This is a genomic window from Myxococcus sp. CA056 (genome assembly GCF_013336715.1).
GTDB classification, from domain to species: domain Bacteria; phylum Myxococcota; class Myxococcia; order Myxococcales; family Myxococcaceae; genus Myxococcus; species Myxococcus llanfairpwllgwyngyllgogerychwyrndrobwllllantysiliogogogochensis.
The window spans coordinates 1-57,671 of the sequence record NZ_JABUMT010000013.1; the positions used below are offsets into that span (position 1 = coordinate 1).

General features: G+C 69.3%; 44 protein-coding genes (1 of these 44 running past the window's edge). 27 read left to right on the forward strand and 17 right to left on the reverse strand.

Features of this window, described 5'->3' with window-relative positions:
* The first annotated feature begins 1,567 nt into the window (after positions 1-1,567).
* From HUA76_RS34875 to HUA76_RS34885, 3 genes are read left to right on the forward strand one after another with little or no spacing between them, the layout of a single operon-like run.
* On the forward strand, positions 1,568-2,767 hold the full coding sequence (locus HUA76_RS34875) for an HlyD family secretion protein (RefSeq protein ID WP_141645227.1): 1,200 nt from the start codon (positions 1,568-1,570) through the stop codon (positions 2,765-2,767).
* A gap of 3 nt (positions 2,768-2,770) precedes the next feature.
* Positions 2,771-5,470, forward strand: a complete 2,700-nt coding sequence (locus HUA76_RS34880; RefSeq protein ID WP_174459239.1) for an ATP-binding cassette domain-containing protein — start codon at positions 2,771-2,773, stop codon at positions 5,468-5,470.
* Positions 5,467-7,656 carry an ABC transporter ATP-binding protein gene (locus HUA76_RS34885; protein WP_174463270.1) on the forward strand — a complete coding sequence of 730 codons (2,190 nt, stop codon included), beginning with the start codon at positions 5,467-5,469 and terminating at the stop codon, positions 7,654-7,656. The genes HUA76_RS34880 and HUA76_RS34885 overlap by 4 nt, the downstream gene beginning before the upstream one ends.
* 613 nt (positions 7,657-8,269) lie before the next feature.
* Here HUA76_RS34885 and HUA76_RS34890 read toward each other — a convergent pair.
* Positions 8,270-10,069: a hypothetical protein gene (locus tag HUA76_RS34890; RefSeq protein WP_174463271.1), complete on the reverse strand. Its 1,800-nt coding sequence runs from the start codon at positions 10,067-10,069 to the stop codon at positions 8,270-8,272.
* 210 nt (positions 10,070-10,279) lie between these two features.
* Positions 10,280-11,797 (reverse strand): cytochrome c peroxidase, encoded by a 1,518-nt coding sequence (locus HUA76_RS34895; RefSeq protein ID WP_174463272.1) that lies wholly within the window; start codon positions 11,795-11,797, stop codon positions 10,280-10,282.
* Positions 11,798-12,531: 734 nt separating this feature from the next.
* Between HUA76_RS34895 and HUA76_RS34900 the strand changes: the two genes are divergently transcribed.
* Positions 12,532-13,359: a hypothetical protein gene (locus tag HUA76_RS34900; protein ID WP_174459243.1), complete on the forward strand. Its 828-nt coding sequence runs from the start codon at positions 12,532-12,534 to the stop codon at positions 13,357-13,359.
* A 95-nt stretch (positions 13,360-13,454) separates the two neighbouring features.
* Positions 13,455-14,849, forward strand: coding sequence for a di-heme oxidoredictase family protein (locus HUA76_RS34905; protein ID WP_174463273.1), 1,395 nt, complete (start codon positions 13,455-13,457; stop codon positions 14,847-14,849).
* An 18-nt stretch (positions 14,850-14,867) separates the two neighbouring features.
* On the opposite strand, the gene HUA76_RS34910 is transcribed toward HUA76_RS34905, so the two are convergent.
* From HUA76_RS34910 to HUA76_RS34930, 5 genes are all read right to left on the reverse strand, one after another.
* A complete protein-coding gene (locus HUA76_RS34910; protein ID WP_174459245.1) occupies positions 14,868-15,887 on the reverse strand; it encodes a hypothetical protein in 1,020 nt (339 codons plus the stop codon).
* A gap of 87 nt (positions 15,888-15,974) precedes the next feature.
* A complete protein-coding gene (locus HUA76_RS34915) occupies positions 15,975-17,012 on the reverse strand; it encodes a hypothetical protein (protein ID WP_174463274.1) in 1,038 nt (345 codons plus the stop codon).
* Positions 17,013-17,106: 94 nt separating this feature from the next.
* Positions 17,107-18,417, reverse strand: coding sequence for a hypothetical protein (locus HUA76_RS34920; RefSeq protein WP_174463275.1), 1,311 nt, complete (start codon positions 18,415-18,417; stop codon positions 17,107-17,109).
* A 99-nt stretch (positions 18,418-18,516) separates the two neighbouring features.
* Entirely contained in the window at positions 18,517-19,020 is a 504-nt protein-coding gene (locus HUA76_RS34925; RefSeq protein ID WP_246137412.1) for a hypothetical protein, read from the reverse strand.
* A 3-nt stretch (positions 19,021-19,023) separates the two neighbouring features.
* Positions 19,024-19,635: a hypothetical protein gene (locus HUA76_RS34930; RefSeq protein ID WP_174463276.1), complete on the reverse strand. Its 612-nt coding sequence runs from the start codon at positions 19,633-19,635 to the stop codon at positions 19,024-19,026.
* A 202-nt stretch (positions 19,636-19,837) separates the two neighbouring features.
* On the opposite strand from HUA76_RS34930, the gene HUA76_RS34935 reads away from it, so the two are divergent.
* Positions 19,838-20,602: an RNase H family protein gene (locus tag HUA76_RS34935; RefSeq protein WP_174463277.1), complete on the forward strand. Its 765-nt coding sequence runs from the start codon at positions 19,838-19,840 to the stop codon at positions 20,600-20,602.
* Here the strand turns inward: HUA76_RS34935 and HUA76_RS34940 are convergent.
* Positions 20,587-21,564, reverse strand: a complete 978-nt coding sequence (locus HUA76_RS34940) for a bifunctional 2-polyprenyl-6-hydroxyphenol methylase/3-demethylubiquinol 3-O-methyltransferase UbiG (RefSeq protein WP_174463278.1) — start codon at positions 21,562-21,564, stop codon at positions 20,587-20,589. The genes HUA76_RS34935 and HUA76_RS34940 overlap by 16 nt on opposite strands.
* A 254-nt stretch (positions 21,565-21,818) precedes the next feature.
* Between HUA76_RS34940 and HUA76_RS34945 the strand changes: the two genes are divergently transcribed.
* A complete protein-coding gene (locus HUA76_RS34945; protein ID WP_141644689.1) occupies positions 21,819-22,700 on the forward strand; it encodes a hypothetical protein in 882 nt (293 codons plus the stop codon).
* Positions 22,701-22,733: 33 nt separating this feature from the next.
* Here the strand turns inward: HUA76_RS34945 and HUA76_RS34950 are convergent, their stop codons facing one another.
* Entirely contained in the window at positions 22,734-23,630 is an 897-nt protein-coding gene (locus HUA76_RS34950; RefSeq protein ID WP_174459250.1) for a DMT family transporter, read from the reverse strand.
* 128 nt (positions 23,631-23,758) lie between these two features.
* Here HUA76_RS34950 and HUA76_RS34955 point away from each other — a divergent pair, with 128 nt between their 5' ends.
* From HUA76_RS34955 to HUA76_RS34975, 5 genes are all read left to right on the forward strand, one after another.
* Complete coding sequence (locus HUA76_RS34955; protein WP_141644687.1) at positions 23,759-24,682, forward strand: LysR substrate-binding domain-containing protein; 924 nt, start codon at positions 23,759-23,761, stop codon at positions 24,680-24,682.
* 10 nt (positions 24,683-24,692) lie between these two features.
* Positions 24,693-26,225, forward strand: a complete 1,533-nt coding sequence (locus tag HUA76_RS34960; protein WP_174463279.1) for an aldehyde dehydrogenase family protein — start codon at positions 24,693-24,695, stop codon at positions 26,223-26,225.
* Between the two features lie 85 nt (positions 26,226-26,310).
* Complete coding sequence (locus HUA76_RS34965; RefSeq protein ID WP_141644685.1) at positions 26,311-26,925, forward strand: PH domain-containing protein; 615 nt, start codon at positions 26,311-26,313, stop codon at positions 26,923-26,925.
* A 266-nt stretch (positions 26,926-27,191) separates the two neighbouring features.
* Positions 27,192-27,410, forward strand: coding sequence for a hypothetical protein (locus HUA76_RS34970; RefSeq protein ID WP_141644684.1), 219 nt, complete (start codon positions 27,192-27,194; stop codon positions 27,408-27,410).
* A complete protein-coding gene (locus tag HUA76_RS34975) occupies positions 27,407-28,294 on the forward strand; it encodes a hypothetical protein (RefSeq protein WP_174463280.1) in 888 nt (295 codons plus the stop codon). The genes HUA76_RS34970 and HUA76_RS34975 overlap by 4 nt, the downstream gene beginning before the upstream one ends.
* Before the next feature lie 45 nt (positions 28,295-28,339).
* On the opposite strand, the gene HUA76_RS34980 is transcribed toward HUA76_RS34975, so the two are convergent.
* The 4 genes from HUA76_RS34980 to HUA76_RS34995 all read right to left on the reverse strand — a co-directional run bounded on the left by HUA76_RS34980 (position 28,340) and on the right by HUA76_RS34995 (position 33,388).
* Positions 28,340-29,773, reverse strand: a complete 1,434-nt coding sequence (locus HUA76_RS34980) for a glycoside hydrolase family 43 protein (protein ID WP_174463412.1) — start codon at positions 29,771-29,773, stop codon at positions 28,340-28,342.
* Positions 29,774-29,873: 100 nt separating this feature from the next.
* Complete coding sequence (locus HUA76_RS34985; protein ID WP_174459254.1) at positions 29,874-30,146, reverse strand: DUF2277 domain-containing protein; 273 nt, start codon at positions 30,144-30,146, stop codon at positions 29,874-29,876.
* Between the two features lie 257 nt (positions 30,147-30,403).
* Positions 30,404-31,675, reverse strand: a complete 1,272-nt coding sequence (locus HUA76_RS34990; RefSeq protein ID WP_174459255.1) for an RNA polymerase sigma factor — start codon at positions 31,673-31,675, stop codon at positions 30,404-30,406.
* A 378-nt stretch (positions 31,676-32,053) separates the two neighbouring features.
* The gene (locus tag HUA76_RS34995; RefSeq protein WP_174463281.1) at positions 32,054-33,388 is read right to left on the reverse strand and encodes a replication-associated recombination protein A; all 1,335 of its coding nucleotides are present in this window, start codon (positions 33,386-33,388) and stop codon (positions 32,054-32,056) included.
* 265 nt (positions 33,389-33,653) lie between these two features.
* On the opposite strand from HUA76_RS34995, the gene HUA76_RS35000 reads away from it, so the two are divergent.
* The 3 genes from HUA76_RS35000 (at position 33,654) to poxB (ending at position 37,174) form a co-directional block, all read left to right on the forward strand.
* Positions 33,654-34,010: a YciI family protein gene (locus HUA76_RS35000; protein WP_174459256.1), complete on the forward strand. Its 357-nt coding sequence runs from the start codon at positions 33,654-33,656 to the stop codon at positions 34,008-34,010.
* Positions 34,011-34,270: 260 nt separating this feature from the next.
* The gene (locus HUA76_RS35005; protein ID WP_174463282.1) at positions 34,271-35,335 is read left to right on the forward strand and encodes a hypothetical protein; all 1,065 of its coding nucleotides are present in this window, start codon (positions 34,271-34,273) and stop codon (positions 35,333-35,335) included.
* Positions 35,336-35,446: 111 nt separating this feature from the next.
* Complete coding sequence (gene poxB, locus HUA76_RS35010) at positions 35,447-37,174, forward strand: ubiquinone-dependent pyruvate dehydrogenase (RefSeq protein ID WP_174463283.1); 1,728 nt, start codon at positions 35,447-35,449, stop codon at positions 37,172-37,174.
* Between the two features lie 5 nt (positions 37,175-37,179).
* On the opposite strand, the gene HUA76_RS35015 is transcribed toward poxB, so the two are convergent.
* On the reverse strand, positions 37,180-37,641 hold the full coding sequence (locus HUA76_RS35015; protein WP_174463284.1) for a 2,4'-dihydroxyacetophenone dioxygenase family protein: 462 nt from the start codon (positions 37,639-37,641) through the stop codon (positions 37,180-37,182).
* A 110-nt stretch (positions 37,642-37,751) separates the two neighbouring features.
* On the opposite strand from HUA76_RS35015, the gene HUA76_RS35020 reads away from it, so the two are divergent.
* Complete coding sequence (locus tag HUA76_RS35020; protein ID WP_174463285.1) at positions 37,752-39,179, forward strand: PLP-dependent aminotransferase family protein; 1,428 nt, start codon at positions 37,752-37,754, stop codon at positions 39,177-39,179.
* Between the two features lie 96 nt (positions 39,180-39,275).
* On the opposite strand, the gene HUA76_RS35025 is transcribed toward HUA76_RS35020, so the two are convergent.
* Positions 39,276-39,659 carry a VOC family protein gene (locus HUA76_RS35025; RefSeq protein ID WP_174463286.1) on the reverse strand — a complete coding sequence of 128 codons (384 nt, stop codon included), beginning with the start codon at positions 39,657-39,659 and terminating at the stop codon, positions 39,276-39,278.
* Positions 39,660-39,768: 109 nt separating this feature from the next.
* Here HUA76_RS35025 and HUA76_RS35030 point away from each other — a divergent pair, with 109 nt between their 5' ends.
* The 4 genes from HUA76_RS35030 (at position 39,769) to HUA76_RS35045 (ending at position 45,344) form a co-directional block, all read left to right on the forward strand.
* Complete coding sequence (locus tag HUA76_RS35030) at positions 39,769-40,368, forward strand: DUF998 domain-containing protein (protein ID WP_174459262.1); 600 nt, start codon at positions 39,769-39,771, stop codon at positions 40,366-40,368.
* 184 nt (positions 40,369-40,552) lie between these two features.
* Complete coding sequence (locus HUA76_RS35035) at positions 40,553-41,896, forward strand: hydroxymethylglutaryl-CoA reductase, degradative (protein ID WP_174459263.1); 1,344 nt, start codon at positions 40,553-40,555, stop codon at positions 41,894-41,896.
* On the forward strand, positions 41,893-44,148 hold the full coding sequence (locus HUA76_RS35040) for an MMPL family transporter (protein WP_174459264.1): 2,256 nt from the start codon (positions 41,893-41,895) through the stop codon (positions 44,146-44,148). Before HUA76_RS35035 ends, HUA76_RS35040 begins: the two co-directional genes overlap by 4 nt.
* Entirely contained in the window at positions 44,145-45,344 is a 1,200-nt protein-coding gene (locus HUA76_RS35045) for a glycosyltransferase (protein WP_141644668.1), read from the forward strand. Before HUA76_RS35040 ends, HUA76_RS35045 begins: the two co-directional genes overlap by 4 nt.
* Here HUA76_RS35045 and HUA76_RS35050 read toward each other — a convergent pair.
* Positions 45,287-46,693 carry an NAD(P)/FAD-dependent oxidoreductase gene (locus HUA76_RS35050; RefSeq protein ID WP_174463287.1) on the reverse strand — a complete coding sequence of 469 codons (1,407 nt, stop codon included), beginning with the start codon at positions 46,691-46,693 and terminating at the stop codon, positions 45,287-45,289. The genes HUA76_RS35045 and HUA76_RS35050 overlap by 58 nt on opposite strands.
* Before the next feature lie 62 nt (positions 46,694-46,755).
* Here HUA76_RS35050 and HUA76_RS35055 point away from each other — a divergent pair, with 62 nt between their 5' ends.
* The 4 genes from HUA76_RS35055 (at position 46,756) to HUA76_RS35070 (ending at position 51,582) form a co-directional block, all read left to right on the forward strand.
* Positions 46,756-47,802 carry a squalene/phytoene synthase family protein gene (locus HUA76_RS35055; RefSeq protein WP_174459267.1) on the forward strand — a complete coding sequence of 349 codons (1,047 nt, stop codon included), beginning with the start codon at positions 46,756-46,758 and terminating at the stop codon, positions 47,800-47,802.
* On the forward strand, positions 47,799-49,769 hold the full coding sequence (locus tag HUA76_RS35060) for a 2,3-oxidosqualene cyclase (protein WP_174463288.1): 1,971 nt from the start codon (positions 47,799-47,801) through the stop codon (positions 49,767-49,769). The genes HUA76_RS35055 and HUA76_RS35060 overlap by 4 nt, the downstream gene beginning before the upstream one ends.
* Positions 49,770-49,913: 144 nt before the next feature.
* A complete protein-coding gene (locus tag HUA76_RS35065) occupies positions 49,914-50,822 on the forward strand; it encodes a DUF6310 domain-containing protein (RefSeq protein WP_174463289.1) in 909 nt (302 codons plus the stop codon).
* Between the two features lies 1 nt (position 50,823).
* Entirely contained in the window at positions 50,824-51,582 is a 759-nt protein-coding gene (locus HUA76_RS35070) for a DUF5953 family protein (protein WP_141644664.1), read from the forward strand.
* Positions 51,583-51,612: 30 nt separating this feature from the next.
* Here HUA76_RS35070 and HUA76_RS35075 read toward each other — a convergent pair whose 3' ends face one another.
* Entirely contained in the window at positions 51,613-53,682 is a 2,070-nt protein-coding gene (locus HUA76_RS35075) for a lipoxygenase family protein (protein WP_254614680.1), read from the reverse strand.
* A gap of 214 nt (positions 53,683-53,896) precedes the next feature.
* Between HUA76_RS35075 and HUA76_RS35080 the strand changes: the two genes are divergently transcribed.
* The 3 genes in view from HUA76_RS35080 to HUA76_RS35090 are tightly spaced (at most 20 nt apart) and all read left to right on the forward strand, a layout consistent with a single transcriptional unit that may run on beyond the window.
* The gene (locus HUA76_RS35080) at positions 53,897-55,924 is read left to right on the forward strand and encodes a lipoxygenase family protein (RefSeq protein ID WP_174463290.1); all 2,028 of its coding nucleotides are present in this window, start codon (positions 53,897-53,899) and stop codon (positions 55,922-55,924) included.
* A gap of 20 nt (positions 55,925-55,944) precedes the next feature.
* Positions 55,945-57,381: a cytochrome P450 gene (locus tag HUA76_RS35085; RefSeq protein WP_174463291.1), complete on the forward strand. Its 1,437-nt coding sequence runs from the start codon at positions 55,945-55,947 to the stop codon at positions 57,379-57,381.
* Positions 57,378-57,671: the 5' portion of a fatty acid desaturase gene (locus HUA76_RS35090; protein WP_174463292.1), read on the forward strand. The gene runs 552 nt beyond the window's last position; only the first 294 of its 846 coding nucleotides appear in the window; its start codon is at positions 57,378-57,380; its stop codon lies beyond the right edge, outside the window. Before HUA76_RS35085 ends, HUA76_RS35090 begins: the two co-directional genes overlap by 4 nt.

A 57,671-nucleotide genomic window follows, 5' to 3' on the forward strand; every position in this document is an offset into this window, starting at 1 on the left:
CCGAGTGAAACGGGTGGAGTGAACGACTACGCCAGCACGTCGGTGCTCAGCACGGGGATCTGACCGCCACCGCCGCAACCACGAGGACCGCCACGAACCTTGGTCTTGATCTGCATGATGTGTGCTCCTGGTGAGAGATCTTGAGGAAGGTACAGCCGGAATCGTCTGGCGACCGCCAGCGACGACTACGGGATCTGCGTACGAACCGTGCCGGTCACCACGGGCAGGGAACCGCCGCAACCACGGGGACCGCCACGAACCTTGGTCTTGATCTGCATGATGTGCTCCTGGTGAGAGTACTGCGTTGCTCCAGACAACCTGGAGAGTGGGAAAGGCAGAGACAACTACGGAATCTGGGTGCCGGGACGAGTCGGGAGAACGACCGTGCCGCCACCACAACCACGGGGACCGCCACGAACCTTGGTCTTGATCTGCATGTGCTTGCTCCTTCCAGCGAGCAGAACAATCAAGCACACCCCTCTGACATCCGAGCCGTTGAGACACTCGCTGTCTAAACGCCGCCACCTGATTCTCGTCGCGCTCGCGGGCTCGACCATCCCCTCAACCTGCCGCCCGTCTCGCTATTCCCAGACCACCTGGAACCTACGCCGTGCCTCGCTCGCCATTGCCTTCGCTTCGAGACACCAGATTCGCGCCGGAACTGGAATCATTAAAGACGGGCGTAATCGGTCAGTCAAGCCATGCCGTAAAGATTGCGGAGAAAGTCATTGTAACTTCTGGCGCTACAACCAATCTCAAACTTCGCGAAACACGAAAATACATGACGCGTGGCGCTGCAGTGGAAATCGCCGGCGGACGATGCGCTTCCCGCTGACGAATCCGAGCCACATCCGGGCAAATACAGCCCAGGTGAAGACCACGGGGCCTGCGTCAGCGCGTCGTACGCAACCAGTGGTCAGTGCCATTGGCGCCGCAGCTCCGGGGGCCGCCACGAACCTTGGTCTTGATCTTCATGATGTCTACTCCCTGATGGAGGACAGCGAAGTTCCGGGTGGCGAGGGGCGAGCCCATACACACCCTGAGTAGAATCATTAAAAATCGATGGAAAATGGGAGTCAAGCCTTCAACAGAAAAACCCGTCATCCCTTTTAAATCCGCAGACTTGGATATTTCGCCCAATTTACCAAAACGCGAGAATGACCCAGGGTCCTGAAATCCACCAGGTCTGCCTCTCGCATCCATGCTGGCGCGCGCCGCGCCGTGAGACGCGCGAAGCCCTGCTCACGGTTCCATCTACGTGGAGACCGCATCGCGCCATGCGTCGCAATACCTTTAAAACATGTTTTCACGCACAAGCGAGCCCGCTCCAATAAATAGGATTCGCTTGGACAACCCTTGACTGGGGGATGCCCGTGCGGTCACGGCCCTGGCCCCCGAGCCGGACAGGCAGCGCATGCGCGGCGTGAAGACACCGCATCCCGCGCCCCCGGAGCCAGTCCCCCGAGTCCACGGTGCCGGTGCGGCGTCAGTCCATTGGGCGAGAATGCGGGGAGTCGGTCGGACAACGGCGATGAGGTAGGCTTCATCCATGCGAGTTGGTGAAGGAATGTTCCCGCGCACCATGCGCGCGCTGGTGCGGGGACGAGGGCGCTCGGCGCTCTGGTTGTTGCCGGTGGGGCTGTTCGCCGTGTGGGGCGGCTGGTTCGTCCGGGCGCGCATCACCGTGTACGAGCCCAGCGTGCAGGCGCGGCTGGAGGTCCACCGGGAGGTCTACGCCGTCGACGCCCCGGTGGAGGGGCGGCTGGTGAAGACGCGGGTGGAGCTGCACCGTCAGGTGACCGCGGGCGAGGTGCTCTTCGAGCTGGCGCATGAGCAGGAGGCGCGGCTGCTCGCGGAGGCGGAGGCCCTGCTGCAGGGCGTGGGGCCGCAGCTGGTGGCGGCGCGCGCGGAGCTGGACGCGGAGCAGAGCGCGCTGGTGGCCCAGCAGGAGCGCGGCGCGGCGGGCGTGGACGAGGCCCGCGCCCGGCTCGCCGAGGCCGAGGCGCTGGCCCGCCGGGCACTGGAGGAGAAGACGAGCACCGAGCAGCTCTGGACGCGGCAGCTGGTGAGCGAGTCGGAGTGGAACCGGGTGCGCACGGAGCTGGAGCGGGCGCAGGCGGTGGAGCAGGCCTCTCGCGCGGGGCTCGCGCGCGTGAAGATGGACGGCACCATGCAGACCACCGAGCGGCGCATCCGCGTCGCGGCGCTGCGGCGGGAAATCGCGGAGCTCGAGTCCGGGGAGAACGTGGCGCGCGCCTCCGTGGAGCGGCTGCGCGACGAGTTGGAGCGCCGGGTGGTGAAGGCGCCCGCGGACGGCATCCTCGGGGAGACGAGTTCGGTGCGAGTGGGCGCGCAGGTGCGAGCCGGAGACCGCATCGCCACCGTCGTCGCGGGCGGTGACGTGCGCATCGTCGCGCAGCTGTCCCCCGCCACGGCCCTGGGCCGCGTGCGCGCCGGACAGCGGGCCCGGATGAAGCTGGAGGGCTTCTCCTGGACGGAGTTCGGCATGGTGCAGGCCACGGTGGTCGCGGTGGCGAGCGAGGCCCGCGACGGGATGGTGCGCGCGGAGCTGTCCGTGGACGAGATGCCGGTGGGCATTCCCCTGGAGCATGGCCTGCCGGGCACCGTGGACATCGCCGTGGAGGAGGCCACGCCCCTTCGGCTGGTGCTGCGGGCGCTGGGACGGGGCATGGAGGCGCCCGCGCGGGCACGGCCGCTGCCGCCGCGCACGCCCCGGGAGCTGGAGATGTCGCGGGGAGGGGGCTGAGTCATGGCGGGCACACGACGACTGCTCATTCCCGAAGTCATCCAGACGTCCGCCATGGACTGCGGTCCGGCGGCCCTCAAGGCCCTCTTCGACGGCTTCAACCTCCCCGTCAGCTACGGCCGTCTGCGCGAGGCCTGCCAGACGGACATCGACGGGACGTCCATCGACGTGCTGGAGGAGCTGGCCGGCAAGCTGGGCATGGACGCCGTCCAGGTCGTCCTGCCCCTGGACCAGGTGCTCATGCCGGAGACGAAGGCGCTGCCCGCGCTCGCGGTGGTGCGCCTGGCGGACAGCAACCTGCACTTCATCGTCATCTGGCGGCGGTGGGGCAACATGGTGCAGATCATGGACCCCGCGCTGGGACGGCGCTGGGTGTCCGTGACGGAGCTGATGGAGCGGCTCTACGTCCACGCCCTGCCCGTCCCCGCCGAGGGCTTCCGCGCGTGGGCCAGCACGGAGGAGTTCCTCGCGGGCATGCGCCTGCGGCTGGGCGCGCTGGCCGACAAGCCGCTCGCGGAGCGGCTGCTCGCGGAGGCGCTCGCGGACGAGACGTGGAAGAGCGTGGCCTGCCTGGACGCGGCGGCGCGGCTGGTGCAGACGCTGGTGGACGGGGGCGGCGTCGAGCGGGGCGAGTCCTCCGAGCGCTTCCTGGAGCAGCTGCTGCGCGAGGTGCGCGCCGCGCTCGCGGAGGGGCGGGCCGAGCAGGTCATCCCCGCCTCCTACTGGACGGCGGTGGGCCCTCCCGACGCGGAGGAAGTCACGCTGCGCGGCGTGGTGGCCATCCTGGCCCGGGGGCTGCGCACGGAGCGCGCCGAGGGAGAGCCGCCGCTGTCCGCGGAGCTCCTGGCGGCCCTGAAGGAGCCTCCCACCCGGCCCCTGCGGGAGCTGGTGGCGCTGATGCGCCGGGACGGCGTGCTGGCGCCCTCGGTCCTCGCGGCCATCGCCCTGACGGCCGCGGTGGGCGGCTTCCTGGAGGCCCTGCTCCTGCGCGGCATCATCGACGCGGGGCGCTACCTCACCACCCAGGAGCAGCGACTGGCGGGCATCGTGACGCTGCTGGCGCTGATGGGCATGATCTTCTCGCTGGAGTTCCCCCTGTCGCTGGGGACCCTGCGGCTGGGCCGGCGGCTGGAGCTGCGCCTGCGACTGGCGTTCCTCGACAAGATACCCCGCCTGGGAGACCGCTACTTCAAGAGCCGGCTGGTCTCCGACATGGCGCAGCGCTGCCACGGCATCCACCAGGTGCGCTCCGTGCCGACCATGGCGGTGGGCGTGCTGCGCGCCTCCGCGGAGATGCTCGTCACGCTGGCCGGCCTGACGTGGCTGGCCCCTGGCAGCGCCCCGCTCATCATCATCGGCGGAGGACTGGCGCTCGCCGTCCCCCTGCTCGCCCAGCGCTCGCTGCTGGAGGCGGACCGGCGGATGCGCGACTTCGACGGCGTGCTGTCGCGCTTCTACCTGGACGCCATGCGCGGGGCGGTGGCGCTGCGGGCCCACCGCGCGGAGCTGACGCTGCGGCGTGCCCATGAGGAGCCGCTGCACGAGTTCGTCCGCGCCGCGCGCACGCTGCTCAGCCGCGGCATCCTCACCGACACGCTCGCCACCATGGTCGCCACGGGCGGCTCGGTGGCCATCGTCCTGCATGCCGTGTCCCAGGGGATTCAGCCTGGCGCCGTGCTGCTGCTCGTCTACTGGGCGCTCGCCCTGGCCACCCTGGGCAAGCAGCTGGCGGACGCGCTGCGCCAGTACCCGGCCGCCTCGTCGCTCACCGCGCGGATGATGGAGCCGCTCCTCACGCCCGACGAGGTGGGCGCGGGGCTGGAGACGGCCGACGACGTGGACGCCCGGGCCGAGACGGGTGGCGTGGGCTTCACGCTCAAGCAGGTGGAGGTCAAGGCCGCGGGCTTCACCGTGCTGCAGGGCATCGACATGGCGGTGCGCCCCGGAGAGCACGTGGCCATCGTCGGCCCCTCGGGCGCCGGCAAGTCCTCGCTCGTGGGCATCCTGCTGGGCTGGCACCGGCCGTCGTCCGGGAGCGTGGAGGTGGATGGCGCGCCGCTGGCGGGACAGGTGCTCGCCCGGCTGAGGCGGCAGACGGCCTGGGTGGAGCCGGAGGTGACGCTGTGGAACAAGTCCCTCGTCGACAACCTGGCCTACGGCGTGGAGGCGACGGACGTGTTGCCGCGCGTGGGGCAGGCGCTGCGCTCGGCGGACCTCATCGAGTTCCTCGACAAGCTCCCCCTCGGCCTGCAGACGCGGCTGGGCGAGGGAGGCAGCCTGCTGTCCGGCGGTCAGGGGCAGCGAGTGCGCCTGGGGCGGGCGCTGCTGCGTCCCGGGGTGCGGCTGGCCATCTTCGACGAGCCGTTCCGGGGACTGGAGCGGGACAGGCGCGCGGCGCTGCTGGAGCGCTCACGCGCCGAGCTCTCCGGCGCCACGCTGCTGTGCATCATGCATGACATCGCGGAGACGCTGACGTTCGACCGCGTCCTCGTCATCAAGGGCGGCCAGCTGGTGGAGGACGACAACCCGAAGCGGCTCGCCCAGCGCGAGGACTCCGTGTACCGCGCGCTGCTCGACGAGGAGGAGCAGATGCGCCGTGACCTGACGGGCCACGGGGGCTGGCGGCGGATGGTGCTGGACCACGGGCTGCTCAGCGAGCACCCCGCGGAAGACACGAAGCCGATGCGGGAGGGGGCGGCGTGACGACCCTGGCGAACGAGCTGAAGCCGAGGGCGGCCGGGCCGCTTTCGGGCCTGGCGTGGCAGCCGAGGCGGGCCGCGGAGGCGCTGGAGGCGCTGGCGCTCCGGGCGGGGCTGCCGCTGCCGCGCACCTCCGGACGGGTGGTGGGTGGATTGCCGGAAGACCCGAACCGGCTGGGCGAGTGGCTGGACGCGGTGGCCCAGTCCCAGGGGCTGGAGCTGGACCTGCTCTACACGCGCCACGGCGAGGTGGAGAAGGCCATCCAGCGCGCCGCCCCTGCCCTGCTGGACGTCGTCGGTGACGGAGGCGTGCAGGTCGTCGCGCTCCTGCGCGTGTCCCCGTCCGGGAGGACGGCGCGCGTGCTCGCCCCCGACGAGACGGTCCGCGACGTGCCCGTGTCCGAGCTGACCGCAGCCGTGCAGGCGCTCGTCGAGTTCCAGCAGGTGGACACCGTGGACCGGGTGCTCGCGGGGACCGCGCTGCGCGAGCCGCAACGAACCCTGGCTCGCCGCGCGCTGATGGGCGCGCAGTTGGCCAACACCCACCTGGTCGCCGCGCGCACCCTGCGCCTGCCCCCCGGCGCCCGGCTCATCCACCACCTGAAGGCGCTGTCTGCGGCCCCCCGGCTGATGCTGGTGCTGCTGCTGGCGGTGCTCATCCAGGTCTGCGTGCTCGCGGCCTGGTGGCTGATTGGCCGGGGCGCCTTCGAGGGCCAGCTGGACCAGGGCTGGCTCTGGGCCTGGGCGCTGATGGGCTTGACTGCGGTGCCGCTGCAGGCCGCGCTGGCGTGGACGCAAGGCACGCTGGCGCTGGACCTCTCCGCGCTGCTGCGCCGACGGCTGCTGGCGGGAGCGCTCTCGCTGCCCGTGGACGAGGCGCGCCGCGGAGGCATTGGCGAGTACGTGGGGCGGACGTTCGAAAGCGCGGGCATGGAGCAGATGGTGCTCGCGGGCAGCTTCACCAGCATGCTCGCGGTGGTGGACCTGACGCTGGCGGCCAGCGTGACGCTGTCGGGTCCGGCGGGCTGGCTCGGGCTGGGGGCGTTGGCGGCCTGCTGCGCGGTGCTGGGGGTGCTCGTCGCCCGGCAGGCCGTGCTCTTCCGGGGCTGGACGGAGGCGCGCGTGGTGATGACGCACGCGCTCATCGAGCGGATGCTCGGCCACCGCACCCGGCTGGCGCAGGAGCAGCCGTCGCGCTGGCACGAGGAGGAGGACCAGGAGCTGGCGCGCTACTCGGACGCCGCCGAGCGCTGGGACGCGGGCACCGCGCGCATCATGACGCTCGCGCGCCGGGGCATCCTTCCGGTGGCCATCATCGCCACGCTCCCGGGCGTGCTGGCGGGAAGCTCCACGGCGACCATCGCGGTGGGCGTGGGCGCGGCGCTGCTGGGTGCCCGCGCGGTGACGTCCATGACGGTGGGCGCGCTGGCGCTCATCGGCTCGCGCGTGCTGTTCGACGGCGTGCGCCCCATGCTGGAAGCGGCCCGGCTCGCCCGCGCCGTGGGCGCGACGAAGGAGGATGAAGATGGCGTGCCCCAGGTGGCGCCGCTCACCTCCAGCGAGGCGCCGTCCAGGAACCAGGCGCTGCTCGAGGTGCGCGACGTGTACTTCAAGCACCCGGCCTCGCCGCGCGCGGTGCTGGAGGGGGCTTCGCTGTCCATCCGCCCCGGTGAGCGCGTGCTCCTGGAAGGGCCTTCCGGCTCGGGCAAGTCCACCCTCGCCTCCATCCTCACGGGCCTGCGGCGCCAGGGCTCCGGCGTGGTGCTGCTGCGCGGCCTGGACATGTCGACGTGGACGTCGGACGGCTGGGGCGCGCAGATCGCCGGCGCACCCCAGTTCCATGAGAATCACGTCGTCTCCGGCACGCTGGCCATGAACCTGCTGCTGGGCCGCGCCTGGCCGCACACGCAGGACGACATGAAGCTGGCGCGGGAGCTGTGCGAGGAGCTGGGGCTGGGCGACCTGCTGCAGCGCATGCCCGCGGGAATCCTGCAGATGGTGGGCGAGCGCGGCTGGCAGCTCTCCCACGGCGAGCAGAGCCGCATCTTCGTCGCGCGCGCCCTGCTTCAGCGCGTTCAGGTCGTCGTGTTGGACGAGGCGTTCGGCGCGCTGGACCCGGTGACGATGCGCAAGGTGATGAACTGCGTCAACGCTCGCGCGCCCACGCTCATCGTCATCGCCCACCCGTGACGGGAAGGCCGCACCCTGAAAAACAACAACGGTCGCCAGCAGGCGGAAGCTCCGCCTGCCGACGACCGAAGGACAAGCCATCAAACGTGAGTCAAACGCGTGCCGTGACTCCGGCACGTCGTCGCCGCGACTGCTACCGCTTCAGCGACAACACGACTCAGACCGCAATGACGCCGCCACAGGCGCGGGGACCGCCACGAACCTTGGTCTTGATCTGCATGGTGAGCTCCTGGGTGAGAGGTTCCGACTGCAGACGACAGGCACGACTCAGACGGTGATGACGCCGCCGCACGCACGGGGACCGCCACGAACCTTGGTCTTGATCTGCATGGTCTTGCTCCTGGTCAGAGGTTCCGACTTCAGACTACGGCACGACTCAGACAGCCTTGACGACGACGGTGCCACCACAGCCACGGGGACCGCCACGAACCTTGGTCTTGATCTGCATGTGCTCGCTCCTGGTTTTCGGGACAGCGACACCATCCACGACAGTCATGAAAACCGCCGTAATTGGCGCTCACCGATATAAGTCGGTGAAACAGGTCAGTCAAGCTTCCCAGGCCTGAAACACAGGCTGATGCAGCCAGGCCTGGGAGTGAAACATTGCGTCAATTCAAGCAGCAGCGGCGGAGGGCGCCCCCGGCGTGATTTTGACGTCCGCCACGTGGCTTTCGATGCCCACGCCCAGCTCTTCGCGGAAGACATCCAGCAGGTAGGGCAGCACGCCGATGGTGGCGAACCGCAGCCGGTGGTGGATGGACAGGTCCAGGTTGGTGAAGGGCCGGTCCGGGTGCTGGCGTTGCAGCAGCGCGTTCACCTCGCGCTGCACGGTCTCCAGCGTGCCCAGCGCGGAGCGTTCGATGGTGAGGTAGTCGGCCAGCGCCTCGGCCACCGCGTCGATGAGCTCGGGGCGCGCGCCCTCGGGCACGGGGGCACGCTCGCGGAACAGCTTGCGCAGCTCCTCCGCCGCCTGGGCGTGCACGGCGTCCTTCGGCGGGGAGAAGACGTCGCTGATGTTCTGGAGCTTCTCCTCGCTGAAGCCGCGCAGGCCGCGCTGCGCGCGGTCATACATCTCCACGTAGCGGGCCTTGGCCCACTCGCGCTGGACCGACGTGTTCTGTCGGGTTGGCAGGATGACCTTCCAGTCCTTCTCGATGCGTTGACGCAGCCGGCCCCAGCCGCTGTCCGCCGGCCCTTCGGCCTGCAGCACCGCGTCACGAATGCGCTCGTAGGTGTGGCACATGTGGGCCCACAGGGTGAACTGGAGCGAGTAGAGCTGCAGGCCGCGCAGGCCGTAGTCGATGGCGGCGGGAATCTCCGCGAGCCACGTCGGCTCCGGCAGGGGCTCACCCGCCATGGGCTTGCCATCCAGCATCGTCGCGAAGAACTCGTCGACCATGTGTGGAGGGCCCGCGCACACGCCACGGGTGGACAGGAAGTGGTTGTCGCGCTCCGTCAGGTGCAGCAGCGACGCCGGGTTGATGGGCGTCTCGTACGGCATGGGCTGCTCGGGCAGGAACATCAGGTAGATGCTCACCATGCGCACGCCGTCGGTGACGCGGAACACCGACGACAGCACCGGGTCCAACGTCCCGTTGGGGATGGGGTCCTTGCCGCGCAGGAGCATCAGCGACGGCACCGCCAGCACCGCGCAGCTGAAGGCATGCAGGTCACCGAGGCGCCACTGCCCATCCGCCAGCAGCGGATAGCGCTTCAGGAACGCCTCGCGCAGGATGAGCAGCGCCTGGAGCGTGGGCTTCCAGTGTTTGGACATGGACTTCAGCGCCGTCACGTTCATCAGCGCGTCGTCCTTGAAGCGGCTGCCCGGGTACGGACACATCCGCCACTCGGTCTCCATCCGCATGCGCATGGAGTCCGGGAAGACGTTGTTCTCGCCGATGTGCCGCCCCTCGGCATCCAGCGCCGCGTGCGCCGCGCGGTGCACGGGCAGCATCGCCTCCAGGAAGCCGAACTCCATCGGCCGGCCCACCAGCTGCTGCAGCACCCCTTCCGTGTCGGGGTTCCACCACATGGGCTCCGAGGGCGCGGGCCGCCGCGCCTCCGACGCCATCACCATCTTGTGGTAGTCCGTCTCCGGCGAAAGCTTCGGCGCCTCGCGCGACAGGATGTTCTCCGCGAGCAGCTGCTCGAGCAGCTCCTTCACGCGCTCCCAGGCATAGGGTTCGCCGTTGCTCCAGCGCGTGGCCATCGCCGCCATGAACTGGTCTTGCTTGAGCAGGTTCTCCCCGAAGGAGTGCAGGTCCGCCTCCTCGATGGAGATCTCCTTGAGCCCGTAATAGATGCGCAGCTCGTTCGTGCCCTCGGGTGTCTGGACGTACTCACTCATGAAGCGGCGCCGCATGGGCAGATACAGCGTCTCATGCGGGTCGATGGGCACGGCTTCCTGACTCATGCGACAACTCCTGGGAGAAACCTGTTGTTCAGACCTGACGCGAAGGTCAGGAACTCTTCCACGAGGTCCCCGGAGCATCAAGCAAGCCCCGGGAGCCGAGACTCCACCCATTCTCGCGCTGGCCCTGACATCCCGCGCAAAAAGGGCAAAGCCACCCAGGGGCCTGAAGCCCCCCTGGGTGGCTCACTCTCATCGCAAGCGAAACCGAGCCTAGCGGCAGGCGCCCCGACCGCCGCGGCCGGTGACGGGCAGCGTCTCGCGGTTCGGGAACGGCAGCTCCGGGTGGTCGAACGGCGCGCGGTACGTGTACACGCGGCAGTCGGTCAGCGCGTTGGAGAGGAAGTCCACCAGCGCGGAGCGGTCGCTCGCGCTGAAGGTGCGCGGCTTGATGTCGAGCGACTTCTCCGGGTTGTTGAAGTCACCGCCGCGGGCATAGAAGTCGACCACGTCGTCGAGCGTGGGGTAGCCGCCGTTGTGGAAGTACGGCGCCGTCAGGCCGACGTTGCGCAGGGTGGGCGTCTTGAACGCGCCCATGTCGAACGGAGACAGGCTGACGGAGTTGGGCTCGCCGCCGAAGATGCCCAGGTCACCGCGAGCCAGGTCGTCGTCCGTGGGACGCACGCCGATGTTGTGGAAGCCCGTGTCGCCGCCGTCGCGGTTGAGGGGACCGGCGATTTCGTACCAGCTCATCGTCGCGTCGGACAGCATGGCGCCGGTGTGGCAGTTGATGCACTCGCCCTTGCCCACGAAGACGTTGAGGCCCTTGAGCTGCTTGGGGGTGAGCGCGTTCAGGTTGCCCGACAGGAAGCTGTCGAAGGGCGTCTGGTCCGGGATGAGCGTGGCCTGGTAGGCCTGGAGCGCCTCGCCCCAGATGAGCGAGAAGACGTTGACGGAGATGTTGGCCAGCGCGTCGCCGAAGGCCTCGCGGATGAGCTGGTCATAGGTGCACGGCGCGCCGTTGCAGATGAGGCCCGGGCCCGTGGGGTTGGCCAGCGTGCCCAGCACGCTGTCGGAGGTGGAGACGCGCTGGTGCCGCAGCGGCTGGCGCACGGCCAGCTTGGCGCCCAGGCTGCCCGGACCGAGCAGCTGGCGACCAGAGCACGACTGCTCGGAGAAGTTCGTCACGGGGCCGGTGGCCTGGGACGCGAGCGACGCGTTCTCGATGCGCAGGAGGAAGCCCTGGGTGTTGTTTTCGGTGAAGCCCCAGATGTTCACCCCGTTGAAGGTCGCGTTGGCTTCGCCGCCCCAGAACTGGTTGCGGTAGAAGCCCGAGCCGAGGACGGACGGGCTGTGACGCGGGCCCACCAGCCGGTGCTCGTTGAACGGCTCGGCGGGCAGCACCAGACAGGAGTCCGCGGCGACGGTGGGGTCCGGATCCAGATTCAGGAACAGCGCGCGCAGCGGGCCCTGCGAGCCGATGCGGTCATCGCTGGTGATCTTCGCGAGCGTGAACGTCTCGCCGGGACCCGCGATGCTGTCGAAGACGTTGTCGAAGCCGGGGTGCACGGTATTGATGCGACGGTCATCCGCGCCACCGGCGAAATGGCAGCTCGCACAGGCCGTCTGGCCGTCGCCGCTCGTCTGGATATCCCAGAAGAAGACCTTGCCCAGACGGATGGCGGCGGCCTTGTTGATGATGCGGCTGCCCACCGGCTGCGGCACCGGCTCATGGGCCAATGGACGCAGCGAGAACACCGCCATGCTGTCCAGCAGCGCCTTCGGGTCCACCCCCAGCTCCTCCGTCTCCGCGGGAGTGGGATTGAGAGGCTCGACCTGAGCCGCCGGCTCACATGCCGACAACGATACCGCCAGAGCCGACGAGAAAAGGCCGCGATTGAAAAGACGCACACCGCGGGACAACGACGAACGAGCCATAGGGAATGCCCCCTTCTCAGAGCGTCATGACTTGTATGAGGTTGGCGGAATCACCAGTGTCACCAGTCTGACGAATGGTTTTATACCGGTTCCGCATTATTCCTGTCCAGGCGGCCTCGACCCAGGGCGCACCTTCCAGTCTCAGCGTAAAAGCAGAGTTACTCCTGCTTCGCTCGTATAAATGACCTGACAGGAAGGACTCGCTAAACAGGATGACGCAACCTGTCCAGATTCGCGGTTTCCAACATTTTGACAATGATTCTTGGAATCGGAATCGCCCCCATACCCAGACAGCGTCTGCGCGCACCACACGCATGGAACGGGTCAATGTCACGCTCGGCGAATGGCGTGTAGCAGGGCGCGATACATTCAACGCGAGGCTGTAACAACACACGCTACAGCCACGACGCCCTGGAGGCTCAATTCCTCACTGATACAGAGGAGGTGAAACATGCCGGTGAGCGCTGGCCTGCGGGGTGCAAGGGGATGGCTCGCCGCCACATGGAGCATTCGGGCTGGGCCGGCACCGGATGCAGCACTCTCCTGGCGGTGCAGATCCTCCCCCTATTGAAGAGGTAGGTAATTCCATGCAGCTGAAGATGATGGGCCGTTTGTTCGCAGCGGCGCTCCTGAGCGTCATGTCGGGTTGTCAGGGCGAAGAGCCCACGGCGGCGGACGGCGATGTGGCCACGCAGGAAGCCGGCGCGGAGTCGAAGTGCACGCAGCGGTTCGACGGCATCAACAGCTGCGCGCTGGGTAACGCGCAGCTGGCGTCGACGGAGCAGGGCCTGGCCGTCACCGGTCTGCGCAGCGTGAAGACGGACGGTGTCGCCAGCAGCTTCGCTCGGGCGGCCAGCTGGACGCAGGCGACGGAAATCAAGTTCGGCAGCACCTCGGGCGTGCTGCAGCTGGACGCGCGCTCGGGCGACCAGGTGGTCAGCACGCTGCGCGTGACGCCGGGCCGTGAGGCGAACAGCGCGTTCATCACCCCGACGTTCAGCGGCGCGCCGGGCGGCTCCAACTACCGGATGAACGTCTACCGCGAGGGCGTGCTCCAGGGCACGTCCACCAACACCGCCAACCGGATGATCATCTTCACCAACTGGCGGGACTTCATCCGCTTCCTGATGGCGTACGCCGACTTCTTCGAGCTGGACATCATCTGGGGGAAGAACGGCGAGCAGCCCACCGCTCCGGCCAACGTGGGCGCGTGCGGCTGGCGCCTGCGCACCAACGGCACCACCTTCTCGGTGGCGCTGGATGACGGCAAGGTGCTCACCGGTGACTCCGTGGAGTTCATCGAGGAGATCGAGGACGGGCACTACCCGTACAACGGCTTCACGGGCATCGACGTGAAGGCGACCGCGCAGGGGATGAACATCCTGAGCGAGTCCTTCAAGCCGGCGGCGAAGTAGTCGTCCCGCCCGTGCCCCGCGCACGGGCCCCACGCCGGGCGGGAGTCGTGCATCCCGCCCGGCGTGTCGTTTCCCGCGTTCCCGGAGGCACCTCGATGAGCCGGCGGCTGTACCTGTTGGGCATCCCTCTTGGAGCGCTGGTGCTCACCGCCGTGTGGGCGCAGGCGGGGCGTCGTCCCCTGCCCCCGCCCCTGGTGCTGGGACAGTTGGCCCTCGCGCTGGAGCCGGGCGAGGAGCTGCCGGGTGGCGCCGCCACCGTGACGGAGGCGGGGCGCAATGCCTTCGGTCGCTCGCCGCCGAACATGGACCGCGCGCGCTGGCCGGAGTTCCACCTGGGCAAGCGCGTCTTCGACCGCGACTGGAGCGACCCCGGCCATGGCCCCGGACTGGGCCCCCTCTTCAGCTCCAACTCCTGCATGGGGTGCCACGTGAAGGACGGGCGCGGGCGCCCTCCCCTCTCGCCCTCCGAGCCCCTGGTGTCGCTGGCCTTCCAGCTCGGCTCTCCCACCGGCCCCGGACCCCATCCCGTGTACGGCGAGCAGTTGGACCTCCACCACCTCGGCCAGGCCCGCGGTGAGGGCAGCGTCGAGGTGGGCCATGAGGAGCTCACCGGCACGTTCGCCACGGGCGAGCCCTACTCCCTGCTGCGCCCCGTCTACCTCTTCAAGGACCTCACGCGTGGACCGCTGGAGGACGGCACGCCCTTCTCGCCTCGCGTGTCGCCGGCCAACTTCGGCCTCGGACTGCTGGAGGCCATTCCCGAAGAGACACTGCTGGCGCTGGCGGACCCGGAGGACCGGGATGGCGACGGCATCTCCGGACGCCCCAACCAGGTGGAGGACGTGAAGGAGCGCCGCACCCGGATGGGCCGCTTCGGATGGAAGGCCAACCAGCCCACCCTGTTGCAACAGGTGACGCACGCGCTGGTCGCGGACATGGGGCTGACGAACGAGCTGTACCCTCGCGCCCAGGAGCCCGAGGGCGTCCCCGCCGCCGCCACGCCCGACGTGAAGGACTACGACCTGGAGCGGCTCGTCTTCTACACGCGGCTGCTGGCGGTGCCGAAGCGGCGGGACTGGGACGCGCCCGGCGTGCTGCGTGGCAAGGCGGTGTTCCGCGCCATCGGCTGCGCGTCCTGCCATGTGGACCGGCCGATGGAGACAGAGGAGGTCGCGGGCTTCCCGGAGCTGTCGCGCCAGCGCATCTTCCCGTACTCGGACCTGCTGCTGCACGACATGGGCGAGGCGCTGGCGGATGGACGTCCGGACGGGCTCGCCACCGGCCAGGAGTGGCGAACCCCGCCCCTGTGGGGAATCGGCCTGACGGCGACGGTGAGCGGCCACACGCGCTTCCTGCACGACGGGCGGGCCCGGAACCTCGAGGAGGCAGTGCTGTGGCATGGCGGAGAGGCCGCGCCCGCGCAGGAGCGCTACACGCGGCTCGTCCTCGAGGACCGGCAGGCCCTGCTGGCGTTCCTCGGCTCGCTCTGACCCGCGGAGGGCCGAGCCTCAGTCCTTCTGAAGCGGGAGGGCCGGATACACGCGCACCTCGCCAGCTCCACGCGCGAAGAGCGCGGCGACATTCACGCCGGTGACGTCCAGCGAGGCCTTCGCCACCACGGCGACGTCACCGGAGTCCACGCCCTGCACCTGGCTGTTCGCTCCCAGCACGCCGGTGTCGTAGTTCGCGTAGCCATCGCAGTTGAAGGCATAGCCTCCGCTCCGCGCGACGAGGGAGTCGGCCTTCAACGTCATCCCGCACGACGGCACGAGCTGGAGGTCGATGGGAGGAAGGCCCGAGGCCTTCTTCAGCCGCTGCGCGGCGTGGTCCAGGCAGATTTCCACGCCGAGCGTCAGCTGGTCGCGGACGAACACGGAGTTGCCGTCGTAGCTGGCCACCTGCACCTCGGACGTCGTGCCGTACTCCCGCGTGGGAGGCAGGTAGTGGACTCGCGCTCCGGCGATGCCGCCCCCGCCACCCGACACCGGGATGAAGTCCATCCCCGACTGGCGCCTCTTCAGGACGGCCTCCGCGAACTCGGGGCCCGCGGAGGCGTACGTGAAGCCGCCCTTCTGCACCAGCACGTAGTTGTACGCCTCGATGGGCTTGGACGTGTCGATGACGTACTTCGGTCCGAAGAGGCGCTCGAAGAAGCTCGCGGGCCGCGTCTGGAACGACTTGCCCACGGTGCTGCCGAAGACGAAGAGCCAATGCGCCCAGCGCGCCTCGTCCTTCACACGCGACTGGAGCGCGGCCACCAGCGCCTGCACGCCGTCCATCGAATAGGCGCCCGTGCTCCCTCGGAAGAAGAACTCGGGCAGCATGAACACCTTCAGCGTCTCCGGGTCGTCGCGCGTCGTCTCCGGACAGTCGCGGGCCGCGTCGAGCGCGCGGGCCACCAGCTCGACGCGGGCCGCGATATCGGCGCTCTCGGTGGAGAGCCCCGCGTACTCCTCCACGCCATCACCCAGCTTCCGGGGCCCGGTGTGGATGCACCAGGCGATGAACTGCACGTTGGAATAACGCATGCGCCGTCTCCTCGTTGAGCGAGGGGAAGGCCCCCGCGTGGTACCCGGAAGACGGCGGCGCCACGCGGGTGTGATTCCGACGCGCCTTCAGTCGAAGGTCTCCAGGAGCACGGCGACGATGAACGGCGGCTCGAACGACGCCGAGGCGCCCGAGAGGCCCACGCTCCCTCCAGCGAAGCCCGGCGACACCCGCACCGGACCTGGCGCCTCGCGGGTGCCACGGAACGAGAAGCCCGCGACCTGGACTTCCTCGGCCGAGGCCAGGTCCTCCGCGTGGCGCTCGAAGAAGGAGGACGCCACCGTCAGCTCGAAGCTCGGCTGATAGGCGACCATCATCTCCGCCACGCGGCCGCTCAACAGGCCCTTGGCGCCGAAGACCTGCTCCGGCGTGTAGCCGCCCTTGAAGGGGCCCTTGCGCCCGAGGATGGGCATGGAGCCGTTGAACCAGTGTCCCGTGTAGAGCGGCACCCGGCCCAGCCCCTCCATGGACACCGTCAGGGACAGGAGCTCTCCGTCCTTCAGCTCCAACGACTTCAGCGCCCCCTGCTTCGCGCGGACCTTGAGCAACGAGGGCTGCGCATCCATGCGACCCTCCCGCGTCGAGGCCTGGACATCGACGCGGACGGGCCCGGTGGTGAGCCCCCGCGCGGCCATGCCCGCCAGCCATTCATAGGGCGACTTCGCCGGCGTGTAGTCGGCGCCCCACTGGAGGAGGCTCGCCTTGTTCTGGACCTTCGTCCAACCGGGAGGATTGCCGGAGCTGGCCGGCGGCGTGGAGGGCGGCGTCGCGCGCTCCAGGGACTCCTTCAGCTCCTCCACCGGCTCGAAGGACGGCGACAGCACGCGGAGGAAGGTGAGGTAGCGGCCACTGAAGCTCGCGCTCGTGGAGACGAACGGGGCGCCATCCTCGATGGACGCGGGCACCCCGTCATAGAAGTGGTGGGCCACGTCCCCCATCGTCCCGTCCACCGTGGGCACCCAGTCCCAGCGCAGCGCGGGCTCCAGCCATTGCAGGGGCGAGGCCCCGACGTTGGCTGACGCAAGGGAGGACTCGGGGTTCGCGGTCTGCTCGGCCAGCACCTGACGGAGCTCCGCGCGCAAGGCATCTTCGACAGTCGTCTTCATGGAAATCACCCGGAAAGAAAACGGCCCCCTCCACCAGGAGCGGAGAGGGCCGGAATGAATGCGTGAATGAACGAGGAACCGGACGGGGGCGCGACTACGCCTGGTTGAGGCCAGGGAAGGACACCAGCACGCCGATGATGATGGGGTCCTCGGAGGTGGAGCCGCCCTCGAAGGTCGTCTTGCCATCGGTGCTGTGCTCGTAGTTGCTCTCGTGCCCGCCGCTGCCACCGAAGGAGAAGGGCCCGATTCGCAGCGACAGGCTCGCCTCGAACTTCTCGTAGTGCCGCTCGTACGTCGCCTCGCTCATCTCGATGGAGAAGCGCGGCTGGTACGCCACGACGAGCCCGCTGATGCGCGAGGCCAGGAGGCCATGCTGGCCGAACAGCGACGAGCTGCCCTCTCCGCCCTTCGCCACCCAGGGGTTGAGGATTTCGTAGCCGCCGCCCTTGCCGCGCGCGACGTCCGCCATGAAGCCGCCGTCGTACCAGGCACCCGGCGTGACGGGGACGATGGTGGACGACTTGACGGCGATGGTGGCCGTGACGTTCTTGTCCGTCGCGGTGAGGTCCATCTTCTCCCAGCTGCCGCTGGCCGACACACCCCAGAAGGGCTTGTCGTAGCTGGCGGAGGCCTGGGCCCAGCTGCGCGAGTAGTCCACCGTCTGGTCCGACGCCTTGAGCGTCACGGAGAAGGAGCCGATGGAGCCCTTCTTGAGCTCCTCGCGCCACGTGTCGCCATCCTTCCCGACGATGTAGTCGGGCTGATAGCGCAGCACTCCCGAGCCGTCCTGCACCTTCGTCCAGCCGCGCGGAGCCGGCCCGCTGCCCGGGCTCCCGGAGGGCAGCTTGATGGCGTCGATGGACGACTGGAGCGACGCGGGCATGCCCGCCATCTCCACCTCGAACACCAACTGGGACGCGCGCCGGAAGGCCAGGTTCGCGTTGTCGCAGATCTGCGCGTAGGTCTTCCCCGGCCCCAGGTCCACCCAGGTATCCACGTCCGGGTACTTGCGCTCGAAGTAGGCGCCACCGTTCTGCCGCTGGCTCAGGTACGCCTGGTTCAGGTTGGTGATGGCCTGCGACATCTCGTTCTCGCGCAGGGTGACCTGGATGCGCAGCGCGTTCAGGTCCTTCTGGCGCTCGGGGCTGACCTTGAAGGAGATGTGGTGGAGCGCCTGCCGGTAGGAGTCCGCGAAGGAGGCGTCCAGGGTGCTGTACGCGCCGAGGGGGGACCACCGCGGCATGCCGCTGATGACCTGGTACGCGTGCGAGTTGAGCTCACCCTGGGGCGCCGGCGCCCAGTTGAACGCCATGGGCGTCCCGAGCATCTGGAAGTTCGGCGCGTCGCCGCCCAGCGCACCGTTGATGATTTGGTTGTACGACTGACTGAAGAGGTTCTCGTTCACGACTGCTCCCTCGGGGAGACGGCTCCTGAAGCGAAGCCGTGCGTTCGCGGGTGACGAGCGTCATGCCCGCCGTGCCCGCATCCCTGAGACGAGCCGCGCTCAGCGCGTGTGATTCACGCGCCGCGACCCCAGCCACAGCGAGACCGCCAGCGCGGGCAGCGCCAGCAGGTCCGTCACATCCATCGTGTGGGCCACCGGCGCCACGCCTGGAATCGAGCGCCCCGACAGCCACGCCCACGCGGCACGCACGGGCCACTGCAAGGTGCCAAGCCCCCAGCGCCAGCAGTCACCGGCGGGCTCGAACACCTTGATGGCGGTGAAGACCAGCGCCGTCAGCACCAGGCACGTGGTCAGCACCGCGCGAGAGGGCTGGAAGGCGCGGGCCCCGCGCTCGCACGACTGCTCCCAGAGCCCCTGGAGCAGGAGCGGGAACATGGCCAGCCCCGCGACGTCCGACAGCTTGCCCGTCCACCACGATGGCCAGCGGGCCTTCAACACGTGGTCATTGAGCACCAGCACCAGCACCGCGCCGAACACGAGCGGGTGCAGGAGCGTGTCGCCCGGCGTGGGGCTCACCTGGGCCGTGGGGACGGAGGCACGCACGTCTCAGCGAGGCCCCACCAGGACCTCGAACCCATCCGGCGCCGAGTCCTCCGTGTCGTCGATGTTCACCTCCACCACCATGCGCCACTCCACGTCCACGGTGCCCTGGAGGGTCGCGTCCTGGAGCGACAGCTCGAGCGCCGCCTCCCACCCACACGGCTGCTCGAGCTGGCAGACATCGCCATCCGACAAGGCCTCGAAGCGCACCGCGCCGGCGTCTCCCGCCGTCACGGGCGCGGAGGAGATCTCCTTGACCGGGCGAGGACCGAAGACCAGCTTCGCCTTGACGATGGGTTGCGCCTCGTCGCCCGGCGCATCCGGCGTCCACTTCACGAAGAGCGGCGCGCGCATCGTCGCCCAGACCGTCTGCTTGGAGCCATTGGGGACGAACATCCTCACCGGCAGGGCCACGCGGGCGGTGGGAGACGTCGGCGACAGCGACAGCACCCCCGGCTCGGACTCGACGATGACCGGAGGCGGGCCCGACATGGAGGTGGCCACCGAGGCGACGCTCGCCACCAGCAGGGCCACGCGCGCGGCCCAGGCGCGGGCACGCGAGGGATGGAGCCAGGAGGAACTCAGGGGGCGTGGAGCGGCGGGATGCTCGGTCTGCATGTCGATGACTGGCTTTCCCTCGGACACCCGCGACCCATGGGCCCGAGCGTGGGAGGCCGAGAGCAAGCCACGTACCAGAAGGAAGCTCCAGGGAGGGAGTCTTCCGGCTGTGCATGGAATCACGACTTCCGTGTCAGCCCGAGGACGCCCGCGGCGCGAGTCTTCCTGGCAGGGCGAACCCGGGGCCGCCTAGGGTTGCGGCATGAAGAGCCACGCCACGTTCGTCTTCGCCGACGGAGCCTGCTCCGGCAACCCCGGCCCGGGAGGCTGGGGCACCCTCATCGCCACGCCCGACGGGCAGGTGACGGAGCTGGGCGGCCACGAGCCGGAGACGACCAACAACCGGATGGAGCTGACGGCGGTGGGCAAGGCGCTGCGCCACCTGGAGGCGACGCCGGGGCCGCTGCACATCCACACGGACTCCACCTATGTGATTCAGGGCGCCACCCGCTGGGCGTTCGGCTGGAGCAAGCGCGGCTGGAAGACGGCCGACGGCAAGGAGGTGGCCAACACGCTCTACTGGAAGCGGTTGATGGCGCTCCTGGCCCAGCGCAAGCAGACGCATTCGGGCGAGGCCGCCGCCGTGGAGTGGCACTACGTCCGCGGGCACGTGGGCGTGCCGGGCAACGAGCGGGTGGACGCCATCGCCGTCTCGTTCTCACGCGGCAAGGGCATGCGGCTCTACACCGGCTCGCTCGTGGGCTACGACGTGGACGTGTACGACGTGCCCGAGGACACGTCCCTGCCTCCAGAGAAGCCCCGCGAGGAGAAGGGAAAGACCAAGGCGCACTCCTATCTGAGCCAGGTGGGCCGCAGCGTGAAGCGCCACTCGACGTGGGCCGCGTGCGAGCGACGGGTGAAGGGCGTGTCCGATGCCCGCTTCAAGAAGACGAAGAGCGAAGCGGACGAAGCGCAGGTGCTGGCGGACTGGGGCGTCAAGCCCGAGGACGTTCAGGCCGAGGACTGACCCGGGCCGCGCACCGCCGTGAGCAGCAGGTCATACTTGCCACCAAGGAACGTGCGGAAGCCGTGCTGGTGCAGGTAGCGGCGGTAGAAGGACAGGTCCTTCACGAGCAGGGAGAGGTCGGGCTCGCGCAGGTTTCGCACCCGGGCGCCGTAGACGACCTCGCCATCGCGGAAGCGGGAGTTGGGAAAGCCGAGCACGAGCGTGGCCTCGGGCTCCAGGTGCTCCTGCACCAGCGTGCGCAGGAGCGCGTGGTCATCCACGCCGGGGCTCTGCAGCGTGCCCACGGAGACCACGAGGTGGAAGCGGCCCAGCCCTTCCGGCAGGGCGTTGAGGTCGGCGACGAGGAAGGAGTGACGCGCGTCTGGAAAGCGGGCCCGCGCCTCCGCGAGCGCACTGGCGCTGTGGTCCACCCCCACGAAGGTGACGTCCGGCGCCCCCTCCAGCCAGGCGAAGGCGGCGAGCTCGTCTCCCCGATTGACGCCCAGGTCCAGCACCCGTGCCCCTTCGGGCAGGCGAACCCGGCCGAGCGCCTCCAGCCAGGGACACAGGAAGCCCGCGTCCTCCAGCTTGCGCACGCGGGAGAAGGCGGAGTCCGCGCCGTAGCGCTCCTGGGGCGACGTCGCGTCGTCCGGCCCCGAGCCGCCCGCGTGCCAGGGCGCCTCGGGGCCCAGGGACTCGAAGGTGAGCGAGACGTGCGTGTCGTCCACGCCGCGCGGCGTGAGCAGGCGGCAGGCCAGTCCCTCCGCCAGGTCACACCAACTCCGCAGCGGCCGATGCACCAGCCCGCCCCCCGGCCCCACCCGCTCTCCCGGATAGCAGCCCCGGCCCAGGTCCGGGTCCGGCACCTCGATGCGCACCGCGCCTGCTCCGTCGAGCGTCGCCTTCAGGTGGCGGAGGATGAGGACGAGCGGCTCGTCATGGAAGCGGCGCGGGGGAACGGAGACGTCAGTGGGGCGGGCCATCGCGCCGCGCAGACTACCCCCAAGCCCCAGACCCCAGGTGGACTCCGTGGGAGTCGCCACCGCCGGGCCAATGACAGGCCGACGCACGGCGCTCTCGCCGCAATCCCTCACAACGAGCCGTGTCGAGTCCCGGGCCGTCGAAACACCTCGGGGCCTGTCCACTGTCTGACTTCTCCGCGCCGCCACACGCACTGCCTGTGCTCGACGAAGCGCGCATTGACGACGACAAGGTATTTCAACTAGTTCCTGTAAATATGCGAAAACTGCTTTTGACGAGTCTGACCTTCCTCCTGTCGACGACCACCGCCTGCGGAGGCGCATCCCCCGCGGAGGGCATCGAGGCGGAGGGAGACCTGTCGACGCGGGAGCAGGCGGCCTTCGCCGGGGTGAACGGCGACTACTGCCTGGTGAGCCCCTACAACTGCAAGTTGCAGGTGAACGGTGGCAACCGCGTCCCCACCAATGACCCGGCGGACGACAACTGGGGGCTTTCGACGGGGGTCCCCATCCGGGACGGCAACGGCACCGTGGTGGGGACGAACACGCGCACCAGCGCCGCCTTCAATTATGGGCAGACGCGCACGTTCGCGGGAGAGCTGTATGCGTTCGCGGTCTCCACGTCCAACTCCAGCGCCGGGTGGCTGCCCATCTCCAGCATCCTGGGGCGCACGTCCTTCGAGCAGAAGGTCGGCCATGTCTCGGCGCTCGGCGCGGGGCTGAACAAGCTGGGCTGCTACGCCGTGCGCAACTCGCATGACCCGGTGCTGGAGCTCAAGAAGGTCGTCTACGACAGCGAGGCGACGCACGAGCGCGCCGGAGACTACCTGCCGCTGGTTCGCGCCAACGGGCTGCGCTCGGTCAACCTCATCTTCAACGTCCCGGGCATGGCGCTGGGCGGACCGGCCGTGGACCACTTCCCCGCAGGCACGAAGTTCCAGCGCCTGGACGTGCCCACGGAGTCTGGCATTCCCTCCATCGACATCCCCCTCTGGGTCCAGGACAGCGCGGGCCGCTATCGCCAGCAGTCCGGGGAGATGAAGTTCCTGTATGGCTATGTCATCGCGGCCACCACCGGAACCAAGCGCAACGGGTGGATGGCCTATGACTCGCTCCAGGTCAGCTCCGGCTGTCCTTGAGCCACTGCCAGCCGGGCCGGCGGCGGGCTTCCGTCAGGAAGACTGTCGCTGGCTCAGCGCGACGCTGCCCAGGATGAGCGCGCCCGCGGCGACCATGGTGAGCGTCACCGGCTCGTCCAGCAGCAGCCACGCCCAGGCCACGCCGAACAGCGGCAGCAGGTACGTGACGGTGACGGCGCGGGGCGCGCCGACGCGCTGGATGAGGCGGTAGTACAGCGCATAACCCATCCCCGTGCAGAGCACTCCGAGCGTGACCGCCGACAGCCAGGACACGCCCCGGATGGGCTGGGTGGGCCAGGAGGCCACGGCGAAAGGCAACGTCAGGAGCGCCGCGAAGCCCAGCGTGGCCGCCGCGACAGCGCCCGCCGGCAGGCCCGTGAGGTGACGGCGCACCAGGTTCGCCGCGACGCCGTACAGGAAGGCCGCGGACACGCCCGCCGCCACCGCGAGGCCCGGGCTGGCTCCGGCGATCTTCCCGCTGGCCAGCACCACCACGCCGGTGAAGCCCATGATGAGCGCCACCGCCCGCCGCCCGCCGATGCGCTCGCCGTAGAAGAGGAAGGCCACCAGCGCGGTGAAGAGCACCGTCATGCTGTTGGCGATGGCGCTGATGCCCGCCGGCGCGCGCTGGGCGGCCCAGGCGAAGAGCGCGAAGGGCACCGCCGCGTTGAGCGCGCCCACCAGCGCCAGCTTCGGCCAGTGCGAGCGGGTGAAGACCGCCCGGTGGCGCACGAGGAACGGCATCAGCACCAGCGACCCCAGCACCAGTCGCACCGAGACGAGCGGAAGCGCCCCGAAGTCCGGCGCGGCGATGCGCATGAACATGAAGGAGGAGCCCCAGATGGCCCCCAGCAACCCCAGCTCCAACGGGGTGAGCCAGGCACCGGACAGGGCGGGAACGGCGGGACGGGCAAGCGTGGAAGAATTCATGGGGCGTTCCATAGGAGGGTGACGGCGAGGCGCGAATCTGGCTCCGGTCACCCTCTTTCTGCGCCCGCGCCCCTCTACCTGCAACCTCATGGTTTTGAGGGCAGCCACAAGTGTGATTTGAGGCTCGCATGCCCCTTCCCACGGCCTGGCTGCCGGCCCTGGCGGCCTTCGAGGCGGCCGCGCGCCACCAGAACTTCGCCCATGCGGCGGAGGAGCTCCACCTGACGGCCAGCGCGGTCAGCCACCATGTGCGCAAGCTGGAGGGACTGCTCGGCGTCACCCTCTTCCAGCGGCATGCGCGCGGCGTGTCCTTGACGATAGAGGGACGTCAGCTCTCCGACGCCGCGCAGAGCGCGCTGGCGGACATCGACGACGTGATGCGAGACCTGGGCGACACCCGGGAAGAGCGCCACCGCGTGCGCATCACCACCATGCTCTCGCTGGCCCACACCTGGCTGCTGCCGCGCCTGCCAGACTTCACCTCGGCCCACCCGCACGTGCGGGTGCGCATCGACACGGAGATGGCGCTGACGAGCTTCGACGAGGGCGGCCCCGACCTGGGCATCCGCTATGGCCTGGGTCATTGGCCGGGGATGACGGCCCACCACCTGATGCCAGACACCATGTTCCCGGTGGCCTCCCCGGACCTGCCCGGCGTCGAGCACGTGTCGGCCCCGGCGGACATCCAGAAGCTGCCGCTCGTCGGGGACCACGCGCGGCAGTCCTGGCAGGACTGGTTCCGCGCCGCCGAGGTGCACGGCGCGCGCATCGACGTCCGTTACTCGTTCAGCGACACCACCAACGCGCTGCTCGCCGCCGCGCGGGGGCTGGGCGCGGCGCTCGCGCGGGACAAGGTCTCCGAGCCCTTTCTCTCCAACGGAAGCCTCGTCCGACTGCCCGGTCCCTCGCTGCCCACGCGCTACTCCTACTTCGTGGTGTATCCCTCCCACCGCCGGCTCCGGGCCGCGGCGCGGACCTTCGTCGACTGGGTCCTCACGCAGCCGGGCCGCGCGCCTCCGCCGCCGGTCGCCAGGAAGCCACCGACGTTGTAGGAAGACGCCCATGCTCCACCCCATCCTCGACGCGCTCGGCCTGACCGAGCACAACCCTGGCAGCTATCTCGGTCACGGCGAGTGGACCGGCTCCTCCTCCGAGCCGGCCCTGGAGGTCTTCAATCCCTCCAATGGCCAGCGCCTGGCGACCGTGTCGTCCGCGAGCGCGGAGGACCACGAGAAGCTGATGCACGCCGCCGCCCAGGCCTTCGTGGCGTGGCGCGCGCTGCCCGCTCCCCGTCGGGGTGAGGCCATCCGGCTGTGTGGCGAGGCCCTGCGCCGGAACAAGGACGCGCTCGGCTCGCTCGTCGCGCTGGAGATGGGCAAGGTGAAGGCCGAGGGCGACGGCGAGGTGCAGGAGATGATCGACATCGCCGACTTCGCGGTGGGCCAGTCGCGCATGCTCTATGGCCTGACGATGCACTCCGAGCGCCCGGGCCATCGGATGTATGAGCAATGGCATCCCCTGGGCCTGGTCGGCATCATCAGCGCCTTCAACTTCCCCGTGGCCGTCTGGGCCTGGAACGCGTTCATCGCCGCCGTGTGCGGCGACGTGTCCATCTGGAAGCCCTCGCCCAAGACGCCACTGACGGCCATCGCGGCGACGCGCATCTGCAACGCCGCGCTGAAGGCCGGCGGCTTCCCGGAGGTCTTCTTCCTGCTCAACGCCTCGGGCACCGAGCGCGCCGAGCGACTGGTGGAGGACCCGCGCGTGGCGCTGGTGAGCTTCACCGGCTCGTCCGCCGTCGGGCGGCAGGTGGGCGTGCGCGTGGCGCAACGACTGGGGCGGAGCCTGCTGGAGCTGGGTGGCAACAACGCCATCATCGTGGACGCCACCGCGAACCTGAAGCTGGCGATTCCCGCCATCGTCTTCGGCGCGGTGGGCACCGCGGGCCAGCGCTGCACCACCACCCGGAGGCTCTTCGTCCACGAGTCCATCCTCGACGACGTGGTGGGCCGACTCGCCGCCGCCTACGCCCAGGTGGAGAAGCGCATCGGCGACCCGCTGGAGCCGGGCACGCTGATGGGTCCCCTCATCGACCGGGCCGCCGTGCAACACTTCGAGGCCACCGTCGCCCAGGCCCGCGCGGCCGGGGCCCGCATCGTCAGCGGGGGCAAGGCGCTGGAGCGCGACGGCCACTTCGTGCAGCCCACGCTCATCACCGGCGTGCAGCCCACGGATGCGTGGGTCCAGGCGGAGACCTTCGCGCCCATCCTCTACGTCATGCCGTTCCGGACGCTGGACGAGGCCCTCACCTTCCAGAACGGCGTGCCCCAGGGCCTCTCGTCGTCGGTGTTCACCCGGGACTTCCAGAGCGCGGAGAAGTTCCTGTCCGCCGCCGGCTCCGACTGCGGCATCGCCAACGTCAACATCGGCACCTCCGGCGCGGAGATTGGCGGCGCCTTCGGAGGCGAGAAGGACACCGGCGGAGGCCGCGAGTCCGGCTCCGACGCGTGGAAGGCGTACATGCGGCGGCAGACCAACACGCTGAACTACTCCGACGCGCTGCCCCTGGCGCAGGGCATTCGCTTCGACCTGTGACGGGGTCGTCTCCTATGCTCGCGCGGGGCTCGGTACGGCCCACGCGGTTCCACCTCGATGCAGTTGGCACACAGGGAGATTTGACATGTTCGGGAAGCTCGCCGCAGACGCGCTCGGCCTCAGTGACATCGGCTCCGTCATCACCTCGGCGGACTACGACAAGGTGGACTCCGACGACTATGTGATGCACGAGGACCAGGAGAAGATCTTCTTCCTCATCAAGTCCAAGTCCGACGAGTACTGTTTCACCAACAAGGCGCTCGTCCACCTCGACGGCACCAGCGCCGCGAGCAAGAAGCGCATGCTTCGCCGCTACACGTACAGCGCCAACCCCGTCTCGCACGTCATGCTCGAGACGGCGGGCAACATCGACATGGACGTCGAAATCAAGTTCCGCCTGGGCGCGCGCGACTTCTCCATCGACGTGCACAAGAAGCACCTGGAGCAGGTGAAGGACCTCTACAAGGCCCTGTTCCGCATCTCCGAGCTGATGCACGAGAACGAAGTCTCCCTGAGCCACGCGAAGACGAGCCTGGAGGTCGCCTCCACCACGCTCGGCCGCGGCCAGGCGGGCGCCACGCCCATCGTCGAGTCCTTCAAGGAGCTCAACCAGGCCGCCTTCGCCTGGCTCGCCGGCGCGCAGCAGAAATACTGGGTGAAGGACTTCGGCTTCGTCTTCGAGCGATACATCAAGGCCTGAACCCTCCCACATCCACCGCCGGATGCCTGCTCGTGCATCCGGCGGCCGGGCTCAGCACGCGCGGTCCTCACCCGCTACACCTGTTGTCGCTCTCAAGACGGGCTCTCCCTGTAATCCAGGTGCAGCTGGACTCAATCGACGGGAGGCGCGGACGGGCCGCTCGTATGTCTTCGGGATTCGCTCTACCCTGGAAGTCCTCACCAGGAGCGTTCGCGATTATCACCTCGTCCTCCCAGACCGCCCCCGCTGGCTGGCACGACATTCTCGTGCGTCACCTCGAACCCCTGCTCGGAGGCTTCACCGCCAAGATGGCCATCCACACGGCGGCGTTGCGCGCGCTGAAGCGCCCGCCGGAGCAGGTCACGCTCCAGGAACTCCCGCAACTGCTCGAAGGCCTCAAGCCGATGCTCAACACCTTCATTGGCGCGCTGCACGCCAAGGTCATCCTCGCGGAAATCGCCACCTCGCTGGAGAAGGCGCGATGAGCCCCGCTTCCGCTTCCAGTCGCTCCACCTCCGTCGCGCCGTGGTTCGGCGCCGTGGTGGTGCTCCAGTTCGCCCACCTCTTCGCCGTCGCGACGGCGGCGCCCGAGCGGCTGGCGTTGGTGCATGACGTCGCGGGCTGGGTGAGCGGACTGCTCGCCGTCGCCGGCACGTTCGCCGCGGCGAGCGCGTTCGTCTCCGGGGACTACCTGCGCAAGGTGTGGGGCGGACTCACGGCGGGGGCAGCCCTGTCCCTGGTCAGCGCGGCGCTGCGCAGCTACTGGCTGCACACGGTGCCGGACGTCGCCTTCACGGCCTCGCCGCTGCTGCCCTACCGCATGGTCGCCGTGGTGTTGGCCAACATCGCCACAACCTACGCGCTGGTCCTCCTGGCGATGACCTACCGGCAGTCGGGCCTCCAGCCTCCGTCCAGCCCTCGCACGAAGGCGCTGTGGGCGGTGACGGCCATCGCCGCGCTGGCGGTGGGCATCCCCTCGCTCGTCACGGAGGTGCGCAACCTCTCCTCCGGCGTCAACTCCGCGCCCTCGGCGGTCATCAGCCTGGCGTCGACGCTGGCGGACATGACGACCATCTTCCTGGTCGCCCCCATCCTGAGCGTCGCGTACATGCTGCGCGGTGGACGGCTCGCCTGGGTGTGGTGGGCCATGGGCCTGTCCGGCGCCACGTGGCTGCTGTACGACGCGCGCGTGTGGCTGGCCCCGCTGCTCCCCGGCGACGCGGCGCATGGCGCGGAGCTGCTGCGCACGCTGCGGACATCCGGACTCGTGCTGCTCGGGCTCGCGGGCTGGCTGCAGCGCTCCGCCCTGGGGCCCCAGAAGGTCGAGGCCCCCGAGGCCTCGCTCAACACCTCCGCCGGAATGTCCTGACGCCGGAAGGGGGCACGGTGCGCCGTGCCCCCAGTCGATCCGCTGCTACGGCCGGGGACGCGAGCCCACCGAGGGCGCCTCCGGCACCGCGGGCCAGCCGTTGGGCCAGGTGATGGCGTCCACGAGCATGACCCGCGCGGTGTGAGCGCTGTTCCACGCGTGGTAGACCATGTACGTGTCGCCGCCCGGTCCGTTCACCACGGAGTTGTGGCCCGGCCCCACCCAGCCGCCTCCCGTCGTGAGGATGGGCGCGCCCGCCTTGGTGTACGGCCCCAACGGACTGGTGGCCCGGGCGACTCCCACGGCATAGGTGCTGTTGTAGTACGCGTTACCACTGTAAAAGAGATAGTAGTAGCCGCCGCGCGCGACGACCCAGGGCGCCTCCACCACGCCGCCTTCCCAGGCGAGGTTGTTGGTCATGAGCGTGCGCCGGGTTCCCACGAGCGACAGTCCGTCCGCGGAGAGCGCCTGGCCGTAGAGGGGCGTCGGCTGGCCCACCGCGTTCCCATCCGCCTTCCACACGAGGTACCCCGTCCCGGCGGTGTCCGTGAAGAACGTCGCGTCAATCATCCCCATGCCCGCGTCGTGGATGAGGGGCCGGCCCAGGTCCGTGAACGGCCCGGTGGCGCTGGTGGACGTGGCCGCGCCAATGGACAGCTTTCCGTCCGAGTGCCGCGCGGTGAAGTACGCGATGAAGCGTCCGCCCACCCGGTGGATTTCCGGCGCCCAGAAGTCACCGGTCGCCCACGACGGCCGACTCCCGGCGGGGAAGATGGAGCCCGCGCCCGTCCACGTCACCAGGTCCGTGGAGACACGCAGCGGGAAGGCGCTCGCGGCGCCCCCCGAGGTGCACGCGGCCACGTAGCGAGTGCCGTCGTGGATGACGCCCGGGTCCGCGCAGTCCGAGGCGACGACGGGGTTCTGGTACAGGCCGCCGCAGCCCGTGTAGCGCATGGACATGCCGCAGGCATTCGCTCCGCTGAAGTAGGGCCCCCAGCCGTTCGACAGCACGGCGTAGGAGTTGGGGGCCGCATTCACACAGGCCCTGTCCCAGAACACGCGCCCGCCTACGTCGTCGTATTGCGCGGGGTGATTCGCCGGGTGCATCCACGCGGCGCCATAGGTCACTCGCGTGGCACAAGCGCCCGCGCCAGGACAGGTGGTGTCGAGCGCGAGCACACAAGCGTTGTTGCCCGTGAAGTACGGCTTCCAGCCGTTGGAGAGCACGGCGTAGGAGTTGGTGCCCTCGTTGACGCAGACGCCATCCCACGTCACCAGGTCCGCCGCGACGTCTTCATTCCCGGGGTGGCCCGAGGGATGAATCCAGCGGTCTCCGTAGGTGATGCGCGTGCTGCATGCGAGCGCCCCGGTGGCGGTATTCGCGGGCCCCTCTCCCAGCGAGGTCTCCGGACTCTCACTTCCACAGCCCACTGCGAGCAGCGAGGCGACAGCAACGACAGACCACCACGAGGACCGCATCATCGGACGACCTCCGAGCGCAAGGGCCGGCCTCGGCCCCATGCGCCGTGTGCACTGCGTGGGAACAGTCGGTCAGCGGGCCGGGACTTGTGGGCGGGACTCAGCCGGCGGCTTCGGCCTTCTTGTAGCGAAGCTTCTTCAGGGCCTCGAACCGCACCCGGTCTCTCGGGGGCGTCGTCGCCACCAACCCGTCCAGCATCAGCTTCGAGCTTCGGAAGATTTCCTCGACGGCGACCTCGAACGCATCCGCGTTCTGCTTCGACGGCTTGCGAGTCCCGGCGATCTTCCGGACGAACTGCAGGGCCGCCGCGCGAATGTCGTCATCCGTGGCGGGAGGCGAGAAGTTGAACAGGGGCTTGATGTTCCGGCACATGCGCGCAGGGTAGTCCAACTCCCACGGCGACAACCCCCGGCGGACCCTCACCCACGCCTGGCGAGGGACGAAGCGAGGGCTTGAGCATGCCCGTCAACGCTTCGGCTCCAGGGGCCGTGAAAGATTTCCACGAGAGTACGTGTGCCGCCGACGGCCCCCCTTGCGTCACCCTCGCGCGGAGCACGTGCTCGCGTCCCGCTACTTCGAGCCTCAGGCGGAGGTCCCGCGTCACGCAGGTGCGAGCGAGCCTGGCGCGACTATGCCTCCTTGCGAGCGCAGGCCGCGGCGCGGTCGAGGAGCAGCGTCTGTTCGCGCGCGTTGCGAGTGAGCGAGGCGGCGCGCTCGAACTCCTTGCGCGCCTCGTCGAAGCGGCCCAGCTTCCGCAGCAGGTCTCCGCGCACGCTGGGCAGAAGGTGGTAGCTGGCGAGCGAAGGCTCCGCGGTCAGCGTGTCGACGACGGCCAACCCGGCGGCGGGGCCGTACGCCATCGACAGCGCGACGGCGCGGTTCAGCTCGATGACGGGCGAAGGCGTGAGCCGCACCAGCACCGCGTACAGCGAGGCGATGCGCGCCCAGTCCGTGTCTTCCGGTTGCCGCGCCCGGGCATGACAGGCGGCGAGCGCGGCCTGCAGCGCATACGGCCCCTGCGCCCCGCCCAGCTTCTCCGCGCGCTCCAGCGCCGCGAGCCCACGGCGGATGAGGAGCTGGTCCCACTGCGCGCGGTTCTGCTCGAGCAGCAGCACGGGTTGACCGTTGGGCCCCACGCGGGCCCGCGAGCGCGACGCCTGGATTTCCATCAGCGCGACCAGGCCGTGGACCTCCGGCTCCTGGGGCGCTAGCTCCGCGAGGATGCGTCCCAGCCGCAGCGCGTCCGCGCACAGCTCCGGCCGCATCCAGTCGTCTCCCCCCGTCGCTGAATACCCCTCGTTGAAGACGAGGTAGATGACCTCCAGCACCGACGACAGGCGGACCGCGAGCTCCTCGCCCCGGGGCAGTTCGAAGGGCACCTTCTCCTCGGAGAGCGTGCGCTTGGCCCGGACGATGCGCTGGGCGACGGTGGGGGACGGCACCAGGAAGGCGCGCGCGATTTCCTCCGTCGTCAGGCCTCCGAGCAGCCTCAAGGTGAGCGCGACGCGCGCCTCCGTCGAGAGGATGGGATGGCAGGCGATGAACATGAGGCGCAAGAGGTCGTCGCCCACGTCGTTGTCGAGCGCCGCGTCCAGGTCCGGAGCGCCGTGCGCCTGGTCCGACTCCAACTCGTGGCCCAGCTCCTCGTGCTTGCGCTCCAGGCGCTTGCCCCGACGAAGCTCGTCGATGGCGCGTCGCTTGGCGGTGGCCATCAACCACGCACCCGGGTTGTCCGGGATGCCCGCCGTGGGCCAGCGCTCCAGCGCGGCGACCAGCGCGTCCTGGGCGAGCTCCTCGGCGAGCCCGACGTCGCGCACCATGCGCGTCAGGCCGGCGATGAGCCGAGCGGACTCAATCCTCCAGACCGCTTCGATGGCACGATGATTCTCTGGAACTGTCACGCGGCGGAATAGAGCACCCTCGTCCGCCGATGCAAGGACGGCCCGCGCCCGAGCGCGAAAGCCTCTCAAGGCCGACAGGTGTCCAACGGCCACAGTGTGCCGTGGGTTGCGAGGGGCGCCCACACGGGCTAGCTTTTCGTTGACTTCTGCAACCACGCAGCCGGTCCCGACGCAGCGTACGACGTGGTCTCCATTCCGAATGGGGTGTGGTCCTCGCGCGACTCGTCTCCCTGCTGCGAAGCACTCCCCTTCAGGACAAGTGGGTCCGCCTGAGACTCGTCCAACTCATCGGACGCCTCGACACGGCCAGGCACCATCCATCCTTTCTGCGCGCGGTGCTATTTCAAGCCGCGCGCGACAGGAAGGAGTAGCAGGGCCCTACTCGCCCCGGCTGGCCTTGTCCTCGCGCCACCAGTGACTCATGCGCTCGTGGATCTCCGCCTCATAGCCTTCCTTGCTCGGGCGGTAGAAGACGGAGCGCTCCAGCGGCGGGGGCAGGTAGGTCTGCCCCGGGGCGTAGTGGTCCTTGAAGTCCCAGGGCGGGGTGTAGCCCTTGCCGTGCCCCAGCTCCTTCATCAAGTCCGTGGGCGCGTTGCGCAGCGGCAGCGGTGGCGCCGCGTTGGGGTGCTCCTCCAGCGCGGCGAGCGCGGCGTTCATCGCCGCATAGGCGCGGTTGCTCTTGCGCGCCGTGGCCAGCGTGACGACGGCATGCGCGACGAACAGCCGACCCTCCGGCATGCCCGTGGAGTGGAAGCTCTCCTCGCACGCGCGGACGATGGTGATGGCCTCCGGCATCGCCATGCCCACGTCCTCCACGGCGATGACCTTGAGCCTGCGCCACAGCGACACCACGTCTCCCGTCTGCAGCAGCTTCGCGGCCCAGAAGATGGCGCCCTGCGCGTTGGAACCCCGGCAGGACTTCTGGAGCGCGCTCAGCAGGTCGTAGTGCTGGTCTCCATCCTTGTCGTGCCGCGCGAGCCCCGTGCCCACGGCCTCGCGCGCCGTGTCCACGTTGATTTCGCCACCGTCCGCCGTCAGCCCCGCGGCCATCTCCAGCGCGCCCAGCGCCTTGCGCACGTCCCCTGCCCCGCCCCTCGCCAGCAGCGCGAGCGCGTCTTCGCCCACGGTCAGCCTGCGCTTGCCCAGCCCGCGCTTCTCGTCGGTGAGTGCTCGCTGGAGCGCGCCCTGGATGTCCGCGAGCGTGAGGTCCTGGAGTTGGAAGACGCGGCACCGGCTGACGAGCGCGGGTCGCACCTCGAAGCTGACGTTCTCCGTCGTCGCGCCCAGCAGGACGAGCAGGCCGCTCTCCACGTGCGGCAGCGCCTGCTCCTGGACGTTCTTCGCCCAGCGGTGGATTTCGTCCACGAAGAGCACCGTCCGGCGCGAGTACTGGTTGCGCGCGCGCTCCGCCTCCGCGACGACTTCGCGGATGCGGGGAATGCCGTCCGACACGGCCGACAGGATGACCAGCTCCGCGTCGACGCTGGAGGCCAGCATGCGCGCCAGCGTCGTCTTGCCCACGCCAGGCGGGCCCCAGAACAGCGAGGAGACAATCTGCTTGCGCTCCATCAACCGGCGCAGCGGACCTCCCGGGCCAAGCAGATGGGACTGTCCGATGAATTCATCGGGCGTGCGTGGACGCATCCGCTCCGCGAGGGGAGCGAAGCGATTCACATCGACGGAAGCAGAGAACAGGTCGGGGCCGGCACTCATCGCACTGCACGCTCCCCTCTCCGACTCGCGGGGTCAACCACCGAGGCACACCCAGAGTGGCGCGCGGTCTTCTCTCACCCATGGTGCGGCGGCGGTCCACTCCCGTCGGATACCGGACAGGGGAAATGGGCCCGGTCCGCTCGAATGAAAAACGCACCGTGCGACTGGCGGGCAAGCGATGGAGAGCGAGCAACGCACCTTCGGTGGCTCGACGACGTGTCACGGGGCTGGCGTAGAGTCGCGGCTCTCAAAAGGAGGGAGCGCGATGTCATTCATGCTGCTGATGATGGAGGCCCCGGGGAAGCGCCAGGCTCGGCCACTCGATGAAGGCCAGGCCGCCTACGCTCGGATGATGGCCTTCCAGGAGAAGCTCCGGACCAATGGCGTGCTCGTGACGGGCGAGGCGCTCAAGTCCGATGACCACGCGGTGCGCATCGAGAACTACGGAGGCAAGCGCACGGTGAGCGACGGCCCGTTCACCGAGTCGAAGGAAATCATCGGCGGCTTCTTCCTCCTCAACTGCAAGACGCGCGAGGAGGCCCTGGAATATGCCCACGCGTGTCCCGCCAGTGAGTGGGGCATCGTCGAGCTGCGGGAAGTCGCCAGCAGCTGTTACGAGTGAGCCGAAGCACCGTCCAGGTCCGTCGTCCCGTCCCGTGAGTCCCCCAGTGTGCCGCCCCGCTCCACGCTGGAGGCTCACGTACGCCCAGCCCCTCGAACCGACCTTTGTCGCTGACGCATCCCGTCAGGGGCTGGCCGTTCTATCCCGCACCGAGGGTGAGTCAGGAATATCTCAGCCCCCAAGAAACCGTGGAAGTGAGGGACCGATAACTCTTTTGTAGGTCATTTGCTGCTGGCCCCCACACCCCCCAGAGGCCTGTCATGAATTTTAAAGTCCCGAGCTTCCGCGATGTGAAGAGCGCGGTCACCAACACCGCCAAGAACGCGAAGGACGCGGTCGTCGACAAGGCGAAGGACGCGAAGGACGCGGTCGTCGACAAGGCGAAGGACGCGAAGAACACGGTCGTCGACACCTCGAAGGACGTGTTCGAGGTGGTGAAGCACAATCCGGTGACGGACAAGCTGAAGCAGGTGCTCCCGGACCCGAAGGACCTGGCGCGCGACGCGCTCCAGACGGGCCTGCGGGTGGCCTACCAAGGCGCGGACAAGCTGCTGCCGAGCGGCGCGACGGACCTGCTGCTGAGTGGCACCGAGAAGGGCATGGACGTGCTCGCCAAGGGCTCCGAGGTGGTGCTGGGCAAGGACTCCGGCGTGACGGACAAGCTCCAGAAGCTGGCGGATGTGGACCTCAACGGCATCAACCGGACCAAGGACCCCGTGACGGGCCAGGAGCTCAAGGCGGACTGGCCGGGCCTGTGGAGCACGTGGCTGCTGGAGGAGAAGCCCAAGGACCTGGGCACCTGGACCAAGGAGGGCGGCGTCGACGTCGTCACCGTGCGCGACAACGCGTACACGGAGGACCTCGCCGGCCGCCCGCACCAGCAGGCCGTGACGGACGCGTTCTTCGAGAAGTTCCCGAACCCGAAAGTGGGCGACACGTTCTCGCCGAACGACGTGAACCACCCGGACTACAACGCGGGGCTCTACAAGTTCACGGGCCCAGGGACGGCCGAGGAAGGCAGCGCGTCCGCGAAGGACGACAAGCAGGGGGCCTATACGTCGCTGGAGTGGTTCATGGGCTCGTACCACACGCAGGTGAAGTGCACCGGTATCGACGAGAAGACGGGCAAGCCGAACCTGGAGTACACGGTGTCGAACAAGGCCCACTTCGAGTCGGGCACCCGCGTGCCGGACAGCTTCCAGAAGGCGGGCCTGCCGGAGTACCTCGTCCCCAATCACGACCGGGGTGAGGGGGTGGGCATCGGTGGTAACTGGCAGCAGCACTACGTCTGGACCGCCAACGGCGTGGAAGCGCCGAAGAAGTAATCGCGCCGCCTGACGCGGGATGCCCTCCCGCGTCCAGGGCGGCCAGCGGAGTGCCTGCTCCCCTGCTGACTCGGGTTGCCCGGAAGCCGGGCGCCCCCCAGCTTCACTCGCATGAGTCACTCCAGTGTGGCGGATGCGCTCGTCCAGACGCTCATCGACGCGGGTGCCGAGCGCATCTACGGCGTCGTCGGCGACAGCCTCAATCCCATCACCGACGCCGTGCGCCGCAGCCAGGGGAAGCTGCGGTGGGTCCACGTCCGGCACGAAGAGGCCGGCGCCTTCGCCGCCTCCGCCGAGGCCCAGCTCAGCGGCAAGCTCGCGGTGTGCGCGGGGAGCTGCGGACCGGGCCACCTGCACCTCATCAACGGGCTCTATGACGCCCATCGCAGCTACGCCCCGGTGCTCGCGCTCGTCTCTCACATCCCCAGCGAGCAGATTGGCACCTCGTACTTCCAGGAGACGCACCCGGAGCTGCTCTTCCGCGAGTGCAGCCACTTCTGCGAGATGGTGTCCAACCCCAAGCAGGCCCCGCGCCTGTTCCGGCTCGCCGCGCGGACGGCGCTGGCGAAAGGCGGCGTATCCGCCGTGGTGCTTCCCGGAGACATCGCCGCGCTCGACGCGGGCGAGGACGTCCCCTCCAGCTTCTCCACCGCGCTCCCCGTGGTCCGCCCGGCCGACGCGGAGTTGGACCGGCTGGCCGCGCTGCTCAACTCCGCCTCACGGGTGACGGTGTTCTGCGGCAGCGGCTGCAAGGGCGCCCACGCGGAGGTGCTCGCGCTGGCCAAGGCGCTCCAGTCTCCCGTGGGCCACGCGTACCGCGGCAAGGAGTGGGTGGCCTACGACAACCCCTACGACGTGGGCATGACGGGCCTGCTGGGCTACGGCGCGGCGTACGAAGCCATGCACGCGTGTGATGTCCTCCTGCTGCTGGGCAGCGACTTCCCCTACGACGCGTTCATGCCCGTGAAGCCCCACATCGCCCAGGTGGACGTGCGGCCAGAGCACCTGGGCCGCCGCTCGCGCCTGGACCTGGGCGTCTGCGGCGACATCCGGGAGACCTTGCGCGCCCTCCTTCCCCGGCTGGAGCAGAAGGAAGACCGGCGCCATCTGGAGGATGCACTGGAGGAGCTGGCCAAGGCGCGGCGCAAGCTGGACACCCACGTGCGCAACGTCGGCTCGCACCGCCCCCTGCATCCGGAGTACGTGGCCGCCCTGCTCGACGAGGTGGCGGCCGACAACGCCGTCTTCACCGTGGACACGGGCATGTGCAACGTGTGGTCCGCCCGCTACCTGCGCGCCACCGCCGAGCGGCGCATCATCGGCTCCTTCACGCACGGCTCCATGGCCAACGCGCTGCCGCAGGCCATTGGCGCGCAGTTGCTGTACCCGGACCGGCAGGTCATCTCCATGTCCGGGGACGGCGGCTTCGCCATGCTGATGGGCGACTTCCTCACGCTGGCGCAGTACGACCTGCCCGTGAAGGTCGTCATCTTCAACAACAGCTCGCTCGGCATGGTGAAGCTGGAGATGCAGGTGTCGGGCTACCCGGACACGGAGACGGACCTGGTGAATCCAAACTTCGCGAAGCTGGCGGAGGCCGTGGGCGTCATGGGGCAGCGCGTGGAGGCCCCCGGGGACGTGCGTGGCGCCTTCGAGCGAGCCCTTTCACACCCGGGGCCCGCCCTCGTCGACGTCGTCACGGACCCGCACGCGCTCTCGATGCCGCCGCGAGTCACCGCGAAGCAGGTGGCGGGCTTCGCCCTCGCGATGACGAAGCTCGTCTTCACCGGCGAGGGCGGAGAGGTGCTGGACACGGTGGAGGCGCAACTCCACCACTGAGGTCCTCACTCGAGGGTGGCCAGGAACTCCGCGCCGTTCGCCTCGCACCAGCGCCGGTAGGTCTCCAGCCGTTCGGCGGAGCCGACGCTCTTGGTGACCCGGCCCTCGGCGTCCAGGTACTCGATGGCGCCGCGCACGGTGATGAGGATGACGACCGGCTCGTCGCCGATGGCCATCCAGCTGTCGGTGTTGCCCGCCGGCTCGTAGACGTAGCCACCGGGTCCCACCACATCGCCGGTGTCGAGCAGCTTGCGCGTCCCGGAGAGGTTGACGGCATGCACCTCGCCCGTGTGTCGGTGGCGGGGAATCAGGGTGCCGGGCTCCAGCCGGAAGATGTACATCCAGCCCGAGCCATCCCGGAAGAAGCGCAGCGGCTTGAAGGAGAGGCCGGGCGGGCCCATGGGAATCCAGGGCATGCGCGCGGGGTCGACGGGGTGTGACGTGAGGGACTGGGCAGCGGGGCTCATGGGGGCTCCAGGGTTCGGTTGAGAAGTGCCGACAGGGTGCTCCTCCCATGGCCCTCCGACAGGTCCAGGTTTGACGAATCTCACTGGGCCAATCTATGGAAGGCCCAGACATGGACCTTCACGTCGACCTCAAGGACCGCAGGGACCTGGCGGGGCAGATCTACCGGGGCCTGCGAGCGCAGATTCTCGACGGTCGCCTGCGCGGCGGAGAGCGGGTGCCGCCCACGCGCGAGCTGGCCCGGCGGCTGGGCGTGTCACGCAACACGGTGAGCGTCGCCTACGAGTGGCTGGGCGCGGAGGGGCTGCTCGCGGGGCGCAGCCGTGCGGGCAGCATCGTCCAGGAGCCGCCTCGGGAGCACGCCCCGCGAGGCAGGGCCTCCGCTGGAGTGAAGCTGCGCCCTCGGGCCATCTGGAGCGAGCTGCCCACCCCTCGCCCGCCCGAGCCCCCCGCGCGCCATGACTTCCGCGTCGGCATCCCCGACGCCGCGCTGTTTCCGTTCGAGACCTGGCGCCGATTGATGGCGAGGCAGTTGCGCGCCTCGGCGATGACGGCGGCCTACATGGACCCGTCCGGACAGCCCGAGCTGCGGGAGGCCGTGGCGCGCCACATCGGCGTGTCCCGAGGCGTGCGCGCCGACGCCACGGACGTGCTCATCACCCACGGTGCCCAGCAGGCGCTCGACCTCATCGGGCGCGTCCTGCTGGAGCCCGGAGACTGTGTCGCCGTCGAGGAGCCGGGCTACCCACCCGCGCGCCTCCTGTTCCAGTCGCTGGGTGCGCGCGTCGTGCCCGTTCCCGTCGACGCGGAAGGACTCGACGTGAGCGCGCTGCCGGACGACGCGCGCCTCGTCTACGTCACGCCGTCCCACCAGTTTCCGCTCGGCATCGTGATGTCACCGGCGCGAAGACTCGCGCTGCTCGACTGGGCCCGCCAGCGCGACGCGGTGGTCATCGAGGACGACTACGACAGCGAGTTCCGCTTCGGCGGCAGGCCGCTCGAGACGCTCCATGGCCTGGACCGCTCCGGGCGCGTCCTCTACGTCGGCTCGTTCTCCAAGGTGCTGCTCCCCGGGCTGCGCCTGGGATTCCTCGTCGCGCCGCCGTCACTCCAGCGGGAGCTTCGGCTGGCGAAGCAGGTGGCGGACAGCCACAGCCAGCTCCCCGCTCAGGCGGTCCTCGCGCGCTTCATCGACACCGGCCTGCTGGCCCGTCACCTGCGCAAGACGAGGCGCGAGTACGAGCACCGGCACGCGCGACTCACCGAAGGGCTCACGCGCCACTTTGGCTCCGGGCTCCGCCTGCTGCCCTCCGTCGCGGGCCTGCACCTGTGCGCGACCTTCGCGCGGGGTGGCGCTCGGCTGGAGAAGGCGCTCACCGGGCAGGCGCGCGCCGCGGGGGTCGGCGTGGAGGCGCTCTCCCCGTACTTCGCCGGCGCGCCGACGCGCCATGGCTGGGTGCTGGGCTACGGCGCGCTCACGGCGGACGGCATCGACGAGGGGCTCCGCCGCCTGCGCGCCAGTGTGGCCGGAGCGCTCTGAGCCCCGAGGCCCACCGCGACGGGACGCGAGTCGCGCCCGGCCGTGCCGCTCCGTGCCGCCGCGGCGCTCTGAGCCCGAGGCTCACCGCGACGGGACTCAGCCCCAGACGGTGGGTGGCGGCCCCTGGTCCGGGTTGTTCATCTTCACGATGCAGAAGCGATGGCCCGTGGGCGCCTCCATCACCCACCAGCGCTTCACCCAGCCGATGCGCCGGGCGCCCAGCGCCTCAAGGCGCGCGGCCTCCGCGTCCTGGTCGTCCGCCTCGATGTCCAGGTGGATGCGCGAGGGGTGCGAGACCTTCTGCAGTGCGGCGTGCAGCCCCATTGGAGTGTCCTGGAGGCCCACGTATTCGGCTCCACCCTCGACTTCGTGCTCGCCCACCCGGAGGCCCAGCGCCTGCCCCCAGAAGGTGGCGGCGGACCGCATGTCCCCGGTCTCACAATCGATGATGAAGCCCGAGAGTCGGCTGCGATGCGACATGACGCCCTCCTCATGGCGTAAGCCCCTGCAATCTGACGACGCCCCGGGCGCGGGGCTACCCCCATCGAATCCCCTTTCTCCGGGCCCCTTGCCCCCTTGGAATAAGCGCATGAACCCTGGGGTCTTCCTCGCCGCCCTGCTCGCCACGACGCTTACCGCCCTGCCGCCGTGGTGGTTCGCGCGACGGCGTCCCGGCTACAGCCACCTGCGCCACACCATCAGCGAGCTGGGCGCGTCGGGGGCTCCCGAGGCGAAGCGAGTGGCTTGGCTCGGCTTCGCGCCCGCGGGGCTCGCCGTCATGGGTTTCTCCGCCGTGCTCAACGCGCGGCTCGCGCCGGAGGGAGACGTCATCACCGGGCTCGCGCTGCTGTCGCTGCTGGGCGTCAGCTACGTGGGCGCGGCGGTGTTCCCCTGCGACGAGGGCGCGCCGTTCTGGGGCACCTGGAAGAATCAGATGCACAACCTGGTCGCCGGGCTGGGCTACTTCGGCGCGGGCGGCGGCCTCATCGAACTGCAGCGCGTGTTCGAGGACCTGCCCGCGCTGGCGTCGCTCTCCACGCTGACGGGCGCGGTGGGCAAGCTCGTCCTGCTCGGAATGGTCGCGCTGTCCTTCGAGTCACCCGTGCGCGGACTCATCCAGCGAACGGTGGAGTCGCTCGTGTTCGGATGGATGCTGCTCGTGGGCGCGTGGCTGATGCTCGCCCACTGAGCACGACGCTCGCACCCGAGGGAGGGGCAGGCACGCGGCGCAAAGGCCCAGGTGTCCACAGACGCGGGCCACGCCGTCCGCTCCTGGACCTCGCGACGTCCGAAAGCCCCAGGGCCCCTGCCCAACGCCGTCGGTCATCACCAGTTCCCATGGTGATTGACGGGCAGAGCAATGGGGGGCGTCTATGTCGGAAGTGGTGGACGAGGGATTGCCGCAAGTCCAACCGGGCACACTGTCCTCTCGCCTGCCAGGTTTCCACCGCCGCACCGTGGATGAGCGCTGGCGGGAACTGGCATTGCGCGGAGATGTCTCACCGGAGGAGCTGCAGGTGCTCAGGGCACTGGGCGCGCCGACCTTCGACGTCGTCAACCAGATGATCGAAAACGCGGTGGGCGTGTTCGCCCTGCCGCTGGGCCTGGGGCTGAACCTCACCGTCAACGGGCGCGACCACCTGGTGCCCATGGCCGTGGAGGAGCCGTCCGTCGTCGCCGCGGTGTCCTTCGCCGCGAAGGTGGTGCGTGAGGCCGGTGGGTTCACCGCCGACGCGGACGCCTCGATGATGATTGGCCAGGTGCAGCTCACCCGCTACGGCACGCCCGAGGTCGCTCGCTCGCGGCTGCTGGCGGGGCGGGAGCACCTGCTCGCCCTCGCCAACAGCTTCCACCCCGCGCTCGAGCGGCGAGGCGGTGGCGCGCGCGACGTGCAGGTGCGCATCCTCCCCGCGCCCGAAGGGCCCCAGGGCGAGCCGCTCTTCATCGTCCACCTGCTGGTCGACACGAAGGAGGCCATGGGCGCCAACCTCATCAACACCATGGCGGAGGGTGTCGCGCCGCTCATCGAGCAGCTCACCGGCGGCCGCGTCTTCGTGCGCATCCTGTCCAACCTCGCCGACCAGCGACTGGCGCGGGCCTCCTGTCGCATCCCGCTGGCGGCGCTGGCGGACTTCGGCCTGCCGGGTGAGGACATCGCCGAGGGCATCCTCCAGGCCAGCCGCTTCGCGGAGGCGGACCCCTACCGCGCGGCGACACACAACAAGGGCGTGATGAACGGGATTGATGCGGTGGCCATCGCCACGGGCCAGGACTGGCGGGCCATCGAAGCGGGCGCGCATGCCTATGCGTGCCGAGGGGGCCGCTACGGGCCGCTGTCCCGCTGGACGCTGGAGCAGGGCCACCTGGTGGGCCGCATCGAGTTGCCGCTCGCGCTGGGCATGGTGGGCGGGCCCATCAAGGTGCACCCCGGCGCGCAGCTCGGGCTCAAGCTCCTGCGCGTCACCAATGTGCGAGAGCTGGCCATGGTGTTCGCGGCGGTGGGGCTGGCGCAGAACTTCGCGGCGGTGCGCGCGCTGGGCTCGGTGGGCATCCAGAAGGGGCACATGGCGCTGCATGCCCGGTGCGTCGCGGTGACAGCGGGCGCGCGCGGCGTGGACGTGGAGAAGGTGGCGCGGCTGCTGGTGGAGCGCGGCAGCGTCAAGGTGGATACGGCGCGCGAAATCCTCGCATCGTTCCAGGAAGTCCCCGCGCCATGAGCGACGCGACAGCGTCACCCACCCTGTTCGCCCGGCTCGCCAGCGGTGTGCATCGGCACCGGAGCCGGGTGTTGGGGGGCGCCGTCGTGTTCCTGGCCCTGGCCATCTGGGTGCTACTCCAGGGAGGGCACCTCACCACCGGCACCATCGACGGCATCGAAGCCGCGAAGGCGGAGGCGCTGGCCCGGCCCGCCGCCGCGGGTTCGACGGACCAGACGCTGGCGGTCATCTTCCACCACGACACCTGGACGGTGGACGAGCCACGCTTCACGAAGGCCGTTACGGACGTCCTCGCGCGAGTACAGCGCCTGCCCGAGGTCGAATCGGTGGTGTCACCGGTGGGCGCCCCGCCGGCGTTGCGCGCCCGCTTCGTGTCGCGCACGGGCCACGACCTGCTGGCCCTGGTGCGGCTCAAGGGTGGCGAGCGCGAGGCCACCGCCGCGTTCCCCGCCGTGCGCGCCGCCGTGGAGGACCCGCGCCTCGACACGACGCTGACCGGCAAGGTGGCCTTCCTCGCCGCTCTCAACCAGTTGTTGGAGCATGACCTGCTGCGCGCGGAGCTCATCTCCTTCCCGCTGGCGCTGCTGGTGTTGCTGTGGGTGTTCCGGACGGTGGTGGCCGCCATGCTGCCGCTGGTGGTGGGCGGGCTCGCCGTCCTCTGTGGCGTGGCGGGCGTGCTGCTGCTCTCGCGCGTCACCAACATGGCGCAGTACACGCTCAACGTCGTCTCGCTCATCGGCTTGGGCGTGGCCATCGACTACTCGCTCTTCATCGTGAGCCGCTTCCGAGGCGAGCTCGCGCAAGGACTGACGACGGAGCAGGCGCTGACGCGCACCCTGGACACCGCGGGACGCGCGGTGGCGTTCTCCGGACTGGCCGTCACGGTGGGACTGGCGGGCCTGCTCTTCTTTCGCGGCTCGTACCTGAGCGCCATGGGTCTGGGCGGCGCGCTCGTCGTGGCCTTCGCGGTGCTCTTCGCGCTCACCGTCCTGCCCGCGCTGCTCTCCTGGCTGGGGCCGAGGGTGGACAAGGGACGGCTGCCCTTCGGCCGTTCCACGGGACGCGGTGGCATGTGGCACGCGCTGGCCACGTGGGTGATGAAACATCCCTGGCTCGTGCTGCTGCCCACGCTCGCGCTCCTGTTGGCCATGGGGCTGCCGTTCCGGCGCCTGGAGTTGGCGGCCACGGACATCACCGCGCTGCCTCCCGACACGGAAGCCCGCCAGGGCGCGGAGACGCTGGCCCGGCTGTTCCCACGCGAGGCCGCGACACGGGTGCTGGTGGCGGTGGAGTTTCCATCGGGCGACCCGTTCACACCGCAGCGGGCCTCCGCCCTCTACGACGCGAGCCGACGGTTCGCGTCGCTGCCTGGAGTCGTGGGCGTGGAGAGCGCGGTGGACCTGTCGCCCGGCATGGACAAGGCCGCCTATCAACAGCTGGCCGCCGCGCCCGCGGAGATGTTGCCCCCGGAGTTGCGCGTCGCGCGGGATGCGTACCTCACGGGCAACGTGGCGGTGCTGCAGGTGCTGACGTCCGCGCCCCCCAGCAGTCGTGAGGCGCGGGAGCTGGTCAAGGCGCTGCGCGCGGACCGCTCGGTGGGAGAGGGACGACTGCTCGTGGGCGGGCAGACCGCCACCGACGTGGATGCGACGGCCTTCGTGCGGCATCACACGCCCGCGGCCGTGGGCTTCGTGATGGGGATGACGTGCATCGTCCTCTTCGTGCTCCTGCGCTCGGTGGTGCTGCCCCTGAAGGCCCTGCTGATGAACCTGCTCTCGCTGGCGGGCTCGTTCGGGGCCCTGGTCTGGATCTTCCAGGAGGGGCACCTGCACCAGTTCTTGCGCTTCGAGCCCGGGCCCATCGAACCATCCCTTCCCATCCTGTTGTTCTGCGCCTTGTTCGGCCTGTCCATGGACTACGAGGTGCTTTTGCTCAGCCGCATCCGAGAGGAGTGGCTGCGCACGGGTGACAACACCCACGCGGTCGCGGAGGGGCTGGAGCAGACCGGCGGGCTCATCACCAGCGCGGCGGCCATCATGGTGGCTGTCTTCGCGGCCTTCGCGTTGGCGTCGGTGGTGGTGGTGAAGGCGATGGGGCTGGGCATGGCCATCGCGGTGGCGCTGGATGCGACGCTGGTCCGGGTGCTCATCGTCCCCGCGATGATGCGGCTGATGGGGGACCTGAACTGGTGGGGGCCTGGCCACCATGGGCATCCGCATGCGCGGAGCGAGGGGACGGAGGTGAGGCCATGAACACGCGAGACATGGCGTGGGTCGCGGCGGGAGCGGCGGCGCTGGGTGTGCTGGTCCATGGGCATCGGGGATTGATGGCCGGCCTGCGACGGCGTCCAGCCCCGTCCCCGAGGAAGTTCGAGCCGCCCTCGGTGACAATCATTCGTCCCATCCGGGGACTGGATGTGGAGGCGCGACAGAACGTCCGCGCGCTGCTGGATTTGGACTACCCCGGTGAGTGGGAGGTGCTCTTCGTCTTCGACAGCGAGGAGGACCCGGCGTTCGCCGTCACCCGGGAGGAGCTCGCCACCTACCCGACGGGCGCGAAGCGGGTGGAGCTGCTCGTGGCGGGAGAGCCGCCCCCCGGACTGACGGGAAAACTCAACGCCATGCAGATGGGCGTGGCGCGTGCGCGGGGCACGCTGCTGGCCTTCAGTGATTCGGATACGCGGCCCGCGCCCGGCGTGCTCACGGCGCTGGTGGGCGCGCTGCTGGAGGATGCACTGACGGGCGCGACGTTCGCTCCCATCTACGCGGCGGCGGAGGAGCCCCTCGCGGGTGACGTGGGTTATGGGCTCCTGGTGAATGCCTGGTACGGCTCGTCGGTCGCGCGCGCGGCGGGGCCTGACGGCGCGCTGCCCTTCATCATGGGGCAGTTGATGGTGTTCCGCCGCGAAGCACTCGAGGCCATCGGCGGCGTGGGATGTGCCGCCGGTCAGTTCGTGGATGACATGTACCTGGGGCGCAAGCTGCACGAGGTCGGGTGGAAGAACCGCGTCATCCATGCGCCCCTGCGCATCGTCACGGGACAACTGGAGCTGCGCGAGTTCCTGCGCATCTTCCGGCGCTGGGTCCTCTTCTCGGAGGCGGGCCTCCCCTGGAACTTCGCGCGCCCCAACTGGATACGCGGGGTGATGGGCTGGCTCGCGTGGGGAGGGCTGGCGGCGGCCGTCACGCGACGGGCCTGGGGACATGCGGCCCTGGCGTCAGTGCCGATTGGCTTCTCCGTGTGGAGCCAACTGCGACTCCAGCGGGCCTTCAACGGGCCGCGAATCGCCCCTCGGCATTACTGGGTGCCCGCGGTGCTGCCGTTACTGGGCGCGGGCGTGGCGCTGTCCGCGCGGCTGTCGCGCGAGGTGGACTGGCGAGGCCGGAGCTATCAGTTGGATGCGAAGGCGCGCCTGGGTGACACCCAGCCCGAGCGGGCCAGCGTGTAGACGGGACGGCGGACGCGGCGATGCCACCAGCTCCCCACCTGCTCCACCGTGCTCGCCACGGCATCCCTCAGGGGCGGTCCGACCGAGCGCAGCAACGGCACGGTGGCTCGGAGGCGGCCCCCCTGACGGCGCGACGAGCGTATCGCCACCAGGCCATGGCCGACGACGCACAGGTACTCGCGCGCCATCACCCGCATGCGCGACTCCTCGGAGGCGAGCAGGGCCATGGAGGCGCTGGCGCCCCTCGGGCTGTGCTCCCAGTAGTGCAACAATCCCAGGCGCAACGCGCGCATGCCTTCGTCCTGACCGGCGCAGGCGTCGTAGAGCGCGGAGGCCAGCGCGACACGGGTGCGCTGGGCCGGCCGCCGCTCTCGTGCGTAGCGTTCGAGCGCGCGAGGGAGGTCCTCCGGGTGGCGGCGCATCGCCTCCTGGAGAGCGCGCGCATCGTGGAAGCACGAGGCCATGCCGCTGCCGGTGAGGGGATGGCAACACGAAGCGGCGTCGCCCACCAGCACGGCGCTCCCCCTCCGCACCGTCTCCGCGAGCCGGTCGTCATTGGACGCCATGCGCGGAGCCAGTGGCCCCCCCAGCGACTGGAGAATCTCCGAGCGCAGCGCGGGGGGCAGCGTGCGCAGCAGCTCCGGCTGGGCCTTCAACGTCGCCGCGGTGCTGCCCAAGGGAAGGTCCACCATCACCCGCGCCACACCGGGCTGGATGGCGTAGGCCAGCGCGTAGACGGAGCCGCCGACGAACTGATGTCCATGGTCGGGGTGGGGCAGACAGGCGCTGTCCACCGTGACGCCCAGCATGGTGGAAATGCGCGTGAAGCGCTCGGCGATGCCCAGCATCCTCCGGACGGGCGACGCGCGTCCGTCCGCGGCCACCAGCAGTCGGGCGCGCACCGTGTGCTCGACACCGTCGTGGGAGAAGCGAAGGCGCACGCCGCGCGCGTCGTTCTGCTCCACGGCCGTCACGCGAGAGTGGGCCTGAAGGGTGACGCCAGGACGCCGGGCCACCGCCTCCAACAGGGGAACGGTGAGCGTGGCGTGCTCCAGCGACACCCCGGTGGCGCCGTGTCCATAGGGAAGGACGACGGTGCGCTCGGGCGCGGAGAAGAGGACCGCGAAGCCTCGCACGGGTTGCGAGGTCCACGCGTCCACGACGTCACCGAAGCCGAGACTGCGCAAGTCACGCACCCCGGTGGGGTGGAGCAGCTCGCCGGAGAGTTGCTTGTGGCGGTCCACGCCCGCGTCGACCAGCAGGACGGACAGGCCCAGCTCGGCGAGCGCCGCCGCCACCGCGCACCCCGCGGGGCCGCCCCCCGCAATCACCACGTCGACGTTCCGCACGCACGCCACCCCCATGACGCAACAACTAGTCATGGACACGACATGACGCAGTGGAGGAAGCCATGGTTGCTCTGGAAGAGTCGTTCTGCCGAACGGTGCTACCCCGGGTCTCCCGGACGTTCGCGCTGAACATCCCCTTGCTGCCCGAGCCCCTGGACCTCGCCGTCACGGTGGCCTACCTGCTGTGCCGCATCGCGGACACGCTGGAGGATGAAGCCCGCCTGCCGTTCCAGGAGGCGCTGTTCGAGGAGCTGGCGAGCCTCGTGGAGCTGAAGCCGGGTTGGGAAGGCCGCGCTCAGGCCTTTGCTCGCCGGGCAGGTGCCGCGCTGCGAGCGTCCGCCCCCGAGGCGGAAGTCGAATTGGTCGCGGGGACGTCCACGGTGCTGAAGACCCTGGCCTCGCTCCCCTCCTGGGTCCATCCCCACGTCGCGCGGTGTGTGCGCATCATGACCGACGGGATGAACCAGATTCAGCGGAGGTACGGAGGCGACGGGCCTGTCGTGGGGTTGCCCGACCTCCAGGCGTCCTTCGCTTATTGCTACTGCGTGGCGGGAGTCGTGGGCGAGATGCTGACCGGACTCTTCATCGCTTACTCGCCGCTCGTCACGCCGCCGCATCAGGCCCTGCTCGAACCGAGGGCCACCGCGTTCGGCAGGGCCCTGCAGCTCACCAACATCTTGAAGGACGTGCGCGAGGACCTGGACCACGGAAGGTGCTGGCTGCCGCTGGACCGGATGGCGGCATACGGACTGGAGCCCGCCACGCTCGCGCTGCCGAGCCACCGCGCGCGAGCGATGGCGCTGCACTCGGAGCTGGTGGCGGTGGCGCGCGGCGAGCTGGATGAAGCGCTCGAGTACTCCCTGGCGATTCCGCCCGAGGAGCCCGGCCTCCGGCTATTCTGTCTCTATCCCCTCTTCTTCGCGGTGCTGACGCTCAACGTGGTGGAGGGAAATCCCGCGGTGTTCGACCCCACGCCGGTGAAGCTCGGTCGGGATGCGGTGCGCACGCTGATGCTGCTCACGCAGGAGCGAGTGGCGTCGGATTCCGCGCTGCGAGCGCTCTACGTGGACTGCTCGCAAGCCGCTCAGGGGGTGGAGGCGGTGAGATGATTCAGCGGGCCCGCGACGTGCTTGCCCGGACCCAGGAGGCGGACGGCTCCTGGAAGGGAGACTACAGCGGGCCTCTCTTCTTGAGCCCGGTGTATGTGGCCGGGCTGTATGTGATGGGCCGTGCCCCGGACACGCGTACCCGCGAGGGATTGCTCACCTACCTTCGCCATCACCAGAACGCGGACGGAGGCTGGGGACTGGACGTGGAGTCACCGAGCCTCGTCTTCACGACGGTGCTCAACTACGTGACGCTGCGCCTGTTGGGCATCGACGCCGATGACCCGGGCCTCTTGCGCGCGCGGGACTGGTTCCTCCCTCGCGGTGGGCCGCTGGGCAGCGGCTCCTGGGGCAAGTTCATCCTCGCGCTGTTGGGCCTCTACGAATACGACGGGCTTGCCCCCACGCCGCCGGAGCTGTGGTTGCTGCCGCGCGCGCTGCCGTTCCATCCATCGCGGCTGTGGTGCCACTGCCGCATGGTGTACCTGCCCATGGGCTGGCTCTATGGCCGTCGGGCGCGCGCCACGGAGACGCCCCTGCTGGCCGAGCTGCGTCGCGAGCTGTATCCCCTGCCCTATGAGGACGTGGACTGGAGGGCGGCGCGAAACAGGGTGGCCGCCACCGATTCCTACACTCCGCGCAGTGCGTGGCTGCGCGCCGTGAACCGCGTGCTCGGGATTCATGAGCGGTTTCATTCCAGGCGGCTCCGCGCCCGCGCGATGGAGGAGTCACTGGAGCTGATTCGCGGTGAGGACGAGGCCACGCACTCCATCTGCATCGGGCCCATCAACAAGGTGCTCAACGCCGTGGTCTGGCACATCGCCCGCCCCGATGGACCCGAGGTGCGCGCCCACCTGGAGCAACTGCCGGACTACCTCCAGCGCACGAAGGAAGGCGTGACGTTCAATGGCTACAACTCCTCGCAGCTCTGGGACACCGCGTTCGCGGTCCAGGCGCTGGTGGCGTCGGGTGACGCGCAAGCACGGGACACCCTCGCGCGAGCCGCGCGCTTCCTCGAGTCCGAGCAGGTGCTGGAAGACTCGCCTCGCGCCGCGCGCAACTACCGACACCCGAGCCGGGGGGGCTGGCCCTTCAGCACTCGCGCCCATGGCTGGCCCATCAGTGACTGCACCGCGGAGGCACTGAAGGCATGTCTGCTGCTGGAGCCGCTGGGGCTCAACCGCGTGCCTCGCGAGCGACTGGCGCAGGCCGTGGAGTTCATCCTCTCGCTCCAGAATCGCGACGGCGGCTGGGCCACCTATGAACGCATGCGAGGCCCTCGCTGGCTGGAGCGGCTCAATCCCTCGGACGTGTTCGCCGGCATCATGGTGGACGCAAGCTACGTGGAGTGCACCTCCGCCTGTGTCCAGGCCCTTATCGCGTGGCGCCGGGCACACCCCTCGGCGCCTGTGGGTCGAGCCATCACACGAGGCTTGGACTTCCTTCGTCGCACGCAGCGGCCGGACGGAAGCTGGGAGGGCGCTTGGGGAGTGTGCTTCAGCTATGGCACGTGGTTCGCGGTGACGGGCCTCGTGGCCGGTGGCGTCCGGGCTGGAGACCCCGCGCTGCGCCGGGCGGTCCGCTTCCTCGAAGACCATCAGCGCGAGGACGGCTCCTGGAGTGAGACCGTCCAGAGCTGTCGCGAGCGTCGCTGGGTGGACGGGCCGACGGGACACGCGGTGACGACGTCATGGTCGCTGCTGTCACTCATGGCCGCCGGAGAGGGCGAATCGGAGGCCACTCGCCGGGGAGTGTCGTGGCTGCGCGCGCGACAAGACGGTGACGGCCGATGGCCACCAGAGCCGCGGGCGGGCGTCTTCAATCGCACCTGCGCCATCCACTACGACGCCTATCTGCGCGTCTTCCCGCTGTGGGCGCTGGCCGTGGCGGGACGCGAGGAGCACCGCGTTCTCGCGCCCTTCCAGGGCCCCGCGCGCCGCTACCCGGAGACCAGCAGCCTGACTCCGTAGGCCCCCCACTCCGCCGATGGCGCTCTCGAGTACCTCATCGCCCATCCCAGGGCGACAGAGGCCTCTCGTCCTTATCAAGTGCTGGCATACTCCAAGGGACCTTGTTGACCTGCGGTACCCGGGCCAGCCTGAAAGGACGTAGCCATGCGTCTCATCGCCGGCACCGCACTTCTGCTCTTCTTGTCGGCGTGCGCCGCATCGGCGCCAGGTTCCAGAGAGCGCGAGCCCTCGAACCCGCGGATCGCCAACCTGCGGCGAGCAGCACAACTGCCGTGGCGTGACGAGGGCCGGTGCGTCGTCGGTGAGGCCTCCCAGCCTTGGCCCGTGCTGGCGGAGCGGTGCTATCCAGCCCTCGACCATGACCGGATCCGTTTCAACGACCGGGCTGGAAGATGCGCCGTTGCCTCGGCGGGCACGGTTACCTTGGGAGTCGGCCTCTGTATCTTGGCTGCTCCCGAGATTGTCGTTGGCGCGGTGGTCGTCGTTGGTGTCGTGGTGGTGGGCTTTGCCATCAAGGAAGCGCTGGATGCCTACGAACCGCGGGGGAGCAACGCCGAAGAGCCAGAGGCTGATCCCCAAGCGAAGCCCACGATACAGGACGCCTCCGGGAATCGAACGCCCAAGCCCGAGACATCAGGACAGGATTGGTTTCCCCCTGTGCCGACCGATCCACGGGAGCGACAGCGCCGCCCTGAGTGCAGGCCGATTCCAGGGCCACCACGCGGAGGCAACGAGCCACATGATGTTTGCGCCAACAAGATTCCAGGCAACAGCTTCCCTGGCCTGAATGTACTCATCAACGGCAAGCACTTCGACGCACTCGTCCTCACCACTCGAACGATGTGGGAGGTCAAGACGGATGATTTCGAGAGACACTCACCTCACTCCCGGAGGTTCTTCGTCAAGATGAAGCTGGCCGAGATGCAGCGAGAGGCACGACTTGCAAAGGAGTGCGGCTATCACTTCCTCGTTGGAGTTCGCAGCGAGGCTCACAAGGCCGAACTGAGGCTGGCGGATCCTTCTCTCAATGTCGTCATCATGGATTGGTGTTGAAATGGCATCCAGGCAGAATGACCTTGCCCTCATCGTCTACGCACCGTCCCTCCTGGGCGACGAAGGCCGTGCGCTGGCCATCATCCATGGAATGGAGCGTGCGCTTCCCGGTCTTCACTTGGAATGGACAACCTCTGAAAAGGAGGACCTCATCGCATTGCCCAACCGCGACGAGTGGATCATGGCCAACAGAACGGATGGCGGCTTTCTGTTCCTGCGCAACGACAACGACAAGCACCCGGTCACGATCGCCGGGTGGGAAAACCCGAACGGGCTTGCGGCGGAAGGCCCGCCACACTTCGAAGTCCATGTAGACCTTACACTCGACACTGCTGGTCCCGTTGCCGCCACCGACGTCCTGGAGGCTGTTGCAGAGGGCGCACGTGCGCTGTGGGGGCACGCAACACCGTTCAACGCCGGGGTGGAGATCGCCGAGCAGACAAGCCCCACGCAGGAGGGGTCACCACGCCCTCCCCGGGGACTGCCCGCGCTCAAGCTCCCCGACATGATTCGCTCGCCTGAGATTCCGCACCGTCTCGGATGGCTGAACTACTGGTCGGCCGCTACCGCCCGAGCCATCGGGTTTCCCGACCCGGCCCGGGATGCGGACCTGCTTCTCCGCGCACGACACACGGCGACGGGCGGGTGGGTCGTGCGGCTCACGGACGCGCCGCTCGACCTCGACAACCCCGACCACCTGGCCGCGCTCCTACGGGGTTATGAGCGCTTCCCTGAAATCGGCGGTCGCTCATCTCCCTGACACATCCGTTCCGCAGTGCGCACGTGCCGATCAGATGTTGATGCGCGAGCTGACCGTGCGGACATCCAGGCCCAGCGCGGCGAACTCGGCGGCGTGTGCACGCAGCAGCTCCACGAACCGGGGGTGCACGTCGGACTCCTCGTTCGCCAGGAGGAAGCCGTAGTTCGTCTTGGACAACATCCACGAAATCCACAGCATCTCCGTGGCCTCCTCCGGCGAGGGCGCGACGTCCAGGTCCGCCTCCGTCGACAGCACCCCGCCCTTTCCCCACCGCAAACCCAGACACGCGTACAACACCTCGCCCGCGTCGTCCCACTGAAGATTGTTGGCCCACGCGTGACGGAAGGTCGCGAAGTAGATGACATAGCGACACAGGCGCTTGAGCGCCTCCAGCTCCCCAGGTTGGGGGACGTCTGTCCATGTCACGGCGCTGACGGCCTTCGGCGTGGGCTCCACGGTCTTCGCGTCCAGGTCCATGCGCTCGGAGCGCACGAACCACGGCGCGGCCTTGCCCGGCACCGTCGCTCGGAGATAGCGACACACGAAGGCCGGCGCGGAGTGCGCCACCAGGTCGTCCGAGAAGCGCCGCACTTCGCGCCACTCGGCCTCCACCGCCGCGCCGTGCTCCGCGAAGAACGCGTCCACGTGCTCACCCAACAGCTTCCAGAACAGCCCCGCCGCGCGCGCGTAGCGATGTCCCTCGCAGATGGGCGGCGCGGGCTCGAAGCCCTTCCAGTCGTAGCTGCCCATCAGGTGCAAGAGGCGCGACTCCACCGCTCGCTCCACCAGCGCGCTCGCACGCGTGATGTAGCCCGTGGACCCGACGAGAAACCCGTCGGCGGAGCGATTGATGAGCACCACTTCGCGCAGGTGCGGCATGAGCAACCACCGCAGCGGGCTGCGCCGCAGGTTGCGATGCGCGGCGATGGCGTACTGCTCGACGTTGAAGTGACACTGCCCCAGGTGATTTCCCAGCTCCGTGTCCAGCGTCGCGCTCACCCGCGCCATCCGCTTCGCCGCCTCCCAGCCCGCCCCGTCCGCGGGCGTGTAGCTCCGCCGCGTCACCGGTGAGCCCGGAGCCGTCGCGCCCGGCTCGCGCATGCCCAGGATGATGCGCACCGGCAACAGCCGCTCCTCCACCAACCGCAGCCGCACGTCCACGTCCGGCAGACAGTGCACGCCGTCCTGCTCGTACGCGTTCCACGGGTAGTAGAGCCGGAACGCCTTCGCGTCTCCCGGCACCTCCGGATCCCTGTCGAGGATGCTGGAGAACATGCCGTTGAGCAGCCGCTCTCCAAAGAACGCATCCGTGCGCGTGGAGCCTGGCGACTCGCGCTCCATCCGCACCGTCAGCGCCTCCGGATAGTCCGCCTGAATCTTCTCCAGCGCGGGAGCCTGTCCCAGCTTCCCCTGGAGCAGGTGCCCTCGCTTGATGAGCTCCACGGGCGCCACGGCCTTCAACATCGCAATCGCGCGGCCCGGCGCATAGGCCGTGGGCGCCGTCCCCTCCTCCGTCACGAGCAGGCGGGCGAGCGGCGTCGTCGAATCGTATTCCCAGTACGGCAGCCGCAACGTGCCGAAGTCGAAGTGGAGGCCCCCGTGGTCATCCGGCCCCTGCTCGGAGCCGATGCGCCGCCACGTCTCCACCACCTGCCCATCCGGACGGAACGTGTGCTGCGGCTCGAAGAAGCGGACCTCCAAATCGGGCAGGTCTCCCACGCCCGCGTCCTCGGGGTCGTAGCGGACCGAAAACCCACCGTCCGGGTCCGTGAAACCCTCCCCCAGAAAGTCATCCGGCGCGCCGAAGTCCCGGTCCCACAGCTCCACCTTGACGTGATGCAAGGGTATGGGGCCGTCCGGCCCGTCCTGCTCGAAAACCAGACGTCCCACCGCCACCGCGGGCAACGTGGAGGTGTCCCGCACGGTGCGGCCCGCACGGACCCGAGGTGCGAGCTGACGACTGACCTCCAGCCGCTCCTCCAGCTTCAGGCCCGAGTACCACCGCGCCAGCTCCTCCGCATCCAACACTTCGTTCGGGTCGCTCTCGTGTCCCCTGAACCCGAGAGAGCCCACCCACCGGCGCAGCGCCGCGAACATCATCCCCGTCCCCTGCCCCAGGCCGCGAGCCCACCAGTGCCACCGTCTGTCATCAGCCCCACTTCCACGGGTGTCCCTCACTCATGACAGGGCCACTGGAACCTTCGCGAATTCCGTGCGCTGAGCGACGCCTGCCTCATTCCGTGGGGAGGGTAGCATGGCTTGCAGCTCTCGCTTTCCCCGTCCTACGGTCTGCCCCCGTTCCGTAGAGGGTTCCATGACTGTCGAGTACAAGCTCAAGATTCGCACGAGCGCGAAGCTGGGCGCGGGCACGAACGCAGACATTTCCGTCACCCTGGTGGGCACGCATGGGGAGAGCGGCCCGCACGCGCTGAACAAGCGATTCCACGATGACTTCGAGGCGGGCGCGGAGGATGTCTACTCCGTCCAGGCCACGGACCTGGGCGAGCTGGTGCTGCTGCGCTTCACCAACACCGGAGGCGTCGCGGCGGACTGGCTGCTGGACCAGGCCCACGTCACCGCGGAGGGGAAGCAGTGGCGCTTTCCCTTCTTCCGGTGGGTGCAGGGCGGCGCCACGGTGGACGTGCTCGAAGGCACCGCGAAGCTCGCGCGACAGGCGAGCCACGCACGGGAAGCGACGGCGCGGCACGAGCTGCTCGAGCACCGTCGGCGGATGTATCCCTGGCGTTCCGCCGAGGCCACCGCGGGACTTCCTGGCGCGCTCGACTTGAGCGAGACGCGGCCGTTGCCCAAGGACGAGCTGTACCGGGGACTCACGGAGGGAAGCTACGAGGTCGTCATCGCCAAGACGCTGGCGTCCATCAAGCTGCACCTGCCCATGTTGACCAACGCGTGGAACGGGCTGGTGGACATCTTCGACTTCTTCAAGGGGCTGGAAGTGCCCCAGCTCGCCCCCAGGTGGAAGGACGACTACGAGTTCGCGCGGCAGGCCGTCCAGGGCATCAACCCGATGCACATCACCCTCGTCCCCAACGTGCCCCAGGACATGCCGCTGACGGATGAGGACCTGCGCGGCCTCTTGTCCCCCGGCACCACGCTGGCGCGCGCGCTCGACGCCAGACGCATCTTCCTGCTCGACTTCGAAATCCTCGACGACATCCCCATGTACCGGAAGGTCAACGAGGAGGGCGTCGAGGAGCGGAGGTGGGCGCCGGCGTCCCGCTGCCTGCTGTACCTGGACGACTCCCGCCAGCTGCGCCCCATCGCCATCCAACTGGGCCGCGACGCGCGGAAGGCCCCCGTCTTCACACCCAACGACGGCGAGTACGACTGGCTCGCGGCGAAAATCTACGTCCGCTGCAGCGAGGGCAACACGCACCAGATGGTGAGCCACGCGCTGCGCACCCACTTCGTGGCGGAGCCCTTCGTCATGGTGACGATGCGCAACCTGCCGGACCCGCACCCCGTCTACAAGCTGCTGCGCCGGCACTTCCGGTACACGCTCGCCATCAACGAGGGAGCACGCAAGGGCCTGCTCGCCGAGGGCGGGGTGTTCGATGACTTCATCGCCACCGGCGGCCCGGAGAAGGGCCACCTCCAGCTGGGCAAGAAGGGGTACCAGCGCTGGAAGCTCTCCGACAACAGGCCCCGGCAGGACTTCGAGCGCCGAGGCGTGCTGTCCCCTGACGTCCTGCCCAGCTACCCCTACCGCGACGACGCCCTCCCCTTGTGGGATGCTTTCGAGGAATACGTCGGCGGCGTGCTCAGGCACTTCTACCGGACCGACGCCGACCTCGAGGGCGACACCGAGATGCAACAGTGGTGGAAGGACCTCACCGAGCACGGACTGCCCGTGGACAAGCTGCCCTGCCAGGAGCTGCGCCGCGTGGACGACCTGGTCGACATGCTCACCACCGTCATCTTCACGGTCAGCGTCCAGCACGCCGCGGTCAACTACCTGCAATACGAGCACTACGCCTTCGTACCCAACGCGCCGCTGTGCATGCGTCAGGAGCCGCCCCGTCAGAAAGGCGTCCTGCGCGCGGAAGACATCGCCGCCATGATTCCCAGCAAGTCCCAGACACTCTGGCAGGTCGCCATCGGCCGGGCGCTCTCCAGCTTCGGGGAAGACGAGGAGTACCTGCTGCACGAGTTCGGCTGGCGCGAGGAGTACTTCCACGAGCCCGAGCTGTTGGCCATCCGCGAGCGCTTCCATCAGCGCCTGCGAGAGCAACTGGCGGCGGTGAAGGCGCGCAACGCGCGCGTCGCCGTGCCCTACACCGTCCTGCAGCCCGACAAGATTCCCTGCGGCATCACCGTCTGAGCAGCACCGGAGGCTCCCTCGTGCCGAACCTGCTCTCTCGCGGCCTGTTCAACCTGTTCTTCGGCGCCCGGCGCAAGCCGCTCGCCAGCCTCCCGGGGCCAACGCCGGGCCTGCTCGGCAACCTGGGGGACTTCCTGGGCGTGCAGCCGTGGGAGACGTGCGCTCGCTATGCGCGCGCCTACGGGCCCGTCACTGTCGCGTGGCTGGGGCCCTCCCCCGCGCTGGTGCTCAACGGCCCCGCCATCATCCGCGAGGTGCTGGAGACGCGCAGGCTGGAGTTCGAGAAGGGCAACATCGGCGAGCAGATCCGCCACTCCGCCACGGACGACACGCCGTTCATCGCGCAGCAGGGTGAGGACTGGAAGCGCAAGCACGGGATGGACCCGCTGGCGCAGCCGTGGACGGCGGCGTGGCAGGCGGCCCAGGTGGAGCCGATGCAGGCGGCCATCACCGAGTCGGTGGAGGCGGTGCGCCACCAGCCGTCGCTCGACCTGACGCCCATGCTGCGCCAGTTGACGTTCGATGCGTTCTGCGTGGCCACGGTGGGCGAGAAGCTCCCCACGTCCGCGTATGACGACTTCATGCTGCTGGCCGCCGCGGCGGATGCGCGCATCCAGGCGAAGCTGCCCCTGAGGTTCGTCTCGGTCCCCAAGGGCTTCGCCGCGGCGAAGGAGCGCTTCTACGGGCTGTTCGCGGACAGAATCCGCGCGGCACGACAGGCACCGGCCGCGCACCGGGTGGATTTGATGTCGTGGACGCTGCGGGAGATGCCGGAGCTGGATGACCAGGTGCATGCCAACCTGCTCGGCTCGTTCTTCTTCGGCGGCGTCTTCTCCTCCAGCACCACGCTCGTCGGAGCCTTCCACCAGCTCCAGAAGCACCCCGCCGCCGAGGAGCGACTGGCGCTCGAGTCCGCGCTGCTGGCGGAAGAACCGCTGAACCACGAGCGGCTCCGCGGGGCGTCCTGGGGCGAGGCCGTCGCCTACGAGGCCCTGCGCATCCTCCCCGCCGTCCGCGTCCTCATGCGCCGCTCACCGTCCACCGAGACGCGGCTGGCGGACGTCATGCTGCCGCCGGAGACGACGCTGATGATCTCCAACCAGCACCTGCACCGGGACGCGACGCACTGGACGAGCCCGGAGACGTTCGACCCGGAGCGCTGGCTGAACGGCGGCGCGGCGAACGACCCGCTGGGCAGCGACTACTTCTTCCCGTTCGGCCGGGGCCCTCGTGCCTGTGTGGCCGGAGACTTCGCGATGGTGTTCCTGCGCACGGCGCTGGCGACCATCAGCGCCCGGGTGCGCGTCCACGTCGATTCGACGGAGCCCTTCGAGGAGGGTTTCTTCTTCGGCGTGGTGCTTCCCAAGGGCGTCACCGGAAAGCTTGTCCCGCGCGAGCGGCAAACCCTCTACCCTCCCCTGGGAGCCCGTCCCACCCCCGCTGTGGAAACCGCATGACATTGTTCCGACACCCCAGAGACCGCATCCCCGTCCTGCTGTTCGCCACGGTGTTCGCCCTGGACCTGACGGTCTACTTCACGGCGAGAAGCTGGTGGCTCCCCCTCCTGTGGCTCGCCCTCTGGGTGATTCCCAAGGGGTGGATCAGCGCCTGGAACCACCACCACCAGCACGTGCCCATGTTCCGCCACGCGCTGCCCAACCGGCTGCTGGAGGTCGTCTTCGGCTTCCAGACGGGCGTGACGTCCCACGCGTGGTTCCTGCACCACGTGGTCGGCCACCACCGCAAC

Bases quoted from the DNA above. Each gene is read 5' to 3' on its own strand.
- HUA76_RS35000 (WP_174459256.1), top strand. From the start codon at position 33,654: ATGTCATTCATGCTGCTGATGATGGAGGCCCCGGGGAAGCGCCAGGCT.
- HUA76_RS34905 (WP_174463273.1), top strand. From the start codon at position 13,455: ATGAGCCGGCGGCTGTACCTGTTGGGCATCCCTCTTGGAGCGCTGGTG.
- HUA76_RS34910 (WP_174459245.1), bottom strand. From the start codon at position 15,887: ATGCGTTATTCCAACGTGCAGTTCATCGCCTGGTGCATCCACACCGGG.
- HUA76_RS34940 (WP_174463278.1), bottom strand. From the start codon at position 21,564: ATGGCCCGCCCCACTGACGTCTCCGTTCCCCCGCGCCGCTTCCATGAC.
- HUA76_RS34915 (WP_174463274.1), bottom strand. From the start codon at position 17,012: ATGAAGACGACTGTCGAAGATGCCTTGCGCGCGGAGCTCCGTCAGGTG.
- HUA76_RS35045 (WP_141644668.1), top strand. From the start codon at position 44,145: ATGAACACGCGAGACATGGCGTGGGTCGCGGCGGGAGCGGCGGCGCTG.
- HUA76_RS34900 (WP_174459243.1), top strand. From the start codon at position 12,532: ATGCAGCTGAAGATGATGGGCCGTTTGTTCGCAGCGGCGCTCCTGAGC.
- HUA76_RS34975 (WP_174463280.1), top strand. From the start codon at position 27,407: ATGAGCCCCGCTTCCGCTTCCAGTCGCTCCACCTCCGTCGCGCCGTGG.
- HUA76_RS34890 (WP_174463271.1), bottom strand. From the start codon at position 10,069: ATGAGTCAGGAAGCCGTGCCCATCGACCCGCATGAGACGCTGTATCTG.
- HUA76_RS34880 (WP_174459239.1), top strand. From the start codon at position 2,771: ATGGCGGGCACACGACGACTGCTCATTCCCGAAGTCATCCAGACGTCC.
- HUA76_RS35070 (WP_141644664.1), top strand. From the start codon at position 50,824: ATGGCATCCAGGCAGAATGACCTTGCCCTCATCGTCTACGCACCGTCC.
- HUA76_RS35065 (WP_174463289.1), top strand. From the start codon at position 49,914: ATGCGTCTCATCGCCGGCACCGCACTTCTGCTCTTCTTGTCGGCGTGC.
- HUA76_RS34935 (WP_174463277.1), top strand. From the start codon at position 19,838: ATGAAGAGCCACGCCACGTTCGTCTTCGCCGACGGAGCCTGCTCCGGC.
- HUA76_RS34995 (WP_174463281.1), bottom strand. From the start codon at position 33,388: ATGAGTGCCGGCCCCGACCTGTTCTCTGCTTCCGTCGATGTGAATCGC.
- HUA76_RS35025 (WP_174463286.1), bottom strand. From the start codon at position 39,659: ATGTCGCATCGCAGCCGACTCTCGGGCTTCATCATCGATTGTGAGACC.
- HUA76_RS35020 (WP_174463285.1), top strand. From the start codon at position 37,752: ATGGACCTTCACGTCGACCTCAAGGACCGCAGGGACCTGGCGGGGCAG.
- HUA76_RS35005 (WP_174463282.1), top strand. From the start codon at position 34,271: ATGAATTTTAAAGTCCCGAGCTTCCGCGATGTGAAGAGCGCGGTCACC.
- HUA76_RS35060 (WP_174463288.1), top strand. From the start codon at position 47,799: ATGATTCAGCGGGCCCGCGACGTGCTTGCCCGGACCCAGGAGGCGGAC.
- HUA76_RS35080 (WP_174463290.1), top strand. From the start codon at position 53,897: ATGACTGTCGAGTACAAGCTCAAGATTCGCACGAGCGCGAAGCTGGGC.
- HUA76_RS34930 (WP_174463276.1), bottom strand. From the start codon at position 19,635: ATGCAGACCGAGCATCCCGCCGCTCCACGCCCCCTGAGTTCCTCCTGG.
- HUA76_RS34960 (WP_174463279.1), top strand. From the start codon at position 24,693: ATGCTCCACCCCATCCTCGACGCGCTCGGCCTGACCGAGCACAACCCT.
- HUA76_RS34965 (WP_141644685.1), top strand. From the start codon at position 26,311: ATGTTCGGGAAGCTCGCCGCAGACGCGCTCGGCCTCAGTGACATCGGC.
- HUA76_RS35055 (WP_174459267.1), top strand. From the start codon at position 46,756: ATGGTTGCTCTGGAAGAGTCGTTCTGCCGAACGGTGCTACCCCGGGTC.
- HUA76_RS35075 (WP_254614680.1), bottom strand. From the start codon at position 53,682: ATGATGTTCGCGGCGCTGCGCCGGTGGGTGGGCTCTCTCGGGTTCAGG.
- poxB (WP_174463283.1), top strand. From the start codon at position 35,447: ATGAGTCACTCCAGTGTGGCGGATGCGCTCGTCCAGACGCTCATCGAC.
- HUA76_RS35040 (WP_174459264.1), top strand. From the start codon at position 41,893: ATGAGCGACGCGACAGCGTCACCCACCCTGTTCGCCCGGCTCGCCAGC.
- HUA76_RS34950 (WP_174459250.1), bottom strand. From the start codon at position 23,630: ATGAATTCTTCCACGCTTGCCCGTCCCGCCGTTCCCGCCCTGTCCGGT.
- HUA76_RS34875 (WP_141645227.1), top strand. From the start codon at position 1,568: ATGTTCCCGCGCACCATGCGCGCGCTGGTGCGGGGACGAGGGCGCTCG.
- HUA76_RS34985 (WP_174459254.1), bottom strand. From the start codon at position 30,146: ATGTGCCGGAACATCAAGCCCCTGTTCAACTTCTCGCCTCCCGCCACG.
- HUA76_RS35035 (WP_174459263.1), top strand. From the start codon at position 40,553: ATGTCGGAAGTGGTGGACGAGGGATTGCCGCAAGTCCAACCGGGCACA.
- HUA76_RS35030 (WP_174459262.1), top strand. From the start codon at position 39,769: ATGAACCCTGGGGTCTTCCTCGCCGCCCTGCTCGCCACGACGCTTACC.
- HUA76_RS34980 (WP_174463412.1), bottom strand. From the start codon at position 29,773: ATGCGGTCCTCGTGGTGGTCTGTCGTTGCTGTCGCCTCGCTGCTCGCA.
- HUA76_RS34945 (WP_141644689.1), top strand. From the start codon at position 21,819: ATGCGAAAACTGCTTTTGACGAGTCTGACCTTCCTCCTGTCGACGACC.
- HUA76_RS34955 (WP_141644687.1), top strand. From the start codon at position 23,759: ATGCCCCTTCCCACGGCCTGGCTGCCGGCCCTGGCGGCCTTCGAGGCG.
- HUA76_RS35015 (WP_174463284.1), bottom strand. From the start codon at position 37,641: ATGAGCCCCGCTGCCCAGTCCCTCACGTCACACCCCGTCGACCCCGCG.